Source organism: Kribbella sp. ALI-6-A (assembly GCF_001984195.1).
GTDB lineage: Bacteria > Actinomycetota > Actinomycetes > Propionibacteriales > Kribbellaceae > Kribbella.
In genome coordinates, this window is the sequence record NZ_MTQN01000007.1 from 54,028 (window position 1) to 111,698 (window position 57,671).

Below are 57,671 nucleotides of genomic sequence, written 5' to 3' on the forward strand. Positions count from 1 at the left end.
GGCCGGACTCGATCGACGACTTGGTGTCGAGGATCTCGCTGATCCGGTCCGCCGACGTCATCGCCTCCTGTGCCATCGCGAGGATCGTGCCGAGCGACTCGACCGGCCAGATCAGCGACAGCATCAGCGTGATGAACGCGACCAGCGTGCCCAGGGTGATCGACTCCCGGCCGACCGCGAGCGCGCCGAGCAGCAGCACGATCACCAGCGTCAGGTTCGGGATCACTTCCAGGAACGTCCAGAACCGCGACGCCAGCCGGACCTTCTCCACCGAGGTGCCGTAGAGCTTGACCGCGCCGTCGTCGAACTGCTTCTTCACGTGCTCGCGCCGGCCGAACGCCTTGATCACCCGGAAACCGAGCGCGGACTCCTCGATCCGGGTGGCCAGGTCGCCCTGCTGGTCCTGGACCCGGCGCGAGATGGCCAGGTACTTCTTCTCGAACTTCAGCGACACCACGATGATCGGCACCGCGGCGATCAGCACGACCACGCCGAGCGGCCAGTACAGCCGCAGCAGCAGGATCGTGACGACCACCAGTTGCAGGATGTTGATCACCAGGAACAGCAGGCCGAAGCCCATGAACCGGCGGATCGTCGACAGGTCGACGGTCACCCGGGACAGCAGCTGACCGCTCTGCCAGCGGTTGTGGAACTCCATCGGCAGGGACTGCAGCCGGACGTACAGGTCGTGCCGCAGGGTCGCTTCGAGATCGCTGACCGCGCGGGACTGGGCCCAGCGGCGCATCCAGACCAGCAGGACCTCGCTGATGCTGAGCCCGAGGGCGAGAAAGGCGAGCGGGACCAGCAGGTCGAGCTCGCGGCGGGTGACCGGGCCGTCGATGATGGCCCGGGTGACGAGGGGAACGCTCAGGCTGACGCCGACACCGAGAATGGCCGTGGAGAACATGATCGCCAGGCGCTTGCGGTGTGGCCGGAGGTAGGGCCTCAGCCGCCACAGGTTTCGGCTGCGGGCGGGGGCTCGGGTGGTAGGGGCTGCGATCGAGGGCGCTTGGTCAGGTTGCTCTGAGGGCATCTGGAGGGGCGCACTTCCCAACATGCTCGGCCAGTGAGTGGGTTGCGACCGGAAAACGGCGCGATTTCCAGTATCACTCAGTGCTCAGCGCTTGTCCCCGGAATTCCATTCCTCGGTGATGTAACTGCCGCTTCCTGCAATGACCGGACCCCGCCACCGGGCGGTGACGGGGCTCACAGTCATTACGCTTCGTTATGGGGAGACCCGGAGAAATGCGATCCCGTCGACGGTCGCCGGGGCCGCCGAGGTCGACACGATCCGGACGTCCCCGGTCCGGTACGGCGTGACCGGCAGGTACGTGACCTTCCGGGTCGGGGTCGCCGCCGTCAGCGGGACCGAGGCGATCTTGACGCCCGCGTGGTAGACGTCGACCGAGCCCTGGCCGGGCCCGTTCAGCGTGACCAGGGCGATCCGGACGCCCGACTCGCCGGTCTTGGTCAACGCCGCGCCCTGGGCGTTCAGCGTCGACGTCGTGCCCTGGAAGGCGAGCGTGTTGCTGCCGCGGGTGACCGAACCGGTCGAGGTCAGCGCCCGGTCGTCCTGCGGGTACACCGAGCAGGTCTGCGGCGACCAGGCCGACATGTTGCCGATCACGTCGCGGGCCCGGACCATGAAACAGCGCTCCGAGCCGGCGTTCGCACCCCAGGCCACTGAGGTGTCCTGCAGCGTCTGCCAGGCCGCCGGGTAGACCCAGGCGCCGAGCGGCTGGCCGGGCGCCGCGCCGCGGTAGGCGATGTCGTACGCGACCGGCTCGAGGTTGTCGGTGAAGGAGTAGCGGTACGTCTGCGCGGGCGTCAGGACCACTCGGTCGCCCGGCCGGCTGCTCACGTGGGTCGGAGCGGTGCCGTCGGTCTCACTGCAGTACGACGTGCTCCAAGCGCTCAGGTTCTGCGCCTTGTCCCGGGAGCGGACCTGCCAGCAGGTGTCGACGCCGGGGTTGCCGGTCAGGCTGACCTCGGTGGTCCCGATGCCCTGCCAGCCGGCGATCTCCTGCCAGGCGCCGTACGGCGAGGTCGGGGTCGGGCGCTGCTGGAACCGGACGTCGTAGTTGAGGATGCCGGTCGCCGGCTCGTACGGGTCGTCGGCCGGGTCGGTGAACGACCAGTTGAACGTCGAGGTGGTGAAGTCGCGGATCCGGTCGCCGGCGCTCGCGGTGGTGAGCACCGGGGGAGTCTGGTCGGTGCGGTGCTGCGGATCGGGTTTGAGCCAGCTCAGCGTGATCACGCGCGGACGGGCGTCCGGGGCGGCGTACACGATCTTGGGGCCGCCGGAGCCGTCGACGCGGAACGTTGCCTGCTGCAACCGTCCGAGCGCTGGGCCGTAGCGGCGCTGGCCGAGGGCCGGGTCGTTGAGGTCGGTGACGAGGAGGTCCTTGGTGGACAGGCCGTTGGTGTCCGTGCCGTCGACGAGCTGGACGACGAAACCGTTGCCGAGCTGCGCGTTCGCCGCGACGGTGAGACTGCGCGGGGGCTCCGGGCCGGTCACGTCGATGACCTGATTGCCTCCGGTGCAGCCGGTGAGCAGGGCCCAGCGGCCGTTGACCGCGTTCGGGCCGACGGTGCAGCCGCTCGCGACGGTGATCGTCTTGCTGGTCCCGGCGGTGACGTCCTGGCCCTGGAGCACGCCGGGCTCGGTGACCTTCCAGGTGGTGCTGCCCGCGAGCGCGAACGGCGGTGCGAGATCGGCGACCTTCGCCTTGGTGGCGACGTCGTGGATCGCACCGTTGTGCGCGACGAGCTTGCCGCCCTTGCCGAGCACGACGTCATCGGCGGCGGGGAAGGTCAGGTCGCCGACGCGGGCTGTCGCGGCGTCGAAGGTGAGCAGCGTGGACCCTTCGAGCTGGAACGGCTTGCCGGAGTTGCTGCCGCCGGTCGCGGTCCAGGCGGCGCCGTTGTTGCTCGTCTCGTACAAGGTGTGGGCGGGCTGCTGGTCGGACGTGACCAGGCGGTCGCCCGACAGGCCGACGTACTGGACCTGGGCTGCGAACGGCGGAGTCGCTTTCACGGTTTGCAGTACGCCGTCGGTGCCGACCGAGGCGATCTTGCTCTGGGCGCTGACCAGGAGCCGGCCGGTGGTGAGATCGGCCGCGTCGTGCACACCGGTGACGAACGGGCGGGTGACGGTGCCTGCTCCGGTGACCTTGACCAGTTCGGTGCCGATCCGGACGGCGACGTCGTCGCCGAGCGGGAGGATCGGTTCGCCGTACGGGACCTGAATCGTGCCGGTGGCCGTCGTGGTGCGCTGCTTCCAGGCCAGCGACCTCGTGGTTGTTGTCGCCGCGGTCTGCCAAATCACGCGGTTCGGCGTGAGCTGGGCCCAGGAGGGGTTGGCGGTCAGGGTGGTGACCGCGGTGGCCGCTCCGGTCGCGATGTCGATCACCGCGATCCGGCCGGACATCCCGACCAGAAGGGCGGTGTCGGAGCTGTCCAGGATCGATGGTGCTCCGGCGGCGCCGGTGACGACCTTCTCGGTGTTGCCGACCGCTCGCAGGTAGATCGTCGAGCCGCGCCGGATCAGCAGGCCGCCGGGGTACACGCCCTGGTAGACGGCGTCCGCCGGCACGGTCACCTGGCTGGTCGCGTCGGTCACGAGATCGCGGAAGGTGACCACGCCCGAGCCGATCTGGACGGCGTACTTGCCCAGCAGCATCGGCGCGGCGTCCGGCTGCGTGGGTGACCTGCCGATCGTTCTCGCGGTAGCTCCCGTGCTGGTGCTCTGCACCTCCCACGGCTCGGGCGAGCGGTCGTCGGGCTGCCCGTACGACGTCACGTAGTACTGGCTCGTGACCGCCCGCAGCCTGTACGGCGGGTCGGCGACCGATCTGCTGCCCACGGGCTGCCCCTCGCCCAGATGCGGCGGCGGCTCGGCGGCCACCACCTGAGTTGCGCCGACCGGCAGCAGAACCATGGCCATTCCGAGCGCGATCGCCCGTGCGCGGACCTTGATCACCGAAAACCCCCTCGACGGTGCGTGACCGTCTTCCCCACGTCGAAGGGGTGGACGTTAATCGGTTTCCGAGCGAGACGGAAGGCATGGTCCGGGCATCGGACGACGGCTTGGGGATGGGGTGCAGGAGCTTGGGGTGGGCATACTCGGCCGATGATCCTCCGCTGCGAAGCCGTCCGCTGGGTCGGCGACGATCCGATTCCGGGGCTGGTCGAGGTCGCGTTCACCGACGCCGAGGGGACGCGGCACGTGCTGATCGACAAGCCGCCCGTCTTCAGCGGCGCCAATGGGCTCGGACCAGGTACGGCGTACCCGGTGGCCGTGGGGCTCGACTGCGAGGTGTTGCGGGTCGACGAGGAGGCGGTCGTCATCACCACCGAACGCCCGTGGGGCGTCGAGACCGCGGACGGCCGCACCGAGTTCCGGGTCGGAGCCGACCAGCTAGGCGACATTGTTGCCCCCGGCAAGAACCGCGGCGTCGGGCGGTCGAGAGGCTCATCGGCTGGTCCGGCATGACGTAGCGCGGCTCCGGCCGCGATCGGTCCACTCTTCTCATTCGAAGCCCGCCGTACCCAGGTATCGCGGTGGCGACCCGGAGTGATGTCGGTCCTGACGGGCCGCGCCAGATACGGGTGGAGGTGTGGTCCGAGGGAGGGCCGCAGGAGTTGCGGTTCGTCCATGAGACCGCTCTGAGCATCGGCGGCCACGAGGTCTTGGTCGGCAACGAGGACAGCGGAGAACTGACCGAGCTGGCACTCACGCAAGGCGACTACCCGCTACAGGTCTGGGTCGACGCCGACGCTCCGGCCCTCGTGTCGCGGGTGGTATTTCTGCTCGGCGCTGGCCGGGGTGTGCGAAGGCCCAGGTCGGTCTGACCTGGGCCTTTGCGGGTGGAGCGGGTGACGAGAATCGAACTCGCGCAGCGAGTTCGGAAGTGCGGCTGCCCGCCCGCATGGCGCCTCCACGCCTGAAACCGACCCCCCGCAACACAGCGTGTGTGACGGCCAGCGACCACCGCTTAGGGAACGAACAGCTTGGTGGCTTCCGGAATCATTCGGTGGATGGTTCCTGGCCACTCAACCGAGCAGCCCTGTCCTCGGCCCGTGCCATGCGCACACTCCACAGGCCAAGCGTCGGCACCAGCAGGATGCCAATGACGGCAACAATTCGAATCGGCCACTCGGGTCTGACCGTCAGGACCCAGACCAAGGTGACGATCACCGCCAGACCGCTGATGCCAAGGATCGCGGCGCTGGCCATGACTCGGTGTCTCGTCCAACGTGTCGGCGCGGGCGGATTCCGCACGAGCTTGTAGAGGATGACTCCGGAGACGATCGCCCCGAGCGCGGGCGAGAGTGCTGCCCGCGGACCATCCGTCACAAGAAAGCCGACGGCCGATGCACCGAGGATGAGCACGGCGATCCCGAGGACGATCTGTCGGCTTTTCACGACCGAATGCTAGGTGGCTAGTACGCCTACATCTGCCCCGTCCCCCTGATAGCTGCCAAACCCAAGCCAGCGACCATGGGGGCGGGGCTGACCGTGTCCGGGGCCGCACAAGCGAAAGGCCCGGGGCCGAGGATCTTGCCTCTGACCTGGGCCTTCACGCACCGAGCGGGTGGCGAGAATCGAACTCGCGTAGCCAGGTCGGAAGTGCGGCCGACCGCCTGCAGGGAGCGAGCCTCTACGCCGGGAAGTCATTCCCGCAACCCCCGTGAGTGACCGCGAACAACCGCCGATTGGGGCACGTAGAGGGCACGACACCCACGCCTGCCGTCGTCCCCTGATAGTTGCGAGACCAAGGCCGTTACGGCGTAACCGTGATCTGCTGCGCGATCTCGACCACCCTGTCGGGGCCAATCAGTGCGTCGTGCGTCGATCCCGGCGGCAACTGAGCACCTGAGAACACGAATACCTGAGTTCCGTTCGGTCGGACGAGCCGAACTGCGGAGTCGCGGATGAAGGCTGTGGATCCGTCCGCCAGTGTGCGGACCTCTGAACAGCGGTGCTGTGGCGGCGCGTCCATTCCGTCACAGACAGTTGGCACGCGCTCGTTGCCGGTGGCGACCTCGACAGTCAGATCGACCGAGTTGGTCGCGGAGCCGGCGGGATAGCTCCAGGACGCTCCCGCCCAAAGCCAGCCCGCTGGTGTGCCGTCCATGTTCAGGCGTTGAGCGTCGCCACGCACAGCGCCGGGTGTCCGCGTGATCTCCGATGCGACTTGCGTGAACTGCGCTGCCAGCGCCTGAGACCGGGCGGTCGACACAATTTGGCCGCTGGGCACAGAACCCTTCGGTGTCGACATGCGCCCAGCGTCGCGCCACTCACAGGCCCGTGACAAGTCGCCAGACCTGCCCGTCCCCCTGACAGCTGCAAACCCAGGTCAGCGCGGGCGCATGTCAAGTGGCGAGCTTGCTTGATCCCGCAGGGACGCCGACGGCGCGCCCTTGACCCATCAGAGCCGAACTCGGCAGAGAGCTACAGGAGCCGGGGGGTGTAGCCGTGGTCGACCAGGTGCTTGTAGGCCTGCTCGACCTCGGACGGCATCGGCTGCGGGCTCGCGAATCCCGGGGGGAACGAGGATGTTGAACGGGAAACGAAGTCCGGGGATGGGGGCACGCCGGATGACGAGGACGGGGCCGCTGGAGTCCTGGTGCCGGTGCCTTGGGGCACGTGGAGGGCACGCCGCCCGAAACCGGCCTGAGCATGACGAAGGCCCCTGGCCCCAGAATCCCTCTGGCCAGGGGCCTTTCGGCTGTGGAGCGGGTGACGAGAATCGAACTCGCGTAGCCAGTTTGGAAGACTGGGGCTCTACCATTGAGCTACACCCGCGGACGTCGCTGAAACAGCGGCGCTCGGACATGATTCCACATCCGGCTGGCGGGCTCAAAACGGGTTCGGTGAGCGGGGTGGAACGGGTCGCTAGAGTGGCTAGGACGGGGTGGGGGCGCGAGCATGGGTCTGCGTCCACTAGACTCGTTCGGTCACTGCGGGGCGTAGCGTAGTGGCTAGCGCGCCTGCTTTGGGAGCAGGAGACCGCAGGTTCGAGTCCTGTCGCCCCGACAAACCCCTGCAGTACCTGCGGTGTGGCCTGTCCGGGCGTGCCGCGATCGTCATCGACCAAGGAGAACCGCCACCGTGAAGAGCACCGTCGAGTCCTTGAGCCCGACCAAGGTCAAGCTCATCGTCGAGGTGCCGTTCGAGGAGCTCAAGCCGAGCCTCGACGCGGCGTACAAGAGCATCGGTCAGCAGATCGTCGTGCCGGGCTTCCGCAAGGGCAAGATCCCGCCGCAGGTGATCGACCAGCGGGTCGGTCGTGGACCGGTGCTCGAAGAGGCGATCAACGACGCGCTGCCGAAGCTGTACTCGCAGGCCGTCCAGGACAACCAGGTCAAGGCGATCGGCCGGCCCGAGGTCGACGTGACCGAGTTCAACGACAAGGAGAGCCTGCAGTTCTCCGCCGAGGTCGAGGTCCGCCCGGAGATCGAGCTGCCGGACCTGACCGGTCTCGAGGCCAGCGTCGACGACATCGCGATCTCCGACGAGGAGATCGACGAGCAGATCGAGTCGCTGCGGCAGCGGTTCGGCTCGCTGAACCCGGTCGAGCGCCCGGTCGGCGACAACGACTACATCACCCTCGACCTGTCGGCCACCAAGGACGGCGAGAAGATCGAGGAGGCGCAGGCCACCGGCCTGTCGTACCAGGTCGGCAGCGGTCAGCTGCTCGACGGCCTGGACGAGGCCGTGCTCGGCCTGAACGCCGGTGAGTCCAAGACCTTCGTCACCCAGCTGGTCGGCGGCGCGCTCAAGGGCGAGGACGTCGACGTCGAGGTGACCGTGACGGCGGTCAAGGAGCAGGAGCTGCCGGAGTTCGACGACGACTTCGCCCAGACCGCGTCGGAGTTCGACACCGCCGAGGAGCTGAAGGCCGACGTCCGGACCCGGCTGGAGCGCGGCAAGCGGCTCGAGCAGGCCGGCGACGCGCGCGACGCCGTGCTGGAGAAGATCCTGACCCTGGTCGAGGTGCCGGTGCCGGACGGTCTGCTGACCGATGAGGTCGCCGCCCGCCGGGAGAACCTGGACCAGCAGCTCGGCTACTCCGGGATGACCTTCGAGCAGTTCCTCGAGGGCGAGGAGCAGACCCAGGAAGAGTTCGACGAGGACCTGAAGAAGCGTTCCGCGGACGCGATCAAGGCCCAGTTCGTGCTGGACCTGGTCGCCGAGCAGCAGGGTCTGAGCGTCAACGACCAGGAGCTGACCGAGCACATCGTCCGGCACGCGCAGCGTTCCGGCGTCAGCCCGGACCAGTTCGCCCAGCACGCGGTCGAGAACAACCTCGTGCCGAGCCTGGTGTCCGAGGTCGTCCGCGGCAAGGCGCTGGCCTACCTGGTCGAGAACGCCAAGGTCACCGACGCCTCCGGCAACGAGGTCGAGCTGAAGACGCTGCTGCCGGACGGCTCGTACGCCGACCCGGAGGCCGCCGAGACGACCGAGGCCGCCGCCGAGGAGACCCCGGCCGAGGAGCCTGCGAAGGCCTGACGCACCCGAAGCACCGCCGACGCCCCGGAATCCCTGCGATCCGGGGCGTCGGTGCGTTCAGGGCGCGACGACCGTACGGCGTACCGACGCGGCACGCGCCCGCGCGGTACGCCGTACGAGCTCAGCCGGCCCGATCGAGGCGTTCCCGCTGCTCCGGGCTGAGCTCCAGATCGACAGCCCCGAGGCTCTCCTCCAGTTGCGTCACCGATGACGCGCCGACGAGCGGGATGATCGGCAGCTCGCCGCCCATCAGCCACGCCAGCACCACCTGATTGGCCGTCGCGCCCGTCTCCCGGACCACCTCGTCCAGCACGATTCGCCGCGCCCGCGTCCCGGCATGGTCGTACAGCTCGCCCAACGGCCGATCAGCGCGCACGTACGCCCCACTCAGCAGCGGCGTGTAGGCGACCAGCGCCAGCCCCGGCTCAGCGCGCAGATAGCTCAGCAGTTGCCCGTCGGTGACCCCGATGCTCCCGTCCCGCGAGCGCAGTCCCGCTTGGTCGGTCCGCGCCCGGAAGTACGTGTGGTGATGCTGCAGCACCTCACAGCCAGGCAGACCCAACCGAGCCGCGATCGACCTGGCTCGCTCGAACTGCCATGCCCAATAGTTGCTCAATCCAACCAGTCCGACCGTGCCCTCGGCGGCCAGCGTGCCGAACGCCTCCACCTGGTCCTCCAGCGGCACCGCGGGATCGGGAACGTGGGCGTAGTAGACGTCGATCCGGTCGCGGCCCAGGTTGTCCAGGCTGCGTTCCGCCGACTCCTTGATCACCTTCGGGGCCAGTCCTTCGAGGTCCTCGGTGAGTTGCTTGGCCGGTCGCGGCGGCCGTCCACCCACCTTGGTCGCGATCGTGAGCTCGTCGCCCAGGCCGCGGCTACGCAGCCAGCGGCCGAGCAGTTGCTCGCTCTCGCCGCCCTGCGTGCCGTTGACCCAGAACGCGTAGTTGTTGGCGGTGTCGACGAACGTGCCGCCCGCCTCGACGTACCGGTCGAGGATCGCGTACGACGTCGCCTCGTCGGTGGTGGTGCCCATCAGCATGGCGCCGAGCGCGAGTTGGCTCACCCGGCGGCTGCGGGCCGGGTCGGTTCCCAGTGTCAGATAACGCATGTCGCCAGCACACCGGCTAGACCTCGCTCTAGGTCAACCCCGACACGGACCGCGACAGCCCGCGTACGCCGTACTCACGGACCGCCGCGACGCCGTACCGGCGTACCGGTTGCGGATTCGCTCAGGGCGGAGGAGGTGCGCCGTGAGCGAACACCTGCCCACCGGCCTTAGCTCTGTCGCCGTCGCCCAGTAATGTCGGCTTCGTGAACGAGACATTTGCAGCCAGCCCCACCGCCGCGGGCGGCAACGGATCCGGCGGACTCGACGACCACATCTACCAGCGCCTGCTCAGCAACCGGATCATCTTCCTGGGGTCCGAGGTTCGCGACGACAACGCGAACGCGATCTGCGCTCAGATGCTGCTCCTCAACGCCGAGGACCCCAACAAGGACATCTGGCTGTACATCAACTCGCCGGGTGGTTCGGTGGACTCCGGCATGGCGATCTACGACACCATGCAGTGGATCTCGAACGACGTCGCGACGGTCGGCATGGGCCTGGCCGCGTCGATGGGACAGTTCCTGCTCTGCGCCGGCGCGAAGAACAAGCGCTTCGCCCTGCCGCACGCGCGGATCATGATGCACCAGCCGTCCGGCGGCATGGGTGGTACGGCCTCCGACATCAAGATCCAGGCGCAGCAGTCGCTGCACATCAAGGCGCAGCTGTTCAAGCTGATCGCCGAGCACACCGGCCAGCCGCTGGAGCAGGTCGAGACCGACGCCGACCGGGACCGCTGGTTCACCGCGGACCAGGCCAAGGAGTACGGCTTCATCGACCACGTCGTGGCCAGCGCCGCCCAGCTCACCAGCGGCAGCCCGAACTCCTGATCTCCCACTTCCTTCGTTAGGACTGGATACACATGAACTACTTCATCCCGCAGTGGGAGGAGCGCACGTCGTACGGCATGCGCCGGGTCGACCCCTACACCAAGCTGTTCGAGGAGCGCACGATCTTCCTCGGCACTCCGATCACCGACGAGATCGCGAACGCCGTGATGGCACAGCTGCTGTGCCTGGAGTCGATGGACGCCGATCGCGACATCAGCATCTACATCAACTCCCCGGGCGGCTCGTTCACGGCGCTGACCGCGATCTACGACACGATCCGCTACATCAAGTCCGACGTGCAGACGGTCTGCCTCGGCCAGGCGGCCTCGGCCGCGGCCGTGCTGCTCGCCGCCGGTACGCCGGGTAAGCGGATGGCCCTGCCGAACAGCCGGATCATCATCCACCAGCCGGCCACCGAGGGCACCTACGGCCAGTCCAGCGACATCGAGATCCAGGCGAACGAGATCCTGCGCCTGCGCTCGCTGCTGGAGAAGATGCTCAGCGACGCCAGCGGCAAGGACATCGAAGAGGTGTCCCGCGACATCGAGCGCGACAAGTTCCTGACCGCCGAGCAGGCCGTGCAGTACGGCCTGATCGACTCGGTCCTGGAGTCGCGCAAGACCCCGGTGCCGATCGGCGCCTGACCCGGTCGGTGGCCCGCCGACGGCCCCGGTGTGCGCACCGGGGCCGCGGTTGCGCCGTAGGATCCGGCGGACGGCTCGTCAAGGGCCTCCCGTTCGCCACAGGCGTACTCGCGACGCTGTGGACAGGGCAGCGGTTCGGCCCGGGGCGGGGTACCGTCGGAACAAGGTCCGAGACGGCGAACAGTTTTCAGGGTCGCTCGGCCGGCCTCAGCTAGTGAGAGAAGGGATCTGTCCCGGTGGCACGCATAGGTGACGGCGGCGACCTGCTCAAGTGCTCGTTCTGCGGGAAGAGCCAGAAGCAGGTCAAGAAGCTCATCGCCGGTCCCGGCGTCTACATCTGCGACGAATGCATCGATCTCTGCAACGAGATCATCGAGGAGGAGCTGAACGAGGGCTCCGAGGTCGGTCTGACGGAACTGCCCAAGCCCCGTGAGATCTACGACTTCCTCAACGCGTACGTCGTCGGACAGGACGTTGCCAAGAAGGCGCTGGCGGTTGCGGTCTACAACCACTACAAGCGCGTCCGCGACGGCCAGGGCAGCGCGACTGCCGGCCGGCACGCGAAGGACGAGGCCGTCGAGCTGGCCAAGTCGAACATCCTGCTGATCGGCCCGACCGGGTGCGGCAAGACCTACCTGGCCCAGACGCTCGCCCGGATGCTGAACGTTCCGTTCGCCATCGCGGACGCGACCGCCCTGACCGAGGCCGGGTACGTCGGCGAGGACGTCGAGAACATTCTGCTGAAGCTGATCCAGGCGGCCGACTACGACGTCAAGAAGGCCGAGACCGGGATCATCTACATCGACGAGGTCGACAAGATCGCTCGCAAGAGCGAGAACCCGTCGATCACCCGGGACGTGTCTGGTGAGGGCGTCCAGCAGGCGTTGCTGAAGATCCTGGAAGGTACGACGGCCTCGGTGCCGCCGCAGGGTGGCCGTAAGCACCCGCACCAGGAGTTCATCCAGATCGACACCACCAACGTGCTGTTCATCGTCGGTGGCGCGTTCGCGGGTCTGGAGCACATGGTCGAGCAGCGGGTCGGCAAGAAGACCCTCGGCTTCAGCATGAGCAACGAGGCCGAGGCGCCGCGCGAAGCCGGTGGCTACGCCGACGTGATGCCCGAGGACCTGCTGAAGTTCGGGCTGATCCCCGAGTTCATCGGCCGGCTCCCGGTGATCACCACCGTCTCGCCGCTGGACCGGGACGCGCTGATCAAGATCCTGTCGGAGCCGAAGAACGCGCTGGTCAAGCAGTACCGGCGGTTGTTCGAGATCGACAACGTCGAGCTCGAGTTCAGCGAGGACGCGGTCGAGGCGATCGCCGACCAGGCGCTGCTGCGCGGCACCGGTGCTCGTGGTCTGCGCGCGATCATGGAAGAAGTCCTGCTCAACGTGATGTACGAGGTGCCGAGCCGCGAGGACGTCGCCAAGGTCGTCGTCACCGGCGAGGTCGTGCTGGAGAACGTCAACCCGACACTGATCCCGCGCGACCAGATCGAGCGCAAGCGCGAACGGCGCGAGAAGACCGCCTGAGCTGGGTTGTTCGTTCGGCCGGAGGCGGGTGTCCGCTGCGAGGCGGATGCCGGCCTCAGCCTTTTGGTGGACGCGTGCGGAGGCATCTGTTGCCTAGCGTCGGAGTGAGGGTGCCGCTCGCGCCCGTCCACCAGTGAGGGAGAACCGTGCGAAGAACCACGAGGACCACTCTGACCCTGGCCGTCGCCGCCGCCCTGACCGTCCCGGCGGCGTTCGCGCCCGTCGCCGGCGCGGCGACCACGTCGTCGTCCGGCGCTCAGGCCGCCTCCGGCCTGCAGGCTTCGTCCGACGCGCAGCTCTCGTCCGACGCCCAGCTCTCGTCCGGCCCGCGGGCCTCGTCGGGCTCGGCGGCCGACGAGGCGCTGGTACGGCGCGAAGCCGCGAAGGCCGCGCGCGTCGCCGTACCGAAGATCGCGTGGAAGAGCTGCGGGGCCGCGCCGGCGCTGGCCAAGTTCCAGTGCGCGTCGGTCGAGGTGCCGACCGACTACGACCGGCCGCGGGGCGCCACCACCACGATCGCGTTGACCCGGCTGCCGGCCGCCGAACCGGCTGAGCGGATCGGGACCCTGTTCACCAACCCGGGCGGGCCCGGTGGACCCGGAATCGGCTTCGTCCAGCAGTTCGCCGAGGTCGCGTACTCGCCCGAGGTGCGGGCCAAGTTCGACATCCTCGGCTTCGACCCGCGGGGTGTCGGGCAGTCCGACCCGGTGACCTGCTTCCCGACCGCCGCCGAGGAGAACGCCGCGTTCACCGGGATCGAGCCGTTCCCGATCACCCCGGCCGAGACCTCGGCGTACACGCGCGCGATGCTGCGTGCCGCGGTCGGCTGCATGACGACGTCGCCGGACCGGCTGACGCACTACTCGACCGCGAATGGTGCCCGGGACATGGATCTGCTCCGGCGTGCGGTCGGCGACAAGTTGCTGAGCTACGCCGGCTACTCGTACGGCACGTACCTCGGCGCGACGTACGCCAAGCTCTTCCCGGGCAACGTGCGCGCGCTGGTGCTGGACGGGACGCTGTCGCCGGAGTGGTACTCGGGTTCGGACGGTGACCGGCGGCCGATCGGCGTACGGCTTCGGCAGGGCGAGGGATCGGCGGACACGTTCCAGCAGTTCCTTGCCCAGTGCAAGCAAGCGGGTGCCGAGCGGTGCGCTCTGGCCGCGCAGGGTGACCCGGGGACTGTGGTCGAGAACCTGCTTCAGCGACTGAAGACGGATCCGGTGGAGATCCCGTTGCCCGACGGGACGACGATGAAGATCACGTACCAGACCGCCGTCTTCCTGATCTTCCAGAGCCTCTACTCGCCGCTGGCGTGGACGGACCTGGCCGCGACGCTGGCTGCACTCAACACACCGGCTGCCGCGCGCGCCGCGAAGTCCACGGTCGCCGCGAAGGTGCTGGGCGAGTGGAACCGGCGTCAGGAGGAGTACAGCGGTCTCGGCTCCGCACTCCAGCTGTGCATCGAGGCGCGCCACTCGGGGCGGCCGTTCGCGTACTCGCAGTTCGCCGCGGACGCGAACCGGCGGGCCCCGCACTTCGGCGCCCTGCGCGCGTGGGTCGGACTCCCGTGCGAGTTCATGCCGGTCCGCGACACCGACGCGTTCCTCGGCCCGTGGAACCTGTCGGTCACGTCGCCGGTCCTGGTCTTCGGCACCCGGCACGACCCGGCCACGCCGTACCAGGCGACCCGGCCGTACGCCGATCTGTACCCGGACGCGCGGATGGTCACGGTCGAGGGCTACGGCCACGGCACGATCGGGATCAGCTCATGCGCGGATCGCAAGATCACCGATTACCTGGTCCAGTTGAAGGCGCCGGCCGACAACTCGACCTGTACGCAGGACTACAAGCCGTTCACGCCGCTGGCCAACTCCCGGGCAGCGGCCGCGAAGCCGGCGTTGGATCTCGCCGCTTTCGGTTCGTTCTGAGCGAAGCCGCCGGTCCCTTGTGTTGCGCGGGGGACCGGCGGCTCCCTTTACTTCATGGCAGTGAAGGCTTCGTCGGTGACCGGCCCGACGTCGTCGACACTCACCCCGTCGTTCGCGGCCTGCACGATCACGGTCATCGTGTTCGACCCGCGGTAACACTGCGTCGGCAACGTCTCGGTCGACGCCACACAGGTCGAGCCGCCGACCTTGCGCACCTGCTCGGGCTTCGCGCCCGAGTCGCTGATCGTCTTGTCGATGTCTACCTTGCCGCGCAACGCGATCACGACGTACATCCGCTCGCCGCCGAGATCCCCGTACGCCTCGACCGTCGCCTGCTTGCCGTCGTTGATCCGGCTCAACGCCTCGCGGGTTTGATCGAGCTTCAGCTGATCGCGGAGTTCGGGGTCGGTGATCCGGTCGAGGCCGGCCAGGGAGGGCGGGGGTGTGATGCCGCGGGCGGTGTTCAGCCGGCTCATGGGGCCGAGTCCGCCGAAGTAGCCGAGCAGGGCGAGGATCAGGAGGACCAGGACGACGCCGCCGACGGTGAGCCAGGGGTTGCGGCGCCAGTTGCGTTTGGGGGTGGTGGGTGGGGGATTCTTGCCGTCGTTGGTTTTCGCGTCGGCCGCTCCTGCGCCGGCTGCGCCAGGAGTATCAGCCGCGGTTGCGCCAGCGGTACTAGCCGCGGTCGCACCAGCAGTACCGGTTGCGCCGGCGGTGTTGGTGCCGGGAGTGCCGGTTGCGGCCGGTCCGGTCGGGGATGCTGAACTGGGCTTGCTGCCAGAGGTGGTTGCCCCCAGCCCGCTCGTAGTCGAACCAGTCGATGGTGCACCTGCTGGCGCCGTCCCTGCGGGCGCAGACCCCGGCGTGACCGGGGGAGCGGTGTCGGTCACCTTCGACCCGCCTGCAGCAGGAGAGGTCGTCGCGTTCTGCACGCCGGCGGGTGTGCTGCCTGGGACGTTCGTGGATCCTGATTCGGGACCGCCCGCAGCTGCCGCCGGTGTCGTCGAATCGGTCGCGCCTGCGGTGGTTGCCTTCGCGCCTTCGCTGGGTGGACGTGTCGTCTGACCATCCGCAGCAGGCGGTTTGGCTGTGGACTCGCTTGCATCGGATGTGCCGGCCGACGTCGTACGGGAGTCCGCGGCGGAGGTACCCGGGGCGGTCGTCGGCGTGGCCGGGCGATCGGCAGATCCCTCAGCGGGCTGAGTCGTGGGCGGTGTTCCACCTGATCCGTTTGAGACGGTCGCACCCGATGCGTCGGCGGGGCGAGTCCCCTCGGTAGCAGCAGGAGTGCCTCCGGCTGCAGTAGCAGGACGGTTGCCCTCGGCGGCATCTGCAGGACGGGTGCCGTCGGCAACACCCGACGAAGACGACGACGTGGTGGGGCGGTCGCTGCTGGCCGGGGTGGTTGCTTGGCGGATGGGGGTCTGGGGCGGGAGGGGCGTTTGGGCCGGCATCGGCGTTTGCGCGGGCATCGGCGTCTGCCCGGAGGTCGACCCAGGACGCTTCGTCGCCGGAGTCGCCGGAGTCGCCGGAGTTGCCGGAGTTGCCGGGGTCGCCGGGGTCGCCGGGGTCGCTGCGGGAGTCGACGGCTTCGTCGCCGACGTTCCGGGGGCGCCCGCGTTCGTGGAGGATTCCGCGGACGCCTGGTCGGCCGTTCTCGCCGAGGACTCATCGGTCGCCGGATCGCCCGTTGTCGCCGACGCCCCCGTGGACGCCCGGTCAGCCGAGCTCGCGGAAGACTCCACGGATGCCGTCGGGCTCGCGGAAGACTCCTTGGACGCCGACGTGGCCGCCGACCCCGAGGAACTCACCCCGGATGCCTTTCCGGTCGACGCCGAGGGCGGCTTCGCGGATGAGGACTTCCTCGGCGACGCCGCCCGCGACTGCTTCGCGGCCGCACTCCCGCCCGACGCCTCGGTGCCGCCAGGCTCCGACGTACCAGCTGCATCGAACGGCAGCTCCGGCGTCTCCGCACCCGCCTGCTTCGACCCTCGGGCGGTCGTCTTCTTGGCAGGCCGGCGAGCGCGCTTCTTGGCGGGCTTGTCCGAAGACGTGGAGTCAGCCGGGGTGGGGGGCTGGTTCTCGTCGCTCACGAAAGTGCTCCTTCGGACTGGCCGGGGGTCGGGCCGATGGTCCCACAGCTGGTGACTGGCTTCGCAGCGTAGTCGTTGGGTCGAAAGCCGTGACGCCCGCCTCCGAGGCAGGAGGCGGGCGTCACCGGGTGTGTTCGGACCTCGGGATCAGAGGGTCGCGACCACCGAGACGGTGTCCGCGGTGTCCTCGGGGCTCCAGAGGATCTCGCCGGTGATGCGGCCGGCGGCGCGCAGGTCGTTCTCGGCGCGCTCGGCCAGGGCGAGGCGGGCGGCGGGGCCGCTGACCTCGACCTTGCTGACCTCGGTCTTCATCGAGACCTGCGCGGTGGACTTGGCGCCGCGGATCCCGGCGAGGACCTCGGAGACCGCGTCCAGGACGGCCGGGTCCTGCTCGGCGACCGCGAGGTCGACATCGGCGACCGGCCAGCTGCTGGTGTGGATCGAACCCTCCTGCCACCACGACCAGACCTCTTCGGTCGCGAACGGCAGGTACGGCGCGAGCAGGCGCAGCTGGACCGACAGGGCGATCGCCAGCGCGGCCTTGGCCGAGGCCGCGGCGGCCTCGCCCTGACCGCCGTACGCGCGCTCCTTGACCAGCTCGACGTAGTCGTCGCAGAACGTCCAGAAGAACCGCTCGCCGACCTCCAGCGCGCCGGTGTAGTCGTAGCGCTCGAACGCTGCGGTCGCCTCCGTGACGGTCTGCCGCAGCTTCTGCAGCATCGCCAGGTCGACGGCTTCGGTGACGGCGGCCGCGTCGCCGGAGGTCGCCCCGAAGCCGAGCACGAACTTCGACGCGTTCAGGACCTTGATCGCCAGCCGCCGGCCGACCTTCATCTGCGACTCGTCGAACGGCGAGTCCAGGCCCGGCCGGGCCATCGCCGCGCGCCAGCGGACCGCGTCCGAGCCGTACTTGTCCAGGATCTCCGAGGGCACGATCGCGTTGCCCTTGGACTTCGACATCTTCTTGCGGTCGGGGTCCACGACGAAGCCGGAGATCATCGAGCGCGCCCACGGCAGCGTGCCGTTCTCGAAGTGGGCCCGGACGACGCGGGAGAACAGCCAGGTGCGGATGATCTCGTGCGCGTGCGTGTTCAAGTCCATCGGGAAGGTGCGCTCGAACAGGTCGTTGTCACGCTCCCAGCCGCAGACGATGTGCGGCGTCAGCGACGAGGTCGCCCAGGTGTCCATCACGTCGGGGTCGGCCTCGAACCCGCCCGGCTTGCCGCGCTGGGACTCGTCGTACCCACGCGGGCACTGCGAGGTCGGGTCGATCGGCAGCTCGGCCTCGCTCGGCATCAGCGGGTGGTCGTAGTCCGGCTCGCCGTCGTGACCGATCGGGTACCAGACCGGGAACGGGACGCCGAAGAACCGCTGCCGCGAGATCAGCCAGTCACCGTTCAGCCCGTTGACCCAGTTCAGGTAGCGGTGCTTCATGTGCTCGGGGACCCAGCCGAGCTCGTTGCCACGCTCGACGAACTCCGCCTTCAGGTCCGCGTCGCGCCCGCCGTTGCGGATGTACCACTGGCGGGTCGAGACGATCTCCAGCGGCTTGTCGCCCTTCTCGAAAAAGTTCGCCATCCGCTTGGTCGGCTGCGGCTCGCCGTCCAGGTCGCCGCTCTCGCGCAGCTTGGCCACCATCAGCTCGCGCGCGCTGAAGACGGTCTTGCCGGCCAGCTCGGCGTAGAGCTCCGAGCCTTCCAGCCACTCCGGGGTCTCGCGCAGCAGCCGGCCGTCGCGGCCGATCACCGTGCGGACCGGGAGCTGCAGCTCACGCCACCACTGGACGTCGGTGAGGTCACCGAAGGTGCAGCACATCGCGATGCCGGCGCCCTTGTCCGGCTCGGCCGCCTCGTGCGCCAGGACCGGGATCTCGACGCCGAACAGCGGCGAGCGGACCGTCGTACCGAACAGGGCCTGGTAGCGCTCGTCGTCGGGGTGCGCGATCAGCGCGACACAGGCCGGGATCAGCTCGGGCCGGGTGGTCTCGATGTGGATCGGGCCGTCGGCGCCGTGGAAGGCGATCCGGTGGAAGGCGCCCGGGTAGTCGCGGGCCTCCAGCTCGGCCTGGGCGACGGCGGTCTGGAACGTGACGTCCCACATCGTCGGCGCCTCGGCCAGGTAGGCCTCACCGCGGGCGAAGTTGCGCAGGAAGGCGCGCTGCGACGTCCGGCGGGAGTCCTCGGAGATCGTGGTGTAGAGGTACGACCAGTCGACGCTCAGCCCGACCTGGCGCCACATCGCCTCGAACGCCTGCTCGTCGATGTGGGTCAGCTCGCCGCACAGCTCGACGAAGTTCTGCCGGCTGATCGAGACCTGCTTCTTCGGGTCCGGCTTGGCCGGCGGCGTGAAGTCGGGGTCGTAGGGCAGCGACGGGTCGCACCGGACGCCGTAGTAGTTCTGGACGCGGCGCTCGGTCGGCAGGCCGTTGTCGTCCCAGCCGATCGGGTAGAAGACCTTCTTGCCGCGCATCCGCTGGAACCGGGCGACCAGATCGGTGTGGGTGTAGCTGAAGATGTGACCGACGTGCAGCGACCCGGACACGGTCGGCGGCGGGGTGTCGATGGAGTAGACGTCGGCCCGCTCGGCCGTCCGGTCGAAGGCGTAGGTCTCCTGTTCCTTCCATACCGCAGCCCACTTCTCCTCGAGGCCTTCGAGGGTGGGCTTGTCGGGAACGCGGGAGATCTCGGTCATGCGCACAATCGTAGTGGTTGTCAAGGGATGCTCCGACCGGATATCCACAGCCCTCACTAGACTGGTCCCCTGATGAGTGACCTCACGTACGCCGAAGTGTCGGCGAAGCTCCAGGCCCGCTGGCCGGAGAACAAGATGGACCCCACGCTGGAGCGCGTCCAGCGGCTCACCGAGCTGCTCGGCGACCCGCAGAAGGCGTACCCGGTGGTGCACCTGACCGGCACCAACGGCAAGACCTCGACCGCGCGGATGATCGACTCCCTGCTGCGGGAGGCCGGGCTGCGCACCGGCCGGTTCACCAGCCCGCACCTGGAGACGGTCCGCGAGCGGATCACGCTCGGCGGCGAGCCGATCAGCGAGCAGCGTTTCGTCGAGACCTACGAAGAGATCGCGCCGTACCTGGACGTCGTGGACTCCGAGCAGGAGCACCCGCTGTCGTTCTTCGAGGTGATCACCGCGATGGCGTTCGCCGCCTTCGCCGACGCGCCCGTGGACGTCGCGATCGTCGAGGTGGGCCTCGGCGGCACCTGGGACGCGACCAACGTCGCCGACGGCGTCGTCTCGGTGATCACGCCGATCGCCGTCGACCACGCGCACATCCTCGGCACGGACCCGGTCACGATCGCCGGTGAGAAGTCCGGAATCATCAAGCCGGGCGGTACGGCGGTGCTCGCGCAGCAGAGCCTGGACGTGCTCGAGGTGCTGCAGCGCCGGGTGGCCCAGGTCGGCGCGCAGGTCGCGCGCGAGGGCCTGGAGTTCGGCGTGACCAGCCGGTCGGTCGCGGTCGGCGGTCAGCTGATCTCGATCAAGGGCCTGGGCGGCGAGTACGAGGACATCTTCCTTCCGCTGCACGGCGAGTACCAGGCGCACAACGCCGCGACCGCGCTGGCTGCCGTCGAGGCGCTGCTGGGCGCGACCGAGCAGACCGAGGGCCGGGTCACCGCCGAGGTGGTCCAAGCCGGATTCGCCGAGACCACCTCGCCGGGCCGGATGGAGGTCGTGCGCACCGGCCCGACCGTCATCGTCGACGCCGCGCACAACCCGCACGGCGCCGAGGCGACCGCCGCGACGGTGAGCGAGGCGTTCGCGTTCAATCCGCTGATCGGCGTGGTCGGTGTGATGCGCGACAAGGACGTGTACGGCGTACTCGAGGCCTACGAGCCGATCATGGAGACGATCGTCTGCACCCGGAACTCGTTCGAGCGCTCGATGCCTGCCGAGGAACTCGGGGAGATCGCGGCCGAGGTGTTCGGCGAGGACCGGGTCGTCGTCCGCCCGCACCTGGTGGACGCGATCGACGAAGGGCTGCGGCTGGCCGAGCAGGACGCGATCGCGTTCGGCTCCGGCGGCGTGCTGATCACCGGTTCGGTGATCACCGCCGGCGAGGCCCGCAAGCTGCTGGTCCGCAAGCCGAAGGAAGCTGAGCAGCGATGAGATCCCTGGCGTCCATCGTGCTCGGCTTCGAGTCGATCGTGCTCGCGCTGGCCACGCCCGTGATGATCTCGGTCGCCGACGTCGACTCCGGTACGGCGCTGCCGCTGTGCCTGGGCCTGGCCGCGCTGGCGATCGTCGCGGCCGGCCTGCTGCGCAACCGGGTCGGTTACGCGCTCGGCTGGCTGGTGCAGGTCGGCGCGGTCGGCCTGGGCTTCGTCGTACCGGTGATGTTCGTGCTCGGCCTGGCCTTCGCCGGCTTCTGGGTGATGGCGATCGTGCTCGGCCGCCGGATCGACGAGGCCAAGGCGGCGCAGGCCCGCGCCGCCGGTTAGGCTCGGCGGCCCCGAGACTTTCGTCGCAGACTTCGAGAAAGAGAAAAGACACCATGTCGCAGCGCACGCTCGTCCTGCTGAAGCCCGACACCGTACGCCGTGGCCTGGTCGGGGAGATCCTCGGCCGGTTTGAGGCCAAGGGGCTGTCGATCGTGGCGATGGAGCTGCGCTCGATCGACGGCGAGACGGCCGACCAGCACTACGCCGAGCACGTCGAGCGGGACTTCTACCCGCCGCTGCGGGCGTTCGTCACCTCCGGCCCGCTGGTCGCGCTGGTGCTCGAGGGTGACGAGGCGATCGAGGTCGTGCGCGCGCTGAACGGCGCCACCGACGGCCGCAAGGCCGCTCCCGGCACGATCCGCGGCGACTTCTCGCTGTCCAACCGGGAGAACCTGGTGCACGGCTCGGACTCCCCGGAGTCGGCCGAGCGCGAGATCAAGATCTGGTTCCCCGACCTGCCCTGATCCGGTCCGCGGGCGTCAGGCGCGGAGCTTGGCTCGCAGCTCGTTGGCCGTTGGGTGGTTGAGATAGCTCAGCAGATCCAGAGCGGACTGCCACGAACTGTGGGCTGCTGACTCGTCACCCACCTCGTGGTGGACGTCGCCCAGGTGCTGCAGCATGAGCGCCTGGTAGTACAGGTCGTTCAGCTCGCGGTACAGCGACAGGGCCTTGCGGTAGCAGTCGATCGCTTCGCCGTACGCCGACTGGCACCGGTAGGCGTAGCCGAGGTGGTCCCAGGTCGCTGCTTCGCCGAGCTTGTGGTCGACCTGCTGGTAGAGCTGCTGCGCCTGGAGGCAGTACTGGACCGCCAGCTCGTACTCCCCGAAGGTGGTGGCGTGCAGCAGGCCCAGTGAGTTGAGCGCGAGAGCCTGGCCGGTCCGGTGGCCGGCTGCGCGGAACAGGTCGGACGCGATCAGGTCGTGCTCGTACGACTCCTTCAGGCGGTCCTGCTGCGCCAGGACGAAGGCCAGCATGCGTTCGCACCAGGCCTGGGCGACCGGGTCGCCCTTGGCCAGCTGCAACGCCGCCTCCGCCTCGGCCAGGGCTTCGGGGAGGCGCTGCTGGCGGGCGAGGGCGTGGGCACGGTAGCGCCGGGCCATCACCTGGGCGGCCGTGTCGCCGGACCGCTCGGAGGCGTAGACCGCTGAGCCCATCACGTCGACCCAGGTGCTCCACAGCCCGCGGCGCTCGAGGTAGCCGGTGATGGTCCGCGCCAGGTGAGTCGCATGTGCATCGAAGCCTCGGCGTACGGCGTGCTCTACCAAGGCGACCAGGTTGGCGCACTCCTGCTCGAACCAGTCGAACGCCTCCTGGTAGCCACCGAAGGTCCGTGCGTACGGCGTACCGGCGGGCTCGGGCAGTTCGTCGGGGTCGCGGTGCGGGCGGAGCCACTGGTCGCCGGCGTCCGCCGTACGGAGGTAGTAGTCGAGGAGTCGCTGCACGGGGATGTGCTCGTCGGCGGCGAGCTCGGCTGCGTAGGTGCGGAGCAGGTCGTGTGCCGAGTACCGCCCGGGGGAGTGCTGGGAGAGCAGGTGCGCTCGCTCCAGCTCTGCCAGAGCCGGCATGACGCGGTCGGGCGTCGTACCGGCCAGTGCTGCTGCGGCGTCGACGGAGAGGTCTGGGCCGGGATGCGCGCCGTACAGCTTGAACGTGTGGGCCGAGGTCGCCTTGAGGAGCTGGTACGACCAGGAGAAGACCGCACGGAGGTCGGTCGCCTCGTCCTCGCCGGCGAAGGCGTCCAGTCCCTGCCTCGTACGCCGTAGGTCGGTGGCGACCGAGCTGAGTGACCAGCCCGGGTGGGCGGCGGCGTGGGCCGCGACGAGTGACAGCGCCAGCGGCAGCCGGGCAGCAACCTCGATGAGTTCGTGTACGGCGTCTCGCTCGGCCCGCAGGCGGTGGCTGCCGAGTGCGCCTTCGAGCAGGGCCACGGCCTGGTCCCAGTCCATCAGATCCAAGGTGACCGGGTGGGCCCCTTCCGTCGCGAGCAGACCCGGCAGGGCGTCGCGGCTGGTCACCACTACTCGACAGGTGTTGCCGCCTGGCAGCAGTGGGCGGACCTGGGCGGCGTTGCGGGCGTTGTCGAGCATGATCAGCATCCGGCGGTCCGCGAGCAGGGTCCGATAGAGCGCAGCCTGGGCGGCATCGCCGGCCGGGATCCGCCCGGGCATGGACTGCAAGGCGTCGAGGAAGCCACGGATGGCGTCAGCCGGGTCGACCAGCTCGCCGGAGGGGTCGAAACCGCGCAGGTTCACATACAGCTGGCCATCCGGGAAGTGCGCCTGTGCTCGCTCGGCCCACTGGATCGCCAGAGCGGTCTTGCCGACACCAGCCGTCCCGGAGATCACCGCGATCGAGCCGGTCGGGCTCAGCAGCACCCGGTCGAGCTCGGCGAGCTCCTGCTCGCGGCCGATGAAGGTGCGTCCGACGGTAGGCAGCTGGTGCGGTACGACGTCCCGAGAGGTCCGTGTGGCGGCTGCCCGGGCATCTGACGCGAGCACCGCCTGGTGAAGGCGGCGCAGCTCCGGACCAGGGTCGAGGCCCAGCTCGTCGGCCAGGCGCCTGGATGCCTCGCTGAAGGTGGCCAACGCGGCTGCCGGCTGGCCGGCCTTGATCTGGCTCTGCATGAGCAAGGCCCACAGGGACTCGCGCAACGGGTAGCGACGGGTCAGGCTGCGCAGCTCCGAGGTGACGGCGGCGTGATCGTTGGGATCACCGTGGTCGAGCCTCGCGGAGAGCAGGAGCTCGGTGGCGTGCAGGCGTTCCTCGGTGAGGGCCGGGGCGGCGTCGCGGATCAGAGCGCCTGCTGCCAGGCCTGCGAGCGGCTCACCACGCCACAGCGCCAGCGCCTCGGTCAGCAGGCGCATCCGCTCGGCGGGATCGGCGGTGCCCGTACTGGCTCCCACCAGGTCGCGAAAGCGGGTCACGTCGATCTCGGCCGGGTCGACGGCGATCACGTAGCCGGCCGCCTCGGTCCGGATGAGCGGGCGGCCCAGCAGGGTCCGCAGCCGAGACATGTAGGTCTGCAGGGCTGCTCGGGGCCGGGCGGGGAGGTCCTCCTCCCACAGTGTGTCCATCAGCTCCTGCCCGGCGACCACCCGGTTGGGCTGCAGCAGGAGCGCGGCCAGCAGGACCCTGAGACGGTTCGCGGCCAGCTCGATCCGCCGGCCGGAGTCGTCGAGGACCTCGACCGGGCCGAGCAGCCGGAATTCCATCCCGCCATTCTGGCCCCAGCCGGGCGTGAAAGCGCCAGGAAAGCGTGATGAATGCAGCAACCTGCACACTCGGCGGGCGGAGAACTCCGTCATCCGGCCGCGTGCGACCGGACGGGGGAGACCTGCCGCGCCCGTGGGGAGGAGCGCTCGCCCACCAGGGGAGGGGCGAGATCTGGGGGCGTGTGGTGCCGCCGGCAACCATCGGCGGCACCACCCGGGCCGGCGTACGAGATGGGTGGTCGGGACGGCGAGCAAGCGGCTCGTGGGTTGTCCACAAGGGCGAGCCGCATGCTGGCCGCGCGTGACCTTGCGGATACTATGCGTGGTGGACGGACGGTGTCGTGTCGGTCCGCAGGTGGCGCCTGGTCCGCGCTTAGCCTGTGAAGCCGGGACCCGAACGGCGGGAGGGGGCCTGCATGGCGAACAGCATGCTCGGCCGGGACATGGCGGTCGACCTCGGTACGGCGAACACCCTGGTCTACGTCCGGGGTCGCGGCGTCGTGCTCAACGAGCCGTCCGTGGTCGCGATCCGGACCGACGAGCCGCGCGAAGCGGTCGCCTTCGGTCAGGAGGCCAAGAAGATGATCGGCCGGACGCCGGGCAACATCACCGCGATCCGGCCGCTCAAGGACGGCGTGATCGCCGACTTCGACGCCGCCGAGCAGATGCTGCGCTACTTCATCCAGCGGGTGCACCGGCGCCGGTACTTCGCCAAGCCGCGGATCGTGGTCTGCGTGCCGTCCGGCATCACCGCGGTCGAGCAGCGCGCGGTCCGCGACGCCGGCTACATGGCCGGAGCCCGCAAGGTCTACATCATCGAGGAGCCGATGGCCGCCGCGCTCGGCTCGAACCTCGAGGTCCGCGACGCCACCGGCAACATGGTGGTCGACATCGGCGGCGGCACGACCGAGGTCGCGGTCATCTCGTTCGGCGGCATCGTCACCAGCCAGTCGATCCGGGTGGCCGGCGACGCGATCGACAAGGCCGTGGTCAACTACTGCAAGAAGGAGTACTCGCTGATGCTCGGCGAGGCCACCTCGGAGCAGATCAAGATGACGATCGGCTCGGCCTACCCGAGCGCCGACGGGCCGGACTCCGAGATCCGCGGCCGGGACATGGTCTCCGGTCTGCCGCGGACCGTGAAGGTGTCCTCGGCCAGCATCCGGCAGGCGATCGAGGAGCCGATCACGGCGATCGTCGACGCGGTCAAGGCGACGCTGGACAAGACCCCGCCCGAACTGGCCGGCGACATCGTCGACCGCGGCATCGTGCTGACCGGCGGCGGCGCGCTGCTCAAGGGCATGGACGAGCGGCTGCGGCACGAGACCGGCATCCCGATCCACGTCGCGGACAACCCGCTGGACGCCGTCGTGCTCGGCGCCGGCAAGTGCGTGGACAACATCGAGACGCTGAACCGCATCCTCGTCACCGACAACCGCCGCTGATCCCACCTCATGCTCAAAGACCTCGGCACCCCCGCGAGAGGCCTGGTCCGTGCGGCCGGGCTGCCTCGTGAGATCCGCCGTCGCCGGACCGTGCTGGTGCTGGTGGTCCTGGCGTCGCTGACGCTGATCGTGCTCGACGCGCGCCGTTCGGCCGGTTCGCCGGTCGACCCGCTGCGGCACGCCGCCGCGACCGTCTTCGGGCCGCTGGAGTCCGGCGCGACGTCGGCCCGGCAGCCTGTGGACAACCTCCGCGACCGGTTCGCCGAACTGGATAGATTGAAGGCCGAGAACGAAAAACTCCAAGCAGAGAACGAGAAACTCACCACCGAGCTGCTGACCACCGACTACACCCGCAACCGCGCCGCCGAGCTGGACCGCCTGCTGAAGGTGGCTCCGGCGTACACGGTGACGCCGGCCAGGGTGATCGGGATCGGCGGCGCGCAGAGTTTCCAGCACACGGTGACCATCGATGCCGGAACGGCGGACGGAGTACGGCCGGACATGACAGTACTGAACGGAGACGGGCTGGTGGGCCGCGTCGTGCGGGCCACCGACGCGACCGCCACGGTGCTGCTCATCGGCGACCGCAACTCGACCGTCGGCGGCCGGCTGAACTCGACGCTGGCGCTCGGCTTCCTGTCCGGCCGCGGCGAGATCGGCGGCACGCTGGACTACAAGCTGGTCGATCTGCGGGCCCGGCCGAAGGTCGGCGACCGGATCGTCACCTGGGGCTCGCGGGGCAACGCGCCGTACGTGCCGGGCGTGCCGATCGGCACCGTCACCTCCGTCACGCCGAACCAGGGCACCCTCGGCTCGACCGCGACGGTGAAGCCGTTCGTCGACCCGACCCGGATCGACACCGTCGGCGTGGTCACCGGTCCGCCGGCCCGGCCGCCGCGCGGCACGGTCACGCCCGAGCAGGGGCGCTGAGATGATCGCGCTGCGGATCGCGCTGGCCGCGCTGTTCCTGATGGTCGCGGTCACCGTGCAGACCTCACTGCTGCCGCACATCGCGGTCGCGGGCGTCACCTGTGACCTGGTGATGATCGTCGTGGTCGGCCTGGCGCTGGCCCGCGGGCCGGAGTGGGGCGCGATCACCGGGTTCGCCGGCGGCCTGATGCTCGACGTCGTCCCACCCTCCGATCACACCGCCGGTCGCTGGGCGCTCGCCCTGGCCATCAGCGGGTACGTCGCCGGCCTGATCCGCCGCGAGACCTCCGCCGGGCCGGTCGGTCCGGTCGGCGTGGCCGGGACGGTCGTGCTCGGCGCCGCGCTGTCCCTCCTGCTCTACTCCGCGACCGGCTCGCTGCTGCACGACCCCGCGGTCGACTGGAGCCAGTTCGGCGTCCGCCTCGGCATCGCCGCCGGGTACGACGTGGTCGGCGCGATCGTGGTGATCCCGATCGTGCTCTGGTTGATGCGCCGAGTGCTGCCGGCCCGCGAACGCCGCCGGGCCCTGCCATGAGTTTCGACAGCTTCCACCCGGCGCCGCTGAAGGCCCGCATGCGGCTGTTCGTGATCGGGGTGCTGGTCTTCTCCTTGTTCTGCACGCTGTTCGCCCGCCTGTGGTATCTGCAGGTGATGGCCGGCGACAGCTACGCGAACGCCGCCGACAACAACCGCACCCGCGAGGTCCTCACTCCTGCGCCGCGCGGCACGATCGTCGACGCCCTCGGCCGGACGCTGGTCGGCAACCGGGTCTCCCTGGTGATCTCCGTCGACCGCTCGGTGCTGGCAAAGCTGACCGAGAAGCAGCAGGAGGGCGTGCTCGGCCGGCTCGCGAAGGTGCTCGGCCAGAAGCCGGCCGACCTGACCGCCCGGACCAAGCTGTGCGGCGAGCCGGGCGCGTCCAAGCCGCCGGCCTGCTGGAACGGTTCGCCGTACCAGCCGATCCCGGTGGCCAAGGACGTCAGCGAGCAGGTCGCGATCGAGGTGATGGAGCGCCGCGAGGACTTCCCCGGCGTCGCCGCCGAATCGGCCGCGCTGCGCGCCTACCCAGCGCCGTACGGGGTGAACGCGGCGCACGTCCTCGGCTACCTGTCGCCGATCACGACCGAGGAGCTGGACGAGGTCCAGGCCGCTGGGCAGGACCCGCTGATCCACCGGTCCGATCTGGTCGGCCGGGCCGGCGTCGAGCGGACGTACAACGCGATGCTGCGGGGGACTCCCGGAGTCAAGACCGTCAGCGTGGACGCCGTCGGCTACACCACAGGCACGGTGAAGCAGACCGCGCCCGTGCCCGGTTCGACGCTGGTCACGAGCATCGACGCGCGGGTCCAGGCCTCGGTCGAGAAGGAACTGCGCGGCGCGATCCTGACCGCCCGCAAGCAGTACGACAAGATCACCAAGCGAAACTACGTCGCCGACTCGGGCGCGGCCGTGGTGATGGACACCAAGACCGGGCGCATCGTCGCGATGGCGAGCTACCCGTCGTACGACCCGGGCGTGTGGGTCGGCGGGATCTCGCAGCGGGAGCTGGACGCGTTGTACTCGCCGCAGTCCGGGACGCCACTGCTGTCACGGGCGCTGCAGGGTCAGCTCGCGCCGGGGTCGACGTTCAAGCCGATCACGACGGCGGCCGCGCTGGGCGCCGGGTACAGCCCGAAAACCCGGCTGGACTGCTCGTCGTTCTTCGAGGTGGGCAACCGCCGGTTCAAGAACTACGAGTCCGCGTCGTACGGGATGATCGGGTTCGATCAGGCGCTCGCGCTGTCCTGCGACACGTTCTTCTACCGGATCGCCTACGACCTGTGGCTCAAGGAGGGCGGCAACTCCGGGAGCATCGACGCGCTCGACCCGCTGGTCGAGATGGCGAAGAAGTTCGGCCTCGGCAAGCCGACCGGGATCGACCTGCCCGGCGAGGCGTCCGGCCGGATCGCCGATCGCAAGTGGAAGAAGGCGTACTACGACGCACACAAGGACTACTACTGCAAGCTGGCCGACAATCCACTGGCCGGAACGTCGGAGTTCCTCCAGCAGTTCTCCCGCGAGTTCTGCGCCGACGGCTACCGGTACCGGGCCGGTGACGCCGTCAACTTCGCGATCGGGCAGGGCGACACCACTCTGACGCCGATCCAGCTGGCGACCGTCTACTCGGCGCTGTCCAACGGCGGCATCCTGTGGGAGCCACGGGTCGCGCAGAAGGTGATCGGTCCGAACGGCCAGGCCAAGGTGATCCCGAGCAAGATCACCGCCCGGCTGCCGGTCCCGGTAGCCGACCTGCGCTACATCGACAACGCGTTGAAGGAGACCGTCCGGTCCGGCACGGCGGCCTGGAAGTTCAACGGGTTCCCGCTCGACCAGGTGCCGGTGAGGGCCAAGACCGGCACGGCCGAGGTCTACGGCAAGCAGACCACGTCGTGGCTCGCGTCGTACACCGACCGCTACGCCGTGGTGATGATGATCAGTCAGGCCGGTACGGGCTCGGGCGCCTCCGGTACGGCGGTCCGGCGCATCTACGAGACGCTCTACAACATCAAGCCCGCACCGCCGGCCGCGAAGAAGACGCCATGAGCCTGCTGACGATGCGGCCGGTGAGGTCCCGAGCTGTCCGGCGTACGGCGTTGTGGCAGGCCGACTGGGTCCTGGTGCTCGGCGTGGTCGCGCTCGCGTCGATCGGCGCGCTGCTGGTCTGGTCGGCGACGTACCAGCGGACCTCGCTCACCGGCGGGCACCCGCAGGCGTACCTGTTCCGGCACGCGCTGAACTTCGCGATCGGCGCGGTGCTCGCCGTCGGCGCCGCGGTCACCGACCATCGCCGGCTTCGCATCCTCGCCCCACTGCTGTACGTCGCATCGGTGCTCGGCCTGATCCTCGTCCTCGTGCCCGGCGTCGGCGCGGTGATCAACGGGTCGCGGTCGTGGATCGAGCTGCCGTGGATGTCGATCCAGCCGAGCGAGTTCGCCAAGCTCGCGGTGATCGTTGGTATGGCGCTGCTGATCGCGGAGAAGGGCGAGACCAATCACCGGGAGAACGCCCGCACGATCGACGTCGCCCAGGCGATCGCGGTCGCGGCGATCCCGATCCTGCTGGTGATGCTGCAACCGGACCTCGGCACGGTGATGGTGCTGGGCTCGATCGTCTTCGGCATCATCGCCGTCTCCGGCGTCCCCAAGCGCTGGATGCTCGGGCTGGTCACCGCCGCGGTAGTGGTCGCGACGCTGGCGATCCAGTTCAACGTGCTGAAGGAGTATCAGCTCGCCCGCTTCACCGCGTTCGCCGACCCGTCCCAGGACCCGCAAGGCATCGGCTACAACGTCAACCAGGCCCGCATCGCGATCGGCAACGGCGGCGTCTTCGGCCAGGGCCTGTTCCACGGCTCCCAGACCCAGAACGCCTTCGTCCCCGAACAACACACCGACTTCGTCTTCACCGTCGCCGGCGAAGAACTCGGCCTGATCGGCGCCGGCGCCGTCATCGTCCTGTTCGCCGTCATCCTCTGGCGAGGCCTCCGCATCGCCGTCCACGCCCGCGACGCCTTCGACCGCCTCGTCGCCACCGGCATCGTCTGCTGGTTCGCCTTCCAGGCCTTCGAAAACATCGGCATGACCCTGGGCATCATGCCCGTCACCGGCCTACCGCTCCCGTTCGTCTCCTACGGCGGCTCGTCAATGTTCGCGGGCCTACTGGCAATAGGCCTCCTGCAGAACATCCACCTCCGCGCCCACGAGGTCTGACCCACCCGCGGCAAGCCGGTCAGCCAACAAACGACCCCAGCCCAAGCCAGTCGCCCAACCAGCAACCCCCCCCCCCTCACCTCACCGCCGCAAGAACCACCGCCGCCGAGCCACCGGCAACACCATCTCCACCGACCCAGTCAGAAAAACATCCGCACTCAAAACCACCCCCGGCAGCGGAACATCCACCCCACCAGGCAAACACACATCCACCTCGAACCCAGCCGACCGAACCCGCACCACCACAAACTCCTGCCCAGTCAGCATCGTCGTCCGCCGCTCCGCGTACCGCACCACCCCATTGAGCAACCCAACCGGCCGCAACCCCTCCTCCGACGACGCGAACATCCCCGTCGGGATGAACGACTCCGCAGCCAACCGCGGCGGCCATGGCAGGTCCTCATCGAAATGCTCCGGCCGAGGCCCCGCATCAGCCCCCGCAAGCAAGCTGAAGTCAGAAGCAGCGAACGCCTCCGCATCCGCCAGGAACCTCACCTCAGGCGCCAACGCCACAACACTCGCCGCACCCTCGTACGACGAATCACCAAGCAACGGCAGCTCCTCGAGCTCGATCCCCAGCCGAGTCACCATCTCCCCGTCAACCACAACATCCGCCACCGCAGCCTCGCCATTGACCCGGCGAACCCCACCTAACCGAACCACCCGCTCACCACCGAACGACGGCACAACCCGAGTGATCCCGCGCTTCCCCCGCGTCAGCAGCAACCGAGCCCCGGACGGATCCTCCCACCGCAGCAACTCCGTGCCATCGTCCGTACGAGCAACAAGCGAGGCCCGCGGCCCGATCCGCTCCACCAGATCGGCGAACTCCTCAGCAGTAGCCACACCCAAGCCCAGGCAGTCCAAGTTCGAAGCCATGGCGAAGACCTTGTCAGCCACCTGATCCGGACTCCAGTTCATCCGCCCGGACGCCGCCACTTTGCCAGAACTGTCACATTTCGCTCAGCGCTGCGGAAGAGGCATCACCGTCGTTCGCCGATGATGCTCGAAGACCACCGAGCTCCGAATGTCCCCGATCTCCTGCCGCTTCGCCAGCTGCAGCACCAAGTCCCGCAGCGCCTGTGTGTCTTTCACCGCCACGTGCGCCAGGAAGTCCGAAGCCCCCGACACCATGAACATCTCCAGCGTCTGCGGCAAGCTCTGCACGTACTCCTGGAACGCCGTCGCGACCGCCATCGCCTGCGGCCGGAGCTTGATCGAGATGATCGCCTGGGTGGACCGGTCGATCGCGTGCAGGTCGACCGCCGCGTGGTACCCGCTGATCACGCCACGATCCCGGAGCCCGCGGATCCGCTCCAGACAGGTCGACGGCGCGATACCGAGTTCGGCGGCCATGTCGCGGTTGGTGCGCCGTGCGTCGTTCTGCAGCATCCGCAGGAGAGCCGTATCAAGTTCGTCCATGCCCACCAGTTTGCGCCAACCGCCGAATTTCGTTCGGTTGGCCAGCCGGTACGGCGTACGGGTGGCTAGCGTGCTGGGGGATCTGCTGAGCACGAGGAAGGGGTTCGTCCGATGCTGGCGAACAAGATGGTCGTCGTGATCGCCGCCGAGGCGCCGATCGGGGTCGCGCTGAACACGGCGGCGCTGCTGGGCGTCGCACTCGGCCACCACCACGAGCAGGTGGTGGGCGCGCCGGTCCAGGACGCGTCGGGCGCGGTGCACGCGGGGATGTGCGCGCATCCGATCCCCGTACTGCGTGCGTCGGCGGAGCAGCTGCACGACCTCCGCACGCAGGCGGCGGGCCGGGAGGGAGTCACGGTGCACGACATGAACCAGGTCGCGCAGCGCTCCCGCACGTACGAGCAGTACGCGGCGACGCTCGGCGGGACGAAGCCGGAGGACCTGGAGTACCTCGGCCTCGGTCTGTACGGCCCGCGCTCGGCGGTCGATTCCTTGACGGGTGCCTTGGCGCTGTACCGCTAGCTAGAACCAACCGAAGACCCGCCTTTGAGCACGGTTCGCTGCGACGTCGGCGCAGGTACGCCCGGGTCGTGCTGGGAGTCGCTGGCGAGGTCGGGCGGACTGCACCTCTTGCACGGTTCCGCCACGAGGTGGACGGGTGAGCGGTGCTCAAAGGCGCTTGGCGAAATCCGCAGCGGAGGCGGTCAGATCGAGGGGACGATTTCGCCGACCGGGCGGCCGGCGCCGAGGACCGGGACGTGGCGGAGGGTGCTCGCGGGGGTGACGTCGGCGCCGCACTTCTCCAGGAGGGCGAGGGCAAGGGCCGTCGTCGCGCGCGGGTTTCCGTCGATCACCTTGACCGCTACCGCGTGGCCGTCCTGGGTGGCCATGGCGATGACTCCTTCGGCTCCGCCCTTGGCCAGTACGCCGGGGAGTAGGCGCATGGTGTCGGAGTTCACGTGGCCTCGGCCGCCGACGTATTCGGGGTGCTCGCGCATCGCGGTGGCGACCTGGTGGTCGGGGGTGCCAGGTGTGGCGGTGGCGAGGCGGCTGAAGGCTCGGGCCAGGCCGGACAGGGGCATGCCGAGCAGGGGAGCGCCGCAGCCGTCGACGGTGACGATGTCGGTGGTTGCCCCGGTCAACCGTTCGACCTCGGACTGGATCACCTGCTGTACCGGGGCAGCGGGGTCGAGGTAGTGGGCAGCGGAGGCGCCAGGGGCCGGCGACCCGGCGACGCCGTTTCGTTGCGCAAGAACCACAGCACCCAGCAGCATCGCCGCATGCTTCCCGGAGCAGTTCATCCGCACCGGCTCCGGCTCGATGCCCTCGGCAATCAATCGGAAGCGCGTGGCCTCGTCCTCCGGCCGATCCGCCGGGCAACCAAGGGCCGAGCGGTCGAGCCCAGCGGCCGCCAACATCTGGTCGACCACCACGACGTGCCGGTCCTCGCCCGTGTGGCTCCCGGCGGCGATCGCCGTGGCAGGACCGTCCAGTTCAGCCCCCGCGACCAGCGTGCCGACCGCCTGCAGCGGCTTCGCGGTCGACCGCGGCAGGATCACCGCGTCGACGTCCCCGGCGGCGAAGATCGGCGCGCCGGTCGGCGACAGCGCCACCGCCATTCCGAAGTGCCGGCTCTCGACGAAACCGTTGCGGACCACCGTGGCGAGCTCGACGACCCCGTCCAGCCCGGGAACACCCTTGACCATGCCGCGAAAGCTAGCACCGCCGAACCCACCCCAAGCCCACCTGGCCCGCCCTAAAGTGGCAGCATGCGACTCAACCACCAGGCGACCGGACCCCTCGACGCGCCCGTAGTACTGCTGGCGTCGTCGCTCGGCACCACCCACGCGATGTGGGCACCTCAGCTCGACGCCCTGGCGAAGAGCTTCCGCGTGGTCGCGTTCGACCACCGCGGGCACGGCGACTCCGACGCGCCGCCGGGGCCGTACACGATCGAAGACCTCGGCAACGACGTGCTCGAGCTGCTCGACACCCTCGAAGCCGACCAGGCGTCTTACGTCGGCATCTCGCTCGGCGGGGCGGTCGGGCTCTGGCTCGCGCAGAACGCCCCGGACCGCTTCCACCGGTTCGCGCTGCTCTGCCCGCCGGTCAACCCCGCGGCCAACGCGCAGATGTGGACCGACCGCGCCCGGCAGGTCCGGGAAGAAGGCACCCAGGCGATCGTCGAGCAGACGCTCGGCCGCTGGTTCCTCCCCGAGTACGCCGAAGCGCACGCCGACGAGGTCGAGGTCATCCGTCAGCAGCTCCTCAGCACCCCGGACGAGGGGTACGCCGCCTGCTGCGAGGCGCTCAGCACTCTCGACCTCACCCCGGGCCTCGACAGCATCACCGCCCCGGTCCTCGTGGTCACCGCCGAACAGGACACCTCCATCCCGCCGGAAACCGTCATCCCCCTGGCGACGACCATCCCCGGCGCGCATCTCGAGATCGTCGAGGACGCCGCCCACCTGGTCACCTACTCGCACGCCGACCGGATCAATCCCTTGCTGCTCACCCACCTCTCCTGAGCAGACCCCCGGTGTAGGCTGCGCCGACCGCCAGGGGAGGAACCCGATGAACATCGTGCTCACCGTCGAGCTCACGCTCGCGCGCCGGGCCCAGAACGTCCGCCAGCAGGCCCACTGGATCGGCTGGATGTTCCGTACCTTCGGCGTGGTCTACCTCGCCTGGGGCTTGCTCGCCCGCTCCGTCGGTATGACGGTCGTCTCCGTGCTCTTCCTGCTGATGCCCGAGGTGCGTGCGGTTCTCGTGCAGTACGTGATCGGCCGCAAGTACGGCCGGACCTACACCTACACGCTGTCCGACGACGGCGTCCGGGTCGTCACGGCGATCTCCAGCCTCGAGTACAGCTGGTCGGCGCTGAAGTCACTGAAGGAGACGGGCAGCGGATGGAACTTCCGGTTCCCCGGCGGTGGCGGCTTCACCCTCCCCAAGGCGGTGTTCACCGCCGAGCAGGACGCCCAGTGGCGCGAGTTCCTGACCAACCGGCAGCTGGTCGCCCGCTGAGCGGTTCTGCCGGATGCGGGACCCGGAGGCACCCGGCGTTACGCTGGTAACCGTTCTGTCCCCGTACGGAAGTGTCGTTGATGACTGTCGAGTCGTTGTTCCCCCGCCTGGAGCCGGTGCTGCCGGGTGTGCAGAAGCCGATCCAGTACGTCGGCGGTGAGCTGAACTCGGTCAGTAAGGACTGGGACGCGGTCAGTGTCCGCTGGGCGTTGATGTACCCCGACGCCTACGAGGTCGCGCTGCCCAACCAGGGCGTGCAGATCCTGTACGAGGTGCTGAACGAGCGCGACCACATCCTGGCCGAGCGGACCTATTCGGTCTGGCCGGACATGGAGGCGGTGATGCGGGAGCACCAGATCCCGCAGTTCACGCTCGACAGCCACCGGCCGGTGCGGGCCTTCGACGTGTTCGGGCTGTCGTTCTCGACCGAGCTCGGCTACACCAACATGCTGACCGCGCTCGACCTGGCCGGGATCCCGCTGTACGCCGTGGACCGGACCGAAGACGACCCGATCGTGCTGGCCGGTGGCCACGCGGCGTTCAACCCCGAGCCGATCGCGGACTTCATCGACGCGGCGGTGCTCGGCGACGGCGAGGAGATCGTGCTGGCGATCTCCGAGGTGATCCGGGAGTGGAAGGACGAGGGCCGCCCGGGCGGTCGCGACGAGGTGCTGCTGCGGCTGGCGAAGTCCGGCGGCGTCTACATCCCGAAGTTCTTCACCGTCGAGTACCTGCCCGACGGCCGGATCCAGCGCGTCGCGCCGAACAAGCCGGGTGTGCCGTGGCGAACCGCGAAGCACACCGTGATGGACCTGGACGCCTGGCCGTACCCGAAGAAGCCGCTGGTCCCGCTGGCCGAGACCGTGCACGAGCGCTACTCGGTCGAGATCTTCCGCGGCTGCACCCGCGGCTGCCGGTTCTGCCAGGCCGGGATGATCACCCGTCCGGTTCGCGAGCGCAGCATCACCACGATCGGCGACATGGTCGAGAACGGCCTCAAGCAGTCCGGCTTCGAGGAGGTCGGCCTGCTCAGTCTGAGCTCGGCCGACCACAGCGAGATCGCCGAGGTGGCCAAGGGTCTGGGCGACCGGTACGAGGGCAGCAACGTGTCGCTGTCGCTGCCGTCCACCCGGGTCGACGCGTTCAACATCACGCTGGCCAACGAGTTCTCCCGCAACGGCCGGCGCAGCGGTCTGACCTTCGCCCCCGAAGGCGGCTCGGACCGGATGCGCAAGGTGATCAACAAGATGGTCAGCGAGGAAGACCTGATCCGCACCGTCGCGGCGGCGTACAGCCACGGCTGGCGGCAGGTGAAGCTGTACTTCATGTGCGGTCTGCCGACCGAGACCGACGAGGACGTGCTGGCGATCGCGGACCTGGCCAAGCGGGTGATCGCGACCGGCCGTGAGGTCTCCGGCCGCAACGACATCCGCTGCACGGTGTCGATCGGCGGGTTCGTGCCGAAGCCGCACACGCCGTTCCAGTGGGCCTCGCAGCTCGGCGTCGAGGAGACCGACGCCCGGCTGGCCAAACTGGGCGCGGCGATCCGCTCGGACCGCAAGTACGCCAAGGCGATCGGCTTCCGGTACCACGACGGCAAGCCCGGCATCATCGAGGGCCTGCTGTCGCGCGGCGACCGCCGGGTCGGCCGGATCATCGAGGCGGTCTGGCGCGACGGCGGCCGGTTCGACGGCTGGAGCGAGCACTTCTCGTACGAGCGGTGGCTGGACTGCGCCGACAAGGCGCTGGCCGACGAGCCGGTCGACCTGGCCTGGTACACCACCCGCGAGCGCGAGTACGCCGAGGTGCTGCCCTGGGACCACCTGGACTCCGGGCTGGACCGCGACTGGCTGTGGGAGGACTGGCAGGACGCGCTCGAGGAGGACGGCGCGATCGAGGTCGAGGACTGCCGCTGGACCCCGTGCTTCGACTGCGGCGTCTGCCCGCAGATGGGCACCGAGATCCAGATCGGCCCCACCGGCAAGAAGCTGCTGCCACTCTCCGTGGTCTAACCGACGACGGAGTACAGAGCCTCGCTGAGCGACAGGTCGGCCGCACTGCCGAGCACCAGGTCGGCGGCGGTCAACCTCTCGGCCGGCACGTAGGGGTTGGGGATGCCGATCGTGCGCATCCCCGCCGCAGCCGCTGCCGCGATCCCGTGCGCGGTGTCCTCGACCGCCAACGCAGACCGCCCGGCCAAGGCGGCCCTGCGCGGACCCGCGTCCCGTCCCGGACCGGCGTCCCGTCCGGGACCGGCGTCCCCACCCGGGCCCGCCGCCGACCCGAGACGTGTCAGCGCGAGCTCATAGACGGCCGGATCCGGCTTGTGGCCGTCGACCTCGTCGCCGGTGGTGATGACCTCGAAGAGGTCGAGCGCGCCGACCCGCTCCAGATGCCCGACCACCCACTTCCGCGGTGAGCTGCTCGCGATCGCGACGCGCAGGCCCAGCGCGTGGGCCTCGAGCAACCAGTCGTGGATGCCCGGCCGGAACCCCAGCTCCGCGTGCAGCCGATCCCGGAACGCGGTTCGCCGGGCGTGACTGATGTCGCGGTCGAAGTCGGGAACGAGCGCCGCCAGCTGGGCGTACCGGACCGTACTGGTGTCGCCGCCGTGACCGGGCCAGAAGTCGTCGTCGAGCTCGAGCTCGAGCCCGTGGTGCGCCCACTCGGCCTTCCAGCTCTCGACCAGCGTGGACTCGGTGTCCATCAGCAGCCCGTCGAAGTCGAACACGACCGCCTCGATCTCGACGTCGGTCAGCAGCCGCAGCCCGAGGCGGTGGATCTCCCGCGGCGTCAGCCCACACCGCGCCAGATAAGCCCGTACGCCGCCGTACCGCTGGTCCACGTGATCGAGTGCCGCGAGGATCGTTTCCGGGAGCGACCGCCAGAGGACACCGGCGGTCTCACGCTCGTAAGTGGGCAGCGCGGCGATCCGGTCCAGGATGCCCAGGTTGGTCTCGCTGATCGCGAAGTCCTCCGCGATCACCTCGCGCGGTACGCCGGCCAGCTCCTGCAGCAGGGCGACAAGCAGCCCGGTCCGGTCCTTGCCCGACTTGCAGTGCACGACAACGGCCGTGTCGAGCGGCACCGCGGCGATCGCCCGGTACGCCTGCAGAATCTGACCGGTGTTGCGATCGAGGCTGCCGCGGTAGATGTCGGCCATCAACGGCTCGTCCTCAGGGACCCGCAGCTTGTCCGCGACCGGGTCGATCCAAGGGATCCGCCGGTACGCCGGGTCGCCGCCGAGCGGGTGCGGCTCGGTCAGCTCCCAGTCCGAGCGCAGGTCGAGCACGAGTCCGGCGCGCACCTCACGGAAGGCGGCCCAGCCGTCGTCGTCGAGCTGGTGCAGGGAGTCGGTCCGGATCAGCCCGGCGCGCGTCGTCCCGCCGTACCGGGTGGGAAGGCCGGCCAGGTCGCGGGCGTTCAGGCATCCGTTCCACCGCAGGTCCGTCACCCCGGTTAGCTTAAAACACCTCCTAGCGACTCGTAGTCGCGCCAACTGGTGCCGTCCCACACCTTGTGGTGCATCGCCCGATCCGTGCCGACCACGAAGACGTCGAGCAGACCGGGTCCCCGCGAAACCACCGAGCCGGCCGGTCGCGGTCGCGCGACCTGAGGCACCTCGACCAGCCAGCCCGCGAGCGCCGCCGCGTTCATCCGCAGGATCTCCGCGGCCAGCGGCCAGTTCAGCGTGCTCACCGTGTCCGACGCCGAGTGGATGTTGCCGTTGGCACTGTCCGCGCCCTCGATCGTCAGCAACGCCGGCATCCCCGCGCCGATGAACGGGACATGGTCGCTGGCGAACGGATTGAACGACGTCTCCACCTTCAGCCCCGTGTACGTCGCGGCCGCCGAGGTCAGATCGCTCATCTGCGCCGAGGACACCGTCGCGCCCTCGAGCAGCACGGTCGGCGTCGAGCTGTTCTTCGACGCGATCATGTCCATGTTCAGCACCGCCCGGATCCGCGCCCGCTCGGCGGCCGGCAGCGTTGCGACGTACTGCTTGCTCCCGTGCAGCCCCTGCTCCTCGCCGCCGAACAGGATCAGCCGAACGTCGTGCTGCCAGCGCCGCGTCGCCAGCACCCGCCCGAGCTCCAGTACGCCGGCCGAACCGCTCGCGTTGTCGTCGGCACCGGGTGCGGACGCGCCCGATCCACCGCCCTGGTTGACGGAGTCGAGGTGCGCGGTGATCAGCACGACCCCCCGCGGGCCCGGACCTGCGCCGCGACGGTCGCCGATCAAGTTCTCCGACCGCCCGGAGCCGACCGTGATCGGCATCCGCGTCGTCGAGTAGCCGTGCGCCACCATCTGCTCGGCGGCGAAGTCCACCGCCTGCGTGTACGACGGGCTGAGCGAGTGCCGGGTCGGCAGGTTCGCGAGCCAGGTGACGTCGGCCTGGTAGGCCGTGGGGGAGAGCTGGTCGAGCAGATCGGTGACGGTTCGCTCGATCCGTTGCGCCCCGAGGGGAGGGACGTCGATGACGACCCCGGGACGCAACGGTTCGGCGCGCCAGTGGTGGTTGTTGCGACGCCGAGGCTTGTCGGCGGCCGAGATCACCAGCTGACGGCCGTGGTCGAGCAGCGGGACCACGTCGGGATACTCGTCCTGGAACGAGCGGCCGACCTGCGTGACCAGCAGCAGACCGGGCACGGTCCGCGAGGCCCGCCCGAGTTTGTGGTCGGCGGCGCACCACAGGATGGTCCGTTCGCCGATGCGGGCAGCCTGCTCGGCGTCAGCCGCCTCGACCGCCGGTACCACCAGATAACGCACAGCCGACACCGTCATCGGTCCAGCTCCTTTCCTTTCCTTGCGTCCGAAGAACCTGAGGCAAGAGCGCTCGGTTCTTCGGACGCTGCTACGGAACTACTGCCAGGCGAGCTCGAGACGGTCCTCGGTCGCGGCGACGACGAGGGCCGAGCCGGTGACGCCGCGGGCGATCACGCCGGACGGCTCCCACCGGCCGAGGTGCTCCTCGGGGGCGTCGCCGCGGCCGATCAGGCGTTCGACGAAGGTGCCGTCGGCGCGGAACTCCACCCCCCGCCGGCCACGGGCCGGCGGGAAGGGGAAGTCCTCGCGGCGGTAGACGCTGATCCCGTCGTGGTCCTCCTCGAACGAGTGCGTCCACCGGCCGAGCGGCGGCTCGGTGGTCAGCTCGGCACCCCCTCGGCGACAGTTGCCTTCGGCATCTGCAGCGGGGTGGCCCCCGGCGCCGGTGCCGGCAGCGTGACCTTGAAGTCGCTGATGATCCCGCCCAGCGGTTCGTAGCCGGTGGCCGACGGTCCCCAGGCGGTTCCGTCCCACCACTTGTGGTAGAGCCCGCCGTCGGTGCCGACCACGAACACGTCCAGCCGGTCACTGTCCCACGCGGTCACCCGCGGCTCGTCGACACAGGTCCCGCCGAGGTACTCGAACCCCGACCACGCCGTACCGTCGAACCACTGGTGGTAGAGCGCCGAGTCCGTGCCGAGTACGAACACGTCCAGCCGGTCCGGGCCCCACGCGACCGCCGTCGGCGCGCTCGCGCACACGCCGCCGAGGGAGTGGAAGCCGGACCACGCCGTACCGTCCCAGTACTGGTGGTAGAGCGCCGAGTCGGTGCCGAGCACGAACAGGTCGAGCCGGTCCGGCCCCCACGACACCACGGTCGGCGGGCTCGTGCAGACGCCGCCGAGCGACTCGAAGTCCGACCACGCCGAACCGTCCCACCACTTGTGCCAGACCGCGTTGTCGGTGCCCAGCACGAACACGTCCAGCCGGTCGGAGTCCCACGCCACGACCTGCGGCGGGCTCATGCAGATTCCACCGAGGTACTCGTAGCCGTCGGTCGACGGTCCCCAGGCCGATCCGTCCCACCACTTGTGGTAGATCGCGCGGTCGGTGCCGAGCACGAACAGGTCGAGCCGGTCCGGTCCCCAGGTCGCCACTCGCGGCGGACTCATGCAGACGCCGCCGAGCGCCTCGTAGCCGGTCGCCGACGGCGCCCAGGCCGATCCGTCCCACCACTTGTGGTAGACGCCGTGGTCGGTGCCGAGCACGAACGCGTCCAGCCGCTCGGGTCCCCAGGACGCCACTTCCGGTGCACTCATGCAGATCCCACCCATGTACTCGTACCCGCCGGCCGACGGTCCCCAGGCCGATCCGTCCCACCACTTGTGATACATCGCCCGGTCGGTCCCGAGCACGAACGCGTCCAGCCGGTCGCTGCCCCACGACACCACCGGCCCGGCCGGCGCCGGCGCGCCGGCCTCGGTGAACCCGGCGATCAGATCGGACCGCACGGTGTCCAGGCAGGCCTCCATCCGGGCCACCTGGTCGTTGGTGAACATCACCATGCCGCGGTCGTCGGTGTAGTCCATGTAGTTGACGAACAGATCGCCGTTCGGGCCGTTGCTGCAGGACACCTTCGGGAACGTCGGGACGCCGAAGTTCGGGCCGCCCTGGTTCGGGGTGTCGGCGACCTCGTCGGTGCCGGAGCAGCCGGTGCCGTCGTCGCCCCAGATGTGGAACAGGTTGAGGTAGTGACCGATCTCGTGGGTCAGCGTCCGGCCCAGGTCGAACGGCGCGGTCGCCGTACCGGTGGTGCCGAACCCGGTGTGCGTGACGACGACGCCGTCGGTCTCGGCCGGGCCGCCGGGGAACTGGGCGTAGCCGAGCAGGCCGCCGCCGAGCTGCGCGACCCAGATGTTCAGGTACCGGTCGGTCGGCCACGGGTCGATGCCGCCGGTGGCCGACGACTTCACCGCGTCGTCGTGGCTGAACGACGTCCGGGTGGTCTGCGTGCGGGTAACGCCGGTAGTCGGGTTGCCGTTCGGGTCTTCGGTGGCCAGGAAGAACTCCAGCCGCGAGTCCGCGACCAGACCGGTGAACGGCGCGGGCACGAACCCGAGGTCGGTGTTGGTGGCGCGGAAGTCGCGGTTGAGCACGTCGAGCTGGCTGTCGATCTGGGCCTGGGAGATGTTCTGCGCGGGCGTGTTCCAGACGACGTGCACGACGACGGGGATCCGCGCGACACCGGCGAACCGTTGGTCGCTCGCCACGTACTGCGTGGTCGCGTTCTCCAGCGCGGACCGGGCCGCCGCGTACGACGGATCGCTGGACAGCAGCCGGCGGTGTACGTCCATCACGCCACAGCTGCGCCGCGACGGCCGCTCGACGTCACCGCCGGAGCCGTTCGCGCTGCCACCCGGACCGCCCGAGCCGCCGGGCATCCCGCCCGATCCACCAGGTCCGCCGGACATCCCGGGCATTCCGCCGGATCCACCAGGTCCGCCGGACATCCCCGGCATTCCGCCGGATCCACCAGGTCCGCCGGACATCCCCGGCATCCCGCCGGATCCACCAGGTCCGCCGCTCATCCCCGGCATCCCGCCCGATCCACCCGTCATCCCAGGCATCCCGCCCCGGCCGCCGTTCGTCCCCGGCATCCGGTCGGGATCGGTCCCGTGGATCTTGTCCGCTCTCCCGTTGGCCTTTCTCGGCATTGCTTCCCCCTACGGTGGACAGGGGCGACGAGCAGGACGGAACCGGCCACCGCGAACCCCGCGCACACCGGCGATCCCGGACCGGGACGCTTCCCAGATCCCCCAGACCCACGTTCCGGCCGAAGACGGACTCTTGCCGTCTTGACCCACCGAACAGGCTGCCCCCAAGACGCTGCTCGAATTCACCATGCGACGCTCACGATCGGAGCACAAGACTTCGGCACCGGCCAGGTCCGATTCACCGAAAACCCAACAATCGTTGGAGAATTGCTTGAATCCTCAAGGGGGGTCCGCCCGATGCGCAGAGAACTGTCCGTCCCGTTCGAGACCCGCGGGCAACGCGGCCTGGTCAACGTCCGGGTGCTGGCCAACGACGATCCCTGGGCGTCCGGCCACCAGTTGCTGGTCCCCGACCTGGACGCCGAGGCGTTCCGCGGCTTCCCGATCTGTACGGCGACGCTTCGCTACCACGGCCAGGGCGTCAACGCGGTGATGGGCTGGATCCAGGTCGTCGCCCGCAGCTTCGACGGCGACCGTACGGTCGACGTGCTGCCGTACTTCGCCGGCACCGCGCCGTTCTACAGCTACGGCCACCTGCCGACGTTCTTCGACGCCCCGGCCAATCCCGACCACCCGGACGGCGACTGGATCGCGACGACGTTCCTGGTGATCGTCCCGGACGTGATCCGCAGCCGCCAGGTGGTGCCGATCGCCGCGTTCGCGTGGGGCTATCGCCTGGTCGGCGGCCACCCGTCCACCATCGATCCCGAACGCCGCGACCACACCGACTGGGCCGGCCACCGCGACGTCCTGGAACGCGACTACCCGGACTGGACCTTCAGCTGAGCGCGAGTTCGAACGCGACTCGGTGGTCGACCGCGCGGAAGCCGAGGCGTTCGTTGACCGCGATCATCGGCGCGTTCTCCGGCGCGTTCCAGGTGTGCAGCACGGCCGGGCGATCCAGCTCGGCCTGCAGCGACCGCAGGTTGGGGATCTTCACCGCGATGCCCAGGCCACGCCCGCGATGCTCGGGGCGGACGAAGGTGTCGTACTGGTACAGCCGTTCCGGGACCGCCCGGTTGCCACCCATCTGCGTGTACGCCGCCAGCCGTCCGTCCGCGTCGACCGCGACCGTGGTGTGCGTGAACCGCCCCTGCTCGACCCGCCGTGCCTCGCGGGCGACCAGCCGCTCCGGCGTCCACACCTGGATCTCGACCTCGCGATCGCCGTGCGGAACGTCCCGGCTCATCGCCGTGTACGCGTCGGCGAACTCGGCCAGCCACTCCGGCGGGGTCTGGTCGCGCCACTGCAGCAGCTCGTAGCCCGGTACCTTCCGCTCGAGCGCGTCGACCACGGCGTCGTCCATCGGGAGGTCGATCACCTGGTGCAGCTCGGTGTGCTTCTGGACGAACCCGTGCGCCGTGGCGAACGCCGTACCGGAGCTCGTGCCGGTCTCGGCCTCGGCGATCACGGAGCCGGTCAGCAGCGTCCGGCCGTCGGCCCGGGCCCGGGCTTCGACCTCGTCGAGCAGCCGGGTGGCGACCCCCTGCCGGCGGAACCGCGGGTCGACCGCGATCTCGACATCGAGCACGTGGGTGTTCTCCAGCAGCCACCAGTCCAGCCAGGCCATGCCGAGCCAGGTGTCGCCGTTGACGACGGCGAGCCCGTTCGACCGTTCGTCGGGCCGGTCGGCGGTGAAGAGCATCCGGGTCTCCTCGAGCCCGAGCCCGACCGGGAACTCCTGCTCGGCGCGCCGGACGTCGTCCCGGATCCGGAAGAACCTCTCGTACGCCACCGGATCGTGCCCGTCCACCTCGACGATCTGCATGCGCCGACCCTAGAGGTCGCCGGTCAGCGGCGCGCGGCAGTTCTTCTCCGGACGCGAAACGTTCGCCGCCGGCGCCGGACATGTGTGGGGTGATGGCCGACGACGAAGGAGTACGCGTGCGAACGAGACGATGGGTGACCCCCGTGCTGGCCACGGTTCTGCTGCTGGGCGTCGTCCCACTGCCCGATCGGGCAGCGGCCGATCCGCCGGCGCCCAAGGACCGGACGATCACCCTGATCACCGGTGACAAGGTCGTGCTCAAGGGCGGTGACCAGCTCTCGGTCGTGAGCGCCGCAGGTCGCGAGAAGGTCGGGTTCGAGAGCCGCCGGACCGCCGGGCAGTGGACGGTGATCCCGTCCGACGTGCGCGGCGCCGTCGAGACCGGGAAGCTGGATCGCCGTCTGTTCGACATCGAGCTGCTGCTGCGCGACGGGTACGACGACGCCGCGCGCCCCGACATCCCGCTGATCGTCACCGGCGCCGCCGTACAGTCCCGGCAGGCCACCAAAACCCTGAAGGCCGGTACGGCGCTGTCGGTGCCGAAGCAGAACGCGACGGGCTTCCTGCAGCAGTTCGGCGTACCGCAGCTCGGGCGGCAGGCGGACCGGGTCAAGGCGCCCGGCCTGAAGATCTGGCTCGACGGCACGTTGCGTCCGACGCTCGACCGCAGCGTGCCGCAGATCGGTGCCCCGGCGGCCTGGCAGGCCGGGTACACCGGCAAGGGCGTCACTGTCGCCGTTCTCGACAGCGGCATCGACGCGACGCATCCCGACCTGGCCGGCCGGGTCGTCGCCACCAAGAACTTCACCGCCGCGCCGGCCGCCGACGCGGTCGGCCATGGCACCCACGTCGCCTCGACGATCGCCGGCCGGGGCACCGACGGCTACCGGGGCGTCGCGCCGGAGGCCGAGCTGCTCGACGGCAAGGTTTGCGACGACTTCGGCGCCTGCGCGGAGTCCGACGTCCTGGCCGGGATGGAATGGGCCGTCGCGCAGAAGGCCAAGGTGGTCAACCTCAGCCTCGGAGGATCCAGCCAGGAGGGCGGACCGCTCGACCAGGCCGTCGACCGCTGGACCCGGGAGACCGGCACGCTGTTCGTGGTTGCCGCAGGCAACAATGGTCGCGCGGTCGAGTCGCCCGGCACCGCCGCCTCGGCGCTCACCGTCGGCGCGGTCGACCGGGACGAGAAGCTCGCCGACTTCTCCGCGCCCGGCCCGGTCGCCGGTGGAGCGATCAAGCCGGACGTGACCGCGCTCGGCGTCGGCATCGTCGCCGCGAAGTCCTTCGCGTCGCACCCCGACGAGCCGGTCGGCGACAAGTACGCCCGGATGTCCGGCACCTCGATGGCCACCCCGCACGTGGCCGGGGCCGCCGCCCTGCTCGCGCAGCAGCACTCCACCTGGAAGGCCGGCGAGCTGAAGGCCGCGCTCACCTCGACCGCCGAGGCCAACCCCGCGGTCACGCCGTACGAGCAGGGCTCCGGTCGCGTCGACGTCGCGCGGGCGGTGCGGCAGGCGGTCGTCGCCACGACGACGAGCGTCTCCTTCGGTACGTCGCAGTGGCCGCATGCGGACGACAAGCCGGTGACCAAGAAAGTCGGCTTCAAGAACCTCGGCACGACGGCCGTCACCCTCGATCTGCGGGCCGACCTGAAGCTCGGGAGCGAGGCCGGGGTGGTGAAGCTCAGCACGGACCGGCTGACGGTGCCCGCTGGTGGACAGGCGTCGGTGCAGGTCACGTCCGACACGACGCACAGCGGCCCGGACGGTCTCTACACGGGCCGGCTCACCGCCACCGTCGGTAGTCAGCAGGCGGTCGTCCCGCTGGTCGCCGACAAGGAAGTCGAGAGCTACGACGTCACCGTTACGACTGTTGGTCAGGACGGCAAGCCCGTTCCCGCCGACCGGGCCTACGTCGCGCTGCAGGACCTGGACACGTTCGAGTCCTCCGACCCGGGTCGCATTGCCAAGGGCGAGTACGCGCTCGACGTCACGGCGTTCGGGCCGAACGGCGAGCACTACCGGATGGTCCAGCCCGAGATCGGCATCAGCCGCGACACGAACCTCGTCGTCGATCTGCGCCAGGCGAAGCCGGTGAAGGTCACGGTGCCGCGGGCCGATGCCGGCACGTTCGTGGTGTTCTTCGGGTACCAGGCGACGAACACGGCCGGCGACAAGTTGCTGACCTTCAACTTCCAGCCGGAAGGGGAGAAGCTGTTCCTCGGCCGGATGGGCCGGCCGGTCGCGGGAGATCGCTTCCAGGCCTTCGTCTCCTCGTACGCCGGACGCCTCGCCGCCGACGGGACGCTTACCGGTACGCCGTACGTGTACGGGCTGGTCGACACCCGGCGCGGCCAGTTCTTCGACGGGCTGCAGCGCCGGGTGTACTCCGACCGCCAACTCGCGCACGTGGTCGTCCAGTACAAGGGCCCGGCCGGGGCCGAGGAGGACTGGGCGCTGGTCGGGCGGAAGCCGGGCGTCGACACGTTCCCGATCGCGGCGTCGGTGAAGCTGCCGAGCACGGTGCACCAGTACCTGGAGCCACGGACCGACTGGCAGCAGTTCCTGGGCCCGGTCGAGAACAAGCCTCGGCTGTACCCGCTCGGGAAGACGACGTACGAGACCATCACCATCCAGCCCCACCGCTGACGCCCACCCCCAGTGCATTTGGTGGGTGAACCCTGGAGTTGCACCGTTGGCCCATCGAAATCGGGTGGGTCAACGGTGCATGTGGTGGGTCAACCCATCAAACGCACCGAGGCCCGGAGCGGCGAGCGGTGGCGGACGGAGCTGCGGGGCGGGTCAGTGGTGCGGGCGTAGCGCGCGGTTGGCCGCCGGCTCGGCGATCTCCGCCCGGAACGGGTGCGCCGGGTAGACCCCGAGCAGCCGGACCTCGACCGAGAAGAAGGCCAGCTCCTCCAGCGCGAGTGCGACGTTCGGGTCCTCGGGGTGGCCCTCGACGTCGGCGTAGAACTGGGTCGCGAAGAACGTGCCGCCGAGCTGGTAGCTCTCCAGCTTGGTCATGTTGACGCCGTTGGTCGCGAAGCCGCCGAGTGCCTTGTAGAGCGCGGCCGACACGTTGCGGACCCGGTACACGAAACTGGTGATCACCGGGCCGGACCCGACCGGCGGGATCTCCGGCTCGCGGGACAGCACCAGGAAGCGGGTCGTGTTGTGGTGCTCGTCCTCGACGTCCGAGGCGAGCACGTCCAACTCGTAGAGCGCGGACGCGGCGCGCGGGGACAGCGCCGCGACGGTCGGATCGCCGAGCTCGGCGACCTCCCGCGCGGCGCCGGCGGTGTCGTCGGCCACGACCGTCGACCAGCCGTGCTCGCGGATGATCTTGCGGCACTGGCCGAGCGCGTGGACGTGGCTGCGTACGGTGGTGATCCCGTCGAGGGTGGCGCCCGGGACGGCCATCAGCTGGAAGTGGATCGGCAGGAAGTGCTCGCCGACGATGTGCAGCCCGGACTCCGGCAGCAGGTGGTGGATGTCGGCCACCCGGCCCGCGATCGAGTTGTCGACCGGGATCATCGCCAGTCCGGCGCGGCCGGTGCTGACAGCCTCCAGCGCGTCCTCGAACGTCGTGCAGGGCAACTGCTCGCGCCCGGGGAACATCTCGGTGCACGCCATCGCCGAGTTGGCACCTGGCTCACCCTGGTATGCGATCGGTCCGTCCACGGTGTCCAGCCTAGACCCCGGTCATCTCACCCACCGGATCAGGTGTCCGACTTACGGACCTTCTTGGGAGCCCCGGTGACCGCGCGGCCCTCCAACTGCTTGGCCTTGGTGGCGTACATGTCGACGTACTCCTGGCCGGACAGCTCCATGATCCGGTACATGATCTCGTCGGTGACCGCGCGCAGGATCAGCCGGTCGCCCTCCATCCCGTCGTAGCGGGAGAAGTCCAGCGGCTCGCCGAACTTGACCGTCGGCGAGGCCAGCGACGCGACCACCTTGCCGGGCGGCGCGACCACATCCGTGCCGATCACGCCGCACGGAATCACCGGCACCTTCGCCTCCAGCGCCAGCCGGGCGACGCCGGTTCGGCCCTTGTAGAGCCGGCCGTCGTGCGAGCGGGTGCCCTCGGGATAGATGCCGAACAGCTCGCCGCGCTCCAGCACCTTCATCCCGGCCCGGATCGCGCCCTCGGACGCCGACCCGCCGGAGCGGTCGATCGGGACCTGACCGGTGCCCTTGAAGAAGCCGCGCTGGAACCGGCCCTTGATCCCGGCGCCGGTGAAGTAGTCGGACTTCGCCACGAACGTGACCCGGCGGCGCAGCGCCAGCGGCATGAAGATCCAGTCGGCGTACGACAGGTGGTTGCTGGCGATGATCGCCGGGCCCTGGTCCGGGACGTTCTCGGCGCCTTCGATGTTCGGCCGGAACAGCCGCTTGACCGGCGGGCCGATCAGCACGTTCTTCAGGACCCAGTAGATGCCCTTGCCGTCACCGTCGCCGGCCTCGTCGACCGGATGGTCGCGGTCCGGTTCGGGCCGCGGCGACTGTGCCGGTTGCGTCATCGATGTCCTCTCCTCACTGATCCCCGAGCCCTCATGATGCCGTACGCCGCCGCAAGTTGCCGCCCGGCGCCGTCGGCCCGCGTCGCCGTACCGGGTACCCCGCGTCGCCGGTCCGCACCCGAACGGCGCGCGGCAACCACTGACAAGGCGGGCGGTTCGTTCGTAGGCTGCTCACGGCGGGCTCGGGACGAGCCGCATCGGGGGCGCCCGGATCAGGAGGGCCGCGGTTGTGAGGACTGGTTTCAGGGTGCGCCGGCTGACGGCGGTCGTGGGGGTGGCGGCGGCGGTCTTCGCCGGGCTGCCGCTCGCGGCGGCCACAGCGGCAGGCAACGAATCGGCGAGTGCGGCGGCGGACGTCTCCGGCGCGGGCAGCGCCGCGACCGCGGCCGCCGAGGGCACGGTGGTGCCGCTGCAGGTGACGGGACCGGCGGCGTCCCGCTTCAACCTGGTGGTGATGGGCGACGGGTACACCGCGGCCGAGTTGCCGAAGTTCCGGGAGCAGGTGGACAAGCATCTCAACGTGCTGTGGAGCATCGAGCCGTTCAAGTCGTACCGCAACTACCTGAACGTCTACGCGATCGAGATCCCGTCCCCGGAAAGCGGTGTCGACTGCGACCCGGGCCTGAACTCGCCGAAGGTCGACACCCCGCTGCAGATGGGCTTCTGGGGCGGCTGCAACCCCGGCAGCGTCCAGCGCCTGCTGACGGTCAGCTCGACCGCCGCCGCGTCGTACGCGGACCTGGTCGCCGGGACCAGCTCGGCGAACCGGCAAATTCTTGCCATCGGCAACAGCGACACGTACGGCGGCGCCGGCGGCAGCTACGCGACCGCGTCCGGCGGCAACGCGCTGTCCGCGCTGATCACCCCGCACGAGCTCGGCCACTCGCTCGGCGGGCTGCAGGACGAGTACGACTACTACGCCCGTGGCGAGCGCGGTGCGCCGTACACCGGTCCGGAGCCCAGCTCGATCCACCACACGGTGCTGACCGAGCAGGAGATGCTCGCGCAGCAGAAGAAGTGGTGGCGCTGGCTCGGCGAGGACAGTGAGAGCGGCGGCAAGATCGGCCGCTTCGAGGCCGGCCAGTACGCCGGATCGGGGATCTGGCGACCGAGCAAGCACTCGATGATGAAGGTGCTCGGCTACTACTTCGACCAGGTCTCCCGGGAGCGGATGACGCAGCGGATCTCCTCCCGCGCGACGCTCTTCCAGGCCAGTACGCCGGCCGGCGCCGTGGCCGGTGACCAGGTCGTCTGGCTGCAGACCCTGCACCCGGCCAGCCACGAGCTCGACGTCACCTGGACCCTCGACGGCAGCCCGCTCGCGACCGGCAACGCGCGCTTCGTGGACCTCGCGGCGCTGGACCTGGCGCCCGGCACGCACACGCTGACGGCCAAGATCGTCGACCCGACCGAGTTCGTCCGCGATCCGGCCGTGCGGGCGTCTCCGGCGCTGACGGCGACGAGGACTTGGACGGTGGACACCAGTAAGCGGGCCTCGGTTCCGGCCGGCGCTCCTTCCTTCACCACCTCCACCGCGACCGACCACCCGGTCAACGCCGACGAGGTGGTCTACGTCGAGACCACGCAGTCCGACACCGACCAGCCGGGCGTGCAGTGGAAGCTCGACGGCGCCGACGTGCCGAACCCGGGCAACGACCGCGACTTCGACCTGTCCCCGCTGAACCTGACCGGCCGGCACACGCTGACCGCGACCGTCGGCGCCGACACGCTGACCTGGACCGTCGACGCCGTCCAGGCCGAGGTCACCTCGACGGTGTCGAAGCCGCTGCTGACCGTGCAGAAGCCGACCGGGCCGGAGTACGTCTACAACGACGCGTTCACGATGAAGCTGACCGCGACCGACGACAGCCCTGGGTACGTCGTACCGGAGTTCCGGGTCGACGGTGACGGTTGGTACAACTACTACGGCTGGCCGACGGACGCCGACGCGCCGTTCAAGTTCACCGCCGAGGGCACGGAGATCGACCAGCTCGTCTACGGCAAGCTCGGCGTGCCGCGGGTGGTCCCGTGGGACGACGTGCCGTCGGGCTACGGGCGGCACCAGGTCGAGTACCGCGCGATCGATGCCTCCGGCAACATCGGCGACGCCCGCCGGTTCGCGGTCACGTTGTTGCGTCCGGCACCGGCCTGCACGAGCACGATCACCGGCGTACGGAACGGCCCGCTGACGGTGTCCAGCGGCGTGACCTGCCTGACCGGCGCCACGGTCAACGGCCCGGTCAGTGTCCGGGCCGGTGCGTCGCTGGTAGCGACCGACAGCCGGATCGCCGGTCCGGTGTATGCGGCCGGCGCGGCGCAGGTCCACCTGCTCCGGACCACGGTCAACGGTCCGGTCGCCCTGGACGGTACGACGGGCGCGGCGGTGGTGGTCGGCAGCACGATCAGCGGCCCGGTCTCCGTGACCGGCGCGCGGACGGCGGAGCCCGTCGTACTGGCCGGCAACACGGTCAACGGCCCGCTCGCCTGCTCCGGCAACGCGGCCACTCCGAGCAACCTGCAGGCGCCGAACCAGGTCGCCGGCCCGCGCTCGGGGCAGTGCGCCAAGCTCTGACCCAGGCTGCTCGAGCGAGTCGGCCCCCGCACGGCGGTAGTTCGCCGCTGCGGGGGCTGATGTCGGGCCGGGGAGGATGGGATGAACGTCATCAACCCTCTGTTCCTCGGTCCAGCCGTGACTGTCCGTGCGGAGCGCCACGGAACGTGACGATGTGAGTCTGCGGCGCCGGGCTGTCAGAATGCCGTCGTGGCACCTGTACAAGCTCCGCCGTCCCAGCAGCTCCCCGCGGTCCAGAAATTGCGCGTGCGCTTCGCCAAGCGCGGGCGGTTGCGCTTCACCTCGCACCGCGACTTCCAGCGCGCCTTCGAGCGCGCGGTGCGGCGCGCGGAGCTGCCGGTCGCCTTCTCGCACGGCTTCAGCCCGCACCCGAAGATCTCGTACGCCGGTGCCGCGCCGACCGGCGCCGCCTCCGAGGCCGAGTACTTGGAGATCTCGCTCACACACCAGCGCGAGCCGGACGCCGTACGGGCCGCGCTGGACGAGGCGCTGCCGCCGGGGCTCGACGTGCTCGACGTGGTCACCGCCACCGGCGGGTCGCTGGCCGAGCAGCTGGAGGCCAGTGAGTGGGAAATCACGCTGCCGGGCGTGGATCCGGCCGCCGCGGCGACCGCGGTCGAGGCCTTCCTCGCCCGGGACGAAATTCTGGTCGAACGCATGACCAAACGGGGCCTTCGCTCGTTCGACTGTCGGGAGGCCGTTCTCCGACTCACCGTCGGTAGTGGACCGGCTTCGGTTGAGACATGTGCGATACTGCAAGTGGTGTTACGGCACGGAACCCCGGCCGTGAGACCCGACGACGTTCTCGCCGGCGTGCTCGACGTAGCGACGCTCCCGGTGACGGGCCCGGCTCTTCTGACCAGGCTCGCCCAGGGCCCGCTCATCGCGGCCTCCGGCACAGTGGACGATCCGCTCGCTCGTGACCGCGACGCCAACCAGGCGACCGCGACCGGCCAGGCGGTCGACCACGAGACGCAGCCAGCGGAGGGCGACGTCGCCGCTCCGACTGCGCCCTGAAGCGTGGGGGAGCGGGACCCAGCAGGCTTCCGCCGTGCCGGCCACCCGCCGGAAACGGCGAGACCGTGACCGCCTTCTGGGCGCGCCGGACCCGTGACAGGGGTCGCAGGATGCGCCGGAGGGCCTGAGGAGACCCGCACTGCATGCTCGACAACGAGCCGAACACCACTGAGGCCGCCGAGACGGCCGCCGCTCAGCCGGCCCGCAAGGCCGGCGCGAAGAAGACCGCCGCGAAGAAGTCGGCGGCCAAGACCACCACCACGCGCAAGCGCACGGTCAAGAAGGCCGTCGCCGAGCCGGACCTGGTGAGCACCCAGGCCGACGCGGAGGCCGCCGATCCGGCGCCCGCCCCCGCGAAGAAGACCGCCGCCCGCAAGACCGCGGCCAAGGCGCCGGCCAAGAAGGCCGCCACCAAGCGCACGGTGAAGAAGGCGGCCGCCAAGCCGGTTGAGGAGACCCCCGAGGTCCCCGCCGACACCACCGCCGACGGCGGCCCGGTCGTCGAGACCCCGCCCGCGGCGAAGAAGACCACCCGCCGCCGCACCACCAAGAAGGCCGCGGCCCCCCAGCCCGACCTGCTCACCCCCGACTCCCCCCTCACCGACGGCCCCGTGGCCGACGCGGAGGAGGAGATCGACGAGACCCTCGCCGCCGAGGCCGCCACCGCCGCCGCCGAGGCCGCCCGCGCCGCCGCCGGCTCGGACAGCGACGCAACCGCTTCGCTCACATCTGGCGCCGCCGCGACCTCAGCCACAGACAACGAGTCCGGCGCCACCCCAGCCACCGGCACCACCGCCAAGGCCGTCACCACCACCGGCACCTCGTACGTCTCCGTCGGCGGCGCAGCCCCCGCCGCCCCCGCCGAGGAGCCCGTAGAGGAGCCGGCCCCCACCCGCCGCACCCGCCGCCGCGCCCCGGTCGCCGCCCCGATCTTCCAGGCTCCGGCCGTCGAGGTAGCCCCCGAAGCGGCAGCGACCAGCCCGGTCGAGGCCACCCCGGAGGAGACCCCCCGCAAGCGCACCCGCAGCCGCCGCGGCGCCACCGCCGAGCAGGTCACAGAGGCGCCGCCCGCCGACGAGCTGACCGACGTACCGGAGCCGACCGAGGACGAGCAGCCGGCCACCCGCCGTCGCCGCAGCCGCCGTGGCCGCGACGCCGAGGAGGTCGCCGCCGACCGCGCCGAGCCGGTGCTCGAGGCCGCGCAGGAGATCACCCCCGAGGACGCGATCGACGCCGACGACGACGAAGGTGACGGCGAGGGCACCCGCCGCCGGCGCCGCCGCCGTGGTGGCCGTCGCCGCCGCAAGTCCGGTGAGGGCGCGGACGACAACGCCGACGAGCAGTCCGAGGACGACGAGGACACCGACGAGCCGTCGGACGACTCCGACGACGCGGCTGACACCGACCAGTCCGAGGACGAGGGCGCCGGCAGCTCGTCGCGCCGCCGCCGTCGCCGTCGTCGCCGCAAGGGCGAGGAAGGCGCCGTCGCCGCCGACGACCCGGACGAGATCGTCGTCCGGGTGCGGGAGCCGCGCAGCAAGAACACCGTGAACGAGATCACCGCGGTCGAGGGTTCGACCCGCCTGGAGGCGAAGAAGCAGCGCCGCCGCGAGGGCCGCGCCGCCGGCCGCCGCCGCGCGCCGATCGTGTCCGAGGCCGAGTTCCTGGCCCGGCGCGAGTCGGTCGAGCGGGCGATGGTGATCCGCGCCCGTGGCGACCTGACCCAGATCGCCGTGTCCGAGGACAACGTCCTGGTCGAGCACTACGTCGCCCAGGAGGAGCAGGTCTCGCTGATCGGCAACGTGTACCTCGGCCGGGTGCAGAACGTGCTGCCCAGCATGGAGGCCGCGTTCATCGACATCGGCAAGGGCCGCAACGCCGTCCTGTACGCCGGTGAGGTCGACTGGGCCACGCTCGGCGCCGGCAACGGCCCGCGCAAGATCGAGTCGGTGCTGAAGTCCGGCCAGGCGGTCCTGGTCCAGGTGACCAAGGACCCGATCGGCCACAAGGGCGCCCGGCTCACCAACCAGATCAGCCTGCCCGGCCGGTACGTCGTGTACGTGCCGCGCGGCGGCAACGGCGGGATCAGCCGCAAGCTGCCCGACACCGAGCGCAACCGGCTCAAGACCATCCTGAAGGACATCGTCCCGGACGAGGCGGGCGTGATCGTGCGCACCGCGGCCGAGGGGGCGACCGAGGAGGAGCTGACCGCCGACGTCAGCCGCCTGCAGGCGTACTGGACCGAGATCGACAAGAAGTCGAAGTCCGGCCAGGCGCCGCAGCTGCTGCACGGTGAGCCGGATCTGCTGATCCGCGTGGTCCGCGACCTGTTCACCGAGGACTTCACCAAGCTGGTGATCTCCGGTGACGACGCCTACGACCAGGTCAGCGAGTACGTCGAGCACGTCGCGCCGCACCTGGCCGACCGGGTCGAGAAGTGGAGCGGCGACGGCGACGTCTTCGCGAACTTCCGGATCGACGAGCAGATCAAGAAGGCGCTGGACCGCAAGGTCTGGCTGCCGTCGGGTGGTTCGCTGATCATCGACCGGACCGAGGCGATGACGGTCGTCGACGTCAACACCGGCAAGTTCACCGGCTCCGGGGGCAACCTCGAGGAGACCGTCACCAAGAACAACCTGGAAGCGGCCGAGGAGATCGTCCGCCAGCTGCGGCTGCGCGACATCGGCGGCATCATCGTGATCGACTTCATCGACATGGTCCTGGAGTCCAACCGCGACCTGGTACTGCGCCGGCTGGTGGAGTGCCTGGGCCGTGACCGGACCAAGCACCAGGTCGCCGAGGTGACCTCGCTGGGCCTGGTCCAGATGACCCGCAAGCGGATCGGCACCGGGCTGCTCGAGGCGTTCAGCGAGAACTGCGACCACTGCGGCGGGCGTGGCTTGATCCTGCACGACGAGCCGAAGGAGTCCCGCCGCAACGGGGGACGCGGCCAGCAGGAGCCCAAGAACGGCCACGACCACAAGGCCGCGGAGGGCGAGGGGCGCAAGAGCTCCCGCCGCAGCCGCGGCAAGGGCCGTCGCGACGACGAGCAGACCGAGGCCCAGGAGCCGGCGCCGCACAACGGCGACGCCGCCCAGCGCCTGGCCCAGATCGCCGCCGCTTCGGCTGCGGCGAACGGCCACGGTCAGCACGACGAACCGGCGGGGGAGACCTCCTCCGAGGAGCAGGCGACGCCGGCGCAGGCTGCCGACGTACCGGCTGAGCAGGCGAGCACGGAGGCTGCTCCGGCCGCCGAGGTGGAAGCGGACCAGAGCGAGCAGAACGGCTCTTCCCGCACCCGTCGCCGGCGCAGTGGCCGGAGCCGCTCGAAGGGCGCCGATTCCGAGGCGGAGAGCGCTTCGGAGCTGGTCACGACTGCTCCCTAGGGCCGGTTTTGAAGTTTGCGACGCTCGCGTAGTAAACTTCCCATTCGGCGCGCATCCTGCGTGCCTCCTTTGTGTGGGCCCCGGTGTGAAGGTGTGAGCCAGCCCGGCGGCCCGGTAAGACTTCCGAACAAACAGAGAGTGAGATCCACGGTGTACGCGATCGTGCGCAGTGGCGGCACCCAGCAGAAGGTCGCCGTCGGCGATGTCATCGAGATCGACAGCCTGACGGACCAGGTCGGCGACACGGTGTCGCTGCCCGCAGTCCTCGTCGTCGATGGCGACACCGTGACGACCGATGCCGCCGCTTTGTCCAAGGTGGCCGTTTCGGCTGAGGTCGTCGGCCGGACCAAGGGCCCGAAGATTCACATCCTCAAGTACAAGAACAAGACCGGTTACCGCAAGCGCCAGGGGCACCGTCAGCACTACACCCAGGTCAAGGTCACCGCGATCGACGCGAAGAAGAAGTGAGCTGATCTGAGATGGCACACAAGAAGGGCGCGGCGTCCACCCGTAACGGGCGCGACTCGAACGCGCAGCGGCTCGGCGTGAAGCGCTTCGGCGGTCAGCTGGTCAACGCCGGCGAGATCATCGTCCGGCAGCGCGGCACGCACTTCCACCCGGGCACGCTGGTCGGCCGGGGTGGCGACGACACCCTGTTCGCGCTGGCCGAGGGCCGGGTCGAGTTCGGCACCCGTCGCGGGCGCCGCGTGGTCAACATCGTCCCGGCGCCGGCGGAGTAACACCGCCACCCGGCACGATTGGTAGCTCTGAGAAGGGCGGGTCGCGGAATACCGCGACCCGCCCTTCTCGCTGTTCTTGGGGAACAGTCCCCGACACCCTGCAGGAAGTAGAGAACACCGATGGCGATTCCCAGCTTTGTCGACCGGGTCACGGTGCACGTCACCGGTGGCAACGGCGGAAACGGCTGCGCCTCGGTGCACCGGGAGAAGTTCAAGCCGCTCGGCGGCCCGGACGGCGGCAACGGCGGTGACGGCGGCAGCGTGATCCTGCGCGTCGACCCCGACCTGACCACGCTGGTCGACTACCACCGCTCCAGCCACCGCTCCGCGACGAACGGCGCCCAGGGCAAGGGCGACAACCAGAACGGCAGCAAGGGCGCGGACGTCGTGCTGCCGGTTCCGGACGGCACCGTGGTCAGTACGCCGGACGGCGAGGTGCTCGCCGACCTAGTCGGCCCCGGCGCGGAGTACGTCGTGGCGCAGGGTGGCAAGGGCGGCCTGGGCAACGCGGCGCTGGCCAGCTCGGCCCGCAAGGCGCCCGGCTTCGCCCTGCTCGGTGAGGACGGCGAGGAACGCACGATCGTCCTCGAGCTCAAGGTCGTCGCCGACATCGGTCTGGTCGGCTTCCCGAGCGCGGGCAAGTCGTCGCTGGTCGCGTCGATCAGCCGGGCCCGGCCGAAGATCGCCGACTACCCGTTCACCACCCTGATCCCGAACCTCGGCGTCGTCGTCGCGGGCGAGACCACGTTCACCGTGGCCGACGTACCGGGCCTGATCGAGGGCGCCAGCGAGGGTCGCGGGCTCGGGCACGACTTCCTGCGGCACGTCGAGCGCTGCGCCGCGCTGGTCCACGTGATCGACTGCGCGACGTACGAGCCGGGCCGCGACCCGGTCAGCGACCTCGATACGATCGAGGCGGAACTGGCCGCGCACGGGGGTCTGGAGGACCGGCCGCGCCTGGTCGCGCTGAACAAGGTCGACGTGCCGGACGCGCGCGAGATCGCGGAGATGGTGACCGCGGACCTCGAGCGGCGCGGGATGCGGGTGTTCTCGATCTCCACCGCCAGCCACGAAGGGCTGGACGCGCTGAAGTTCGCGATGGCCGAGATCGTGCAGAAGCGTCGCGCCGAGGCCGAGAAGCCCGACACCACGCGGATCGTGATCCGGCCGCAGGCCACCGGCGGCGTCGAGTTCAAGATCAAGAAGATGCCCGACGGCGGCTGGCTGGTGCAG

The 57,671-nt window shown here is 69.9% G+C and carries 45 protein-coding genes and 2 tRNA genes (2 of these 47 only partly in view); 28 read left to right on the top strand and 19 right to left on the bottom strand.

Annotated elements, in window-relative coordinates; all coding sequences use genetic code 11:
• Positions 1-907 carry the 5' portion of an ABC transporter ATP-binding protein gene (locus BWI15_RS04300; protein ID WP_237771125.1) on the bottom strand. It extends 758 nt beyond the left edge of the window, so only the first 907 of its 1,665 coding nucleotides appear in the window; the start codon lies at positions 905-907; the stop codon falls past the left edge of the window.
• 318 nt (positions 908-1,225) lie between these two features.
• The gene (locus tag BWI15_RS04305; protein WP_077012977.1) at positions 1,226-3,982 is read right to left on the bottom strand and encodes a hypothetical protein; all 2,757 of its coding nucleotides are present in this window, start codon (positions 3,980-3,982) and stop codon (positions 1,226-1,228) included.
• Positions 3,983-4,132: 150 nt separating this feature from the next.
• Here BWI15_RS04305 and BWI15_RS04310 point away from each other — a divergent pair, with 150 nt between their 5' ends.
• Positions 4,133-4,495, top strand: a complete 363-nt coding sequence (locus BWI15_RS04310; protein ID WP_077012978.1) for a hypothetical protein — start codon at positions 4,133-4,135, stop codon at positions 4,493-4,495.
• A gap of 534 nt (positions 4,496-5,029) precedes the next feature.
• Here BWI15_RS04310 and BWI15_RS38660 read toward each other — a convergent pair.
• The 3 genes from BWI15_RS38660 to BWI15_RS04330 form a co-directional block, all read right to left on the bottom strand.
• Positions 5,030-5,428: a hypothetical protein gene (locus tag BWI15_RS38660; RefSeq protein WP_143465397.1), complete on the bottom strand. Its 399-nt coding sequence runs from the start codon at positions 5,426-5,428 to the stop codon at positions 5,030-5,032.
• A gap of 358 nt (positions 5,429-5,786) precedes the next feature.
• Positions 5,787-6,284 carry a hypothetical protein gene (locus tag BWI15_RS04325; protein WP_143465398.1) on the bottom strand — a complete coding sequence of 166 codons (498 nt, stop codon included), beginning with the start codon at positions 6,282-6,284 and terminating at the stop codon, positions 5,787-5,789.
• 453 nt (positions 6,285-6,737) lie between these two features.
• Positions 6,738-6,811 (bottom strand) — tRNA-Gly (locus BWI15_RS04330).
• Between the two features lie 158 nt (positions 6,812-6,969).
• Here BWI15_RS04330 and BWI15_RS04335 point away from each other — a divergent pair.
• Positions 6,970-7,042, top strand: a tRNA-Pro gene (locus BWI15_RS04335).
• Between the two features lie 75 nt (positions 7,043-7,117).
• Positions 7,118-8,518 carry a trigger factor gene (tig, locus tag BWI15_RS04340; RefSeq protein WP_077012982.1) on the top strand — a complete coding sequence of 467 codons (1,401 nt, stop codon included), beginning with the start codon at positions 7,118-7,120 and terminating at the stop codon, positions 8,516-8,518.
• Positions 8,519-8,639: 121 nt separating this feature from the next.
• Here tig and BWI15_RS04345 read toward each other — a convergent pair whose 3' ends face one another.
• The gene (locus tag BWI15_RS04345; protein ID WP_077012983.1) at positions 8,640-9,626 is read right to left on the bottom strand and encodes an aldo/keto reductase; all 987 of its coding nucleotides are present in this window, start codon (positions 9,624-9,626) and stop codon (positions 8,640-8,642) included.
• A 203-nt stretch (positions 9,627-9,829) separates the two neighbouring features.
• Between BWI15_RS04345 and BWI15_RS04350 the strand changes: the two genes are divergently transcribed.
• The 4 genes from BWI15_RS04350 to BWI15_RS04365 all read left to right on the top strand — a co-directional run bounded on the left by BWI15_RS04350 (position 9,830) and on the right by BWI15_RS04365 (position 14,560).
• Complete coding sequence (locus BWI15_RS04350; RefSeq protein WP_077012984.1) at positions 9,830-10,453, top strand: ClpP family protease; 624 nt, start codon at positions 9,830-9,832, stop codon at positions 10,451-10,453.
• 32 nt (positions 10,454-10,485) lie between these two features.
• Positions 10,486-11,097 carry an ATP-dependent Clp protease proteolytic subunit gene (locus tag BWI15_RS04355; RefSeq protein ID WP_077012985.1) on the top strand — a complete coding sequence of 204 codons (612 nt, stop codon included), beginning with the start codon at positions 10,486-10,488 and terminating at the stop codon, positions 11,095-11,097.
• Positions 11,098-11,333: 236 nt separating this feature from the next.
• Positions 11,334-12,629 (top strand): ATP-dependent Clp protease ATP-binding subunit ClpX, encoded by a 1,296-nt coding sequence (clpX, locus tag BWI15_RS04360; protein ID WP_077012986.1) that lies wholly within the window; start codon positions 11,334-11,336, stop codon positions 12,627-12,629.
• Positions 12,630-12,775: 146 nt separating this feature from the next.
• Positions 12,776-14,560, top strand: a complete 1,785-nt coding sequence (locus BWI15_RS04365; RefSeq protein WP_077012987.1) for an alpha/beta hydrolase — start codon at positions 12,776-12,778, stop codon at positions 14,558-14,560.
• 47 nt (positions 14,561-14,607) lie between these two features.
• Here BWI15_RS04365 and BWI15_RS04370 read toward each other — a convergent pair whose 3' ends face one another.
• Positions 14,608-15,036 (bottom strand): hypothetical protein, encoded by a 429-nt coding sequence (locus BWI15_RS04370; RefSeq protein WP_083750550.1) that lies wholly within the window; start codon positions 15,034-15,036, stop codon positions 14,608-14,610.
• Between the two features lie 865 nt (positions 15,037-15,901).
• Between BWI15_RS04370 and BWI15_RS04375 the strand changes: the two genes are divergently transcribed.
• Positions 15,902-16,708: a hypothetical protein gene (locus BWI15_RS04375; RefSeq protein WP_077012988.1), complete on the top strand. Its 807-nt coding sequence runs from the start codon at positions 15,902-15,904 to the stop codon at positions 16,706-16,708.
• 92 nt (positions 16,709-16,800) lie between these two features.
• On the opposite strand, the gene valS is transcribed toward BWI15_RS04375, so the two are convergent.
• Positions 16,801-19,344 carry a valine--tRNA ligase gene (gene valS / locus BWI15_RS04380; RefSeq protein ID WP_077012989.1) on the bottom strand — a complete coding sequence of 848 codons (2,544 nt, stop codon included), beginning with the start codon at positions 19,342-19,344 and terminating at the stop codon, positions 16,801-16,803.
• A 72-nt stretch (positions 19,345-19,416) separates the two neighbouring features.
• On the opposite strand from valS, the gene BWI15_RS04385 reads away from it, so the two are divergent.
• From BWI15_RS04385 to ndk, 3 genes are read left to right on the top strand one after another with little or no spacing between them, the layout of a single operon-like run.
• Positions 19,417-20,778 (top strand): bifunctional folylpolyglutamate synthase/dihydrofolate synthase, encoded by a 1,362-nt coding sequence (locus tag BWI15_RS04385; RefSeq protein ID WP_077012990.1) that lies wholly within the window; start codon positions 19,417-19,419, stop codon positions 20,776-20,778.
• Positions 20,775-21,110 carry a DUF4233 domain-containing protein gene (locus BWI15_RS04390; RefSeq protein ID WP_077012991.1) on the top strand — a complete coding sequence of 112 codons (336 nt, stop codon included), beginning with the start codon at positions 20,775-20,777 and terminating at the stop codon, positions 21,108-21,110. Before BWI15_RS04385 ends, BWI15_RS04390 begins: the two co-directional genes overlap by 4 nt.
• A 53-nt stretch (positions 21,111-21,163) precedes the next feature.
• Positions 21,164-21,574 (top strand): nucleoside-diphosphate kinase, encoded by a 411-nt coding sequence (gene ndk, locus BWI15_RS04395; protein WP_077012992.1) that lies wholly within the window; start codon positions 21,164-21,166, stop codon positions 21,572-21,574.
• A 15-nt stretch (positions 21,575-21,589) separates the two neighbouring features.
• Here the strand turns inward: ndk and BWI15_RS04400 are convergent, their stop codons facing one another.
• Positions 21,590-24,322, bottom strand: coding sequence for an AfsR/SARP family transcriptional regulator (locus tag BWI15_RS04400; RefSeq protein ID WP_077012993.1), 2,733 nt, complete (start codon positions 24,320-24,322; stop codon positions 21,590-21,592).
• Positions 24,323-24,738: 416 nt separating this feature from the next.
• Here BWI15_RS04400 and BWI15_RS04405 point away from each other — a divergent pair, with 416 nt between their 5' ends.
• The 5 genes from BWI15_RS04405 to rodA are packed head-to-tail and all read left to right on the top strand — an operon-like array spanning position 24,739 to position 30,443.
• Positions 24,739-25,767: a rod shape-determining protein gene (locus BWI15_RS04405; RefSeq protein ID WP_077012994.1), complete on the top strand. Its 1,029-nt coding sequence runs from the start codon at positions 24,739-24,741 to the stop codon at positions 25,765-25,767.
• Positions 25,768-25,776: 9 nt separating this feature from the next.
• On the top strand, positions 25,777-26,697 hold the full coding sequence (gene mreC / locus BWI15_RS04410; protein ID WP_077012995.1) for a rod shape-determining protein MreC: 921 nt from the start codon (positions 25,777-25,779) through the stop codon (positions 26,695-26,697).
• Position 26,698: 1 nt separating this feature from the next.
• Positions 26,699-27,232: a rod shape-determining protein MreD gene (gene mreD, locus BWI15_RS04415; protein ID WP_077012996.1), complete on the top strand. Its 534-nt coding sequence runs from the start codon at positions 26,699-26,701 to the stop codon at positions 27,230-27,232.
• Positions 27,229-29,280, top strand: coding sequence for a penicillin-binding protein 2 (mrdA, locus tag BWI15_RS04420; protein ID WP_077012997.1), 2,052 nt, complete (start codon positions 27,229-27,231; stop codon positions 29,278-29,280). The genes mreD and mrdA overlap by 4 nt, the downstream gene beginning before the upstream one ends.
• Complete coding sequence (gene rodA, locus BWI15_RS04425; RefSeq protein WP_077012998.1) at positions 29,277-30,443, top strand: rod shape-determining protein RodA; 1,167 nt, start codon at positions 29,277-29,279, stop codon at positions 30,441-30,443. The genes mrdA and rodA overlap by 4 nt, the downstream gene beginning before the upstream one ends.
• Positions 30,444-30,524: 81 nt before the next feature.
• Here rodA and BWI15_RS04430 read toward each other — a convergent pair whose 3' ends face one another.
• Both BWI15_RS04430 and BWI15_RS04435 read right to left on the bottom strand, forming a co-directional pair.
• On the bottom strand, positions 30,525-31,343 hold the full coding sequence (locus BWI15_RS04430) for a hypothetical protein (protein WP_077012999.1): 819 nt from the start codon (positions 31,341-31,343) through the stop codon (positions 30,525-30,527).
• Positions 31,344-31,406: 63 nt separating this feature from the next.
• Positions 31,407-31,865, bottom strand: a complete 459-nt coding sequence (locus BWI15_RS04435; protein ID WP_077013000.1) for an Lrp/AsnC family transcriptional regulator — start codon at positions 31,863-31,865, stop codon at positions 31,407-31,409.
• Between the two features lie 111 nt (positions 31,866-31,976).
• On the opposite strand from BWI15_RS04435, the gene BWI15_RS04440 reads away from it, so the two are divergent.
• Positions 31,977-32,387, top strand: a complete 411-nt coding sequence (locus tag BWI15_RS04440; RefSeq protein ID WP_077013001.1) for a DUF2000 domain-containing protein — start codon at positions 31,977-31,979, stop codon at positions 32,385-32,387.
• A 182-nt stretch (positions 32,388-32,569) separates the two neighbouring features.
• Here BWI15_RS04440 and BWI15_RS04445 read toward each other — a convergent pair whose 3' ends face one another.
• The gene (locus tag BWI15_RS04445) at positions 32,570-33,571 is read right to left on the bottom strand and encodes an asparaginase (RefSeq protein ID WP_077013002.1); all 1,002 of its coding nucleotides are present in this window, start codon (positions 33,569-33,571) and stop codon (positions 32,570-32,572) included.
• A gap of 63 nt (positions 33,572-33,634) precedes the next feature.
• Between BWI15_RS04445 and pcaD the strand changes: the two genes are divergently transcribed.
• The 3 genes from pcaD (at position 33,635) to BWI15_RS04460 (ending at position 36,904) form a co-directional block, all read left to right on the top strand.
• Positions 33,635-34,393 (top strand): 3-oxoadipate enol-lactonase, encoded by a 759-nt coding sequence (gene pcaD, locus BWI15_RS04450; RefSeq protein WP_077013003.1) that lies wholly within the window; start codon positions 33,635-33,637, stop codon positions 34,391-34,393.
• Positions 34,394-34,439: 46 nt separating this feature from the next.
• The gene (locus BWI15_RS04455) at positions 34,440-34,892 is read left to right on the top strand and encodes a YcxB family protein (protein WP_077013004.1); all 453 of its coding nucleotides are present in this window, start codon (positions 34,440-34,442) and stop codon (positions 34,890-34,892) included.
• An 80-nt stretch (positions 34,893-34,972) separates the two neighbouring features.
• On the top strand, positions 34,973-36,904 hold the full coding sequence (locus tag BWI15_RS04460) for a TIGR03960 family B12-binding radical SAM protein (RefSeq protein WP_077013005.1): 1,932 nt from the start codon (positions 34,973-34,975) through the stop codon (positions 36,902-36,904).
• Here the strand turns inward: BWI15_RS04460 and BWI15_RS39230 are convergent.
• From BWI15_RS39230 to BWI15_RS04475, 4 genes are all read right to left on the bottom strand, one after another.
• A complete protein-coding gene (locus tag BWI15_RS39230; protein ID WP_168197260.1) occupies positions 36,901-38,346 on the bottom strand; it encodes a tyrosine-protein phosphatase in 1,446 nt (481 codons plus the stop codon). The two genes, BWI15_RS04460 and BWI15_RS39230, sit on opposite strands and share 4 nt — an antisense overlap.
• A gap of 5 nt (positions 38,347-38,351) precedes the next feature.
• Entirely contained in the window at positions 38,352-39,677 is a 1,326-nt protein-coding gene (locus tag BWI15_RS04470; protein WP_077013006.1) for a M28 family metallopeptidase, read from the bottom strand.
• Positions 39,678-39,755: 78 nt separating this feature from the next.
• A complete protein-coding gene (locus BWI15_RS39235) occupies positions 39,756-39,926 on the bottom strand; it encodes a hypothetical protein (RefSeq protein ID WP_168197261.1) in 171 nt (56 codons plus the stop codon).
• 113 nt (positions 39,927-40,039) lie between these two features.
• Positions 40,040-42,373 (bottom strand): M43 family zinc metalloprotease, encoded by a 2,334-nt coding sequence (locus BWI15_RS04475; RefSeq protein ID WP_237771126.1) that lies wholly within the window; start codon positions 42,371-42,373, stop codon positions 40,040-40,042.
• Positions 42,374-42,670: 297 nt separating this feature from the next.
• Here BWI15_RS04475 and BWI15_RS04480 point away from each other — a divergent pair, with 297 nt between their 5' ends.
• Positions 42,671-43,219 carry a hypothetical protein gene (locus BWI15_RS04480; protein ID WP_077013007.1) on the top strand — a complete coding sequence of 183 codons (549 nt, stop codon included), beginning with the start codon at positions 42,671-42,673 and terminating at the stop codon, positions 43,217-43,219.
• Here the strand turns inward: BWI15_RS04480 and BWI15_RS04485 are convergent.
• Positions 43,212-44,201, bottom strand: coding sequence for a GNAT family N-acetyltransferase (locus BWI15_RS04485; RefSeq protein ID WP_077013008.1), 990 nt, complete (start codon positions 44,199-44,201; stop codon positions 43,212-43,214). The genes BWI15_RS04480 and BWI15_RS04485 overlap by 8 nt on opposite strands.
• A gap of 116 nt (positions 44,202-44,317) precedes the next feature.
• On the opposite strand from BWI15_RS04485, the gene BWI15_RS04490 reads away from it, so the two are divergent.
• Positions 44,318-46,849 carry a S8 family serine peptidase gene (locus BWI15_RS04490; RefSeq protein ID WP_077013260.1) on the top strand — a complete coding sequence of 844 codons (2,532 nt, stop codon included), beginning with the start codon at positions 44,318-44,320 and terminating at the stop codon, positions 46,847-46,849.
• Between the two features lie 153 nt (positions 46,850-47,002).
• Here BWI15_RS04490 and BWI15_RS04495 read toward each other — a convergent pair whose 3' ends face one another.
• Both BWI15_RS04495 and BWI15_RS04500 read right to left on the bottom strand, forming a co-directional pair.
• The gene (locus BWI15_RS04495; protein ID WP_077013009.1) at positions 47,003-47,881 is read right to left on the bottom strand and encodes a prephenate dehydratase; all 879 of its coding nucleotides are present in this window, start codon (positions 47,879-47,881) and stop codon (positions 47,003-47,005) included.
• A gap of 38 nt (positions 47,882-47,919) precedes the next feature.
• Positions 47,920-48,723, bottom strand: coding sequence for a lysophospholipid acyltransferase family protein (locus BWI15_RS04500; RefSeq protein ID WP_077013010.1), 804 nt, complete (start codon positions 48,721-48,723; stop codon positions 47,920-47,922).
• 229 nt (positions 48,724-48,952) lie between these two features.
• On the opposite strand from BWI15_RS04500, the gene BWI15_RS04505 reads away from it, so the two are divergent.
• The 6 genes from BWI15_RS04505 to obgE all read left to right on the top strand — a co-directional run.
• The gene (locus tag BWI15_RS04505; RefSeq protein ID WP_077013011.1) at positions 48,953-51,295 is read left to right on the top strand and encodes a M64 family metallopeptidase; all 2,343 of its coding nucleotides are present in this window, start codon (positions 48,953-48,955) and stop codon (positions 51,293-51,295) included.
• 189 nt (positions 51,296-51,484) lie between these two features.
• Complete coding sequence (locus BWI15_RS04510) at positions 51,485-52,312, top strand: TIGR03936 family radical SAM-associated protein (protein ID WP_077013012.1); 828 nt, start codon at positions 51,485-51,487, stop codon at positions 52,310-52,312.
• Positions 52,313-52,455: 143 nt separating this feature from the next.
• Complete coding sequence (locus tag BWI15_RS04515; RefSeq protein ID WP_077013013.1) at positions 52,456-55,698, top strand: Rne/Rng family ribonuclease; 3,243 nt, start codon at positions 52,456-52,458, stop codon at positions 55,696-55,698.
• 150 nt (positions 55,699-55,848) lie between these two features.
• Positions 55,849-56,166 (top strand): 50S ribosomal protein L21, encoded by a 318-nt coding sequence (gene rplU / locus BWI15_RS04520; RefSeq protein WP_077013014.1) that lies wholly within the window; start codon positions 55,849-55,851, stop codon positions 56,164-56,166.
• Positions 56,167-56,177: 11 nt separating this feature from the next.
• Positions 56,178-56,438 carry a 50S ribosomal protein L27 gene (gene rpmA / locus BWI15_RS04525; RefSeq protein WP_012919955.1) on the top strand — a complete coding sequence of 87 codons (261 nt, stop codon included), beginning with the start codon at positions 56,178-56,180 and terminating at the stop codon, positions 56,436-56,438.
• A gap of 120 nt (positions 56,439-56,558) precedes the next feature.
• On the top strand, positions 56,559-57,671 hold the 5' portion of the coding sequence (obgE, locus tag BWI15_RS04530) for a GTPase ObgE (protein ID WP_077013015.1). The gene runs 528 nt beyond the window's last position; only the first 1,113 of its 1,641 coding nucleotides appear in the window; the start codon lies at positions 56,559-56,561; its stop codon lies beyond the right edge, outside the window.

What these genes read in the sequence shown, in the direction of transcription:
- BWI15_RS04325 (WP_143465398.1), bottom strand. Translation starts at nt 6,284, where the DNA reads ATGTCGACACCGAAGGGTTCTGTGCCCAGCGGCCAAATTGTGTCGACC.
- BWI15_RS04400 (WP_077012993.1), bottom strand. Translation starts at nt 24,322, where the DNA reads ATGGAATTCCGGCTGCTCGGCCCGGTCGAGGTCCTCGACGACTCCGGC.
- pcaD (WP_077013003.1), top strand. Translation starts at nt 33,635, where the DNA reads ATGCGACTCAACCACCAGGCGACCGGACCCCTCGACGCGCCCGTAGTA.
- valS (WP_077012989.1), bottom strand. Translation starts at nt 19,344, where the DNA reads ATGACCGAGATCTCCCGCGTTCCCGACAAGCCCACCCTCGAAGGCCTC.
- mrdA (WP_077012997.1), top strand. Translation starts at nt 27,229, where the DNA reads ATGAGTTTCGACAGCTTCCACCCGGCGCCGCTGAAGGCCCGCATGCGG.
- BWI15_RS04500 (WP_077013010.1), bottom strand. Translation starts at nt 48,723, where the DNA reads ATGACGCAACCGGCACAGTCGCCGCGGCCCGAACCGGACCGCGACCAT.
- BWI15_RS04405 (WP_077012994.1), top strand. Translation starts at nt 24,739, where the DNA reads ATGGCGAACAGCATGCTCGGCCGGGACATGGCGGTCGACCTCGGTACG.
- BWI15_RS04310 (WP_077012978.1), top strand. Translation starts at nt 4,133, where the DNA reads ATGATCCTCCGCTGCGAAGCCGTCCGCTGGGTCGGCGACGATCCGATT.
- BWI15_RS04460 (WP_077013005.1), top strand. Translation starts at nt 34,973, where the DNA reads ATGACTGTCGAGTCGTTGTTCCCCCGCCTGGAGCCGGTGCTGCCGGGT.
- BWI15_RS04515 (WP_077013013.1), top strand. Translation starts at nt 52,456, where the DNA reads ATGCTCGACAACGAGCCGAACACCACTGAGGCCGCCGAGACGGCCGCC.
- BWI15_RS04480 (WP_077013007.1), top strand. Translation starts at nt 42,671, where the DNA reads ATGCGCAGAGAACTGTCCGTCCCGTTCGAGACCCGCGGGCAACGCGGC.
- BWI15_RS04470 (WP_077013006.1), bottom strand. Translation starts at nt 39,677, where the DNA reads ATGACGGTGTCGGCTGTGCGTTATCTGGTGGTACCGGCGGTCGAGGCG.
- mreD (WP_077012996.1), top strand. Translation starts at nt 26,699, where the DNA reads ATGATCGCGCTGCGGATCGCGCTGGCCGCGCTGTTCCTGATGGTCGCG.
- BWI15_RS04435 (WP_077013000.1), bottom strand. Translation starts at nt 31,865, where the DNA reads ATGGACGAACTTGATACGGCTCTCCTGCGGATGCTGCAGAACGACGCA.
- rodA (WP_077012998.1), top strand. Translation starts at nt 29,277, where the DNA reads ATGAGCCTGCTGACGATGCGGCCGGTGAGGTCCCGAGCTGTCCGGCGT.
- BWI15_RS04355 (WP_077012985.1), top strand. Translation starts at nt 10,486, where the DNA reads ATGAACTACTTCATCCCGCAGTGGGAGGAGCGCACGTCGTACGGCATG.
- BWI15_RS04345 (WP_077012983.1), bottom strand. Translation starts at nt 9,626, where the DNA reads ATGCGTTATCTGACACTGGGAACCGACCCGGCCCGCAGCCGCCGGGTG.
- BWI15_RS04440 (WP_077013001.1), top strand. Translation starts at nt 31,977, where the DNA reads ATGCTGGCGAACAAGATGGTCGTCGTGATCGCCGCCGAGGCGCCGATC.
- BWI15_RS04475 (WP_237771126.1), bottom strand. Translation starts at nt 42,373, where the DNA reads ATGCCGAGAAAGGCCAACGGGAGAGCGGACAAGATCCACGGGACCGAT.
- rpmA (WP_012919955.1), top strand. Translation starts at nt 56,178, where the DNA reads ATGGCACACAAGAAGGGCGCGGCGTCCACCCGTAACGGGCGCGACTCG.
- BWI15_RS04445 (WP_077013002.1), bottom strand. Translation starts at nt 33,571, where the DNA reads ATGGTCAAGGGTGTTCCCGGGCTGGACGGGGTCGTCGAGCTCGCCACG.
- BWI15_RS04455 (WP_077013004.1), top strand. Translation starts at nt 34,440, where the DNA reads ATGAACATCGTGCTCACCGTCGAGCTCACGCTCGCGCGCCGGGCCCAG.
- ndk (WP_077012992.1), top strand. Translation starts at nt 21,164, where the DNA reads ATGTCGCAGCGCACGCTCGTCCTGCTGAAGCCCGACACCGTACGCCGT.
- BWI15_RS04485 (WP_077013008.1), bottom strand. Translation starts at nt 44,201, where the DNA reads ATGCAGATCGTCGAGGTGGACGGGCACGATCCGGTGGCGTACGAGAGG.
- BWI15_RS04390 (WP_077012991.1), top strand. Translation starts at nt 20,775, where the DNA reads ATGAGATCCCTGGCGTCCATCGTGCTCGGCTTCGAGTCGATCGTGCTC.
- mreC (WP_077012995.1), top strand. Translation starts at nt 25,777, where the DNA reads ATGCTCAAAGACCTCGGCACCCCCGCGAGAGGCCTGGTCCGTGCGGCC.
- BWI15_RS04385 (WP_077012990.1), top strand. Translation starts at nt 19,417, where the DNA reads ATGAGTGACCTCACGTACGCCGAAGTGTCGGCGAAGCTCCAGGCCCGC.
- BWI15_RS04370 (WP_083750550.1), bottom strand. Translation starts at nt 15,036, where the DNA reads ATGAGCCGGCTGAACACCGCCCGCGGCATCACACCCCCGCCCTCCCTG.